The organism is Streptomyces sp. HUAS CB01 (assembly GCF_030406905.1).
In the GTDB taxonomy this organism is placed as follows: Bacteria; Actinomycetota; Actinomycetes; order Streptomycetales; family Streptomycetaceae; genus Streptomyces; species Streptomyces chengbuensis.
In genome coordinates, this window is the sequence record NZ_CP129137.1 from 512,758 (window position 1) to 570,205 (window position 57,448).

Genomic DNA, 57,448 nt, shown 5'->3' on the forward strand with positions numbered 1-57,448 from the left:
CGCCGAGGAGGGCGGACAGGGCCTGCGGCGACGCGTTGACCAGCACCTTGCGGGCGGCGACAGTGCCTTCGCCGTCCTCGGTGCGGAAGACGACCTCGGCGGCCGTCCCGTCGGTCTCGATCCGGATCGCCTCGTGGCCGGTGACGATCTCGGCTCCGGCGCTCCGGGCGGCCCCGGCGAGCGCGTCGGTCAGCGCGCCCATGCCTCCGACGGGCACGTCCCAGTCGCCGGTGCCCCCGCCGATGACGTGGTAGAGGAAGCAGCGGTTCTGGACCAGCGACGGGTCGTGGGCGTCCGCGAACGTGCCGATGAGGGCATCGGTCAGGACGACGCCGCGGACCAGGTCGTCGGCGAAGTTCTCCTCGATCGCGGCTCCGATGGGCTCGTCGAACAGCATCCGCCACGACGTCTCGTCACCGACGCGGTCCCGCAGTTCCTGCCGGGTCGGCAGCGGCTCCGTCAGTGTGGGGAAGACGCGCTCGGCGACCTGCCTGGTCCGCTCGTAGAACGCCTCCCACGCCGCGTACTCGCGGTCGGAGCCGGTGAGGGCAGCGAACGACTCGCGCGTACGGTCGCCGCCGACGAGCAGTCCGGTCGCCCGGCCGTCGCGCACGACCGGGGTGTACGAGGAGACGGTGCGCTTGCGGACGGAGAACGACAGCCCCAGGTCGCGCACGATGCTGCCGGGCAGCAGGGACACCAGGTACGAATAGCGGGACAGCCGGGCGTCCACCCCGGCGAACGGGCGGGTGGAGACGGCCGCTCCCCCGGTGGTCCCGAGGCGCTCCAGGACCAGGACGGACCGTCCCGCCCGGGCCAGATAGGCGGCGGCGACGAGCCCGTTGTGGCCACCGCCGACGATGACGGCGTCGTACACGGACCGGCTGAACGTTTGGGAGGAAGCTGCTCGCATGCCTCTTGGTAACACGCGATGATCGCGCGGACCAGAGAGCGGCGTCACGTTTGCGGCCGCGGGACGGCGGAGGTGACGACGGTGGAAGGGCGGCGCTCCGGATGACGGCACCGCGGACGGCCGGGACGCGCGCGGATCGGCGGACGGGCCGGGCACGGGGCAGCCGGGCGTCCCGCGGCTCGGAAGGCGTCCGGAGCACGTAGGGCGGCCTGGGCCCGCGACGCGGGAGCCCGGAGCCGGAGCAGGCCGGCCACGGGCGGCAGTGGCACGCCCGCGAGGCGGAAGGGCAGCCCCGAGCCGGAGGGGCCCGTACGCGGAGGCCGGCGGGCGCCGAGCGGAAACAGCCCCGGACGCCGGGCCACACGCGAGGCTGCCCCGCGCGGACGGCGGCCTCAGACTCCGGAGGTGGCCTCCACCGCCCCGGACTCGATCGCCGCGCGGAGGGCCTGGTGGTCCTCGACGGTCCGGTCCGCGTACGCCACGGCGAAGTCGGCCATGGCCCGGTCGAAGGTGTCGGACGCACCGAGGTACGCGGCGATCGCGATGCGCTCGCCCGACCGGGCGTGGGCCCGGGCCAGGGCCCTGCCGCACAGTGCGGCGTAGTCGCGCAGCAGCGTCGGGGACATCGTCGCGACGTCCGCCGAGCCCTTCATGTCGCGCAGCTGGCGCCAGTAGAAGTGCCGCCCGCCCGGACCGCTGACCCAGCCCAGGAAGATGTCGCTGGCCGCCTGCAGCAGCCGCTGTCCGGCGACGACCCGCTGGCCCTGGTGGCGGTAGGCGGACTTCGGCAGATGGGGCTCCAGCACGGACCGCTGGGCCTCCTTGATCTGCAGGAAGAGCGGGTCCTCGGTGTCGCGGCCGGTCATCAGCGCGACGAAGCAGCGCGTCCCGACGCTGCCGACGCCGACGACCTTGCGGGCCGCCTCGACGAACCGGTACCGGTCCAGCAGGACCCTGCGGTCCTCGGGCAGGGTGCTGCGGTAGTCGCTGAGGATCTTCCGCACGGAAGCGGCGTCGAGTCCCGCCACGGCCTCGAGCAGCGGGGGATCCTGCACGATCCTGCGCCGCCCCCCGACGACCTCGGTGAGCTTGTCCAGGGCCTGCAGACTCGTCCGGCGCCGCGCCTTGGCCAGTTGTGCCTCGATCCGCGCCCGCTCCAGGTCGCGCACGAGGGGCACCAGGTCCTCCGCGGCGATCCGCTCGTACCAGACGTCGAGTTCGCCGAGCCCGGAGAGGCGGCGCAGGGACAGCCGGTACGACTCGGCCGCCGCCCGCGCGGCCCGCCGGGCACCGGCGTCGGGCTCGCCGTTGTCCCGTGCGGCGACCGCGACGCTGGCGACGAGGCGTTTGACGTCCCACTCGAAAGGGCCGGGCAGGGTCTCGTCGAAGTCGTTGAGGTCGAACAGGAGGGTGCGTTCGGGAGAGGCGAAGACCCCGAAGTTGAGCAGGTGGGCGTCGCCGCAGAGCTGGACGCGCAGCCCGGTGTTCCGCTGGACGGCGAGGTCGGCAGCCATGACGGCCGGAGCGCCTCGCAGATAGGTGAACGGCGAGACGGCCATCCGCCCGTACCGCACGGGCACCAGGTCCGGCTCACGGGTCCTCGCCTGTGCCTCCAGCACCGCGAGCGGATCCGGCCGGTCGGCGGCCGGGATCCAGCGCCCGTGGGAGGACCTCGGCACCTCCTTGCGCACGGCGCGGCCGCGTGCCCTCTCCTCGGCCAGGTCCGTCATGGTCACAGTGTGCGGTCGCGGCGGGGACGACGCGACGCGGGGACCCGCGCGCGGGGGATCGTACGGGCCCGCGCGCGGCGGTTCCCGGGACCCCGCGCGCCCCAGCTCGTACCGGGGCTCGCGCGCCGCAGCTCGTACCGGGACCGCCTCCGGGTCGTACCGGGCCCGCGGGGCCGCCCGTCAGCCCGCCCCGCCCTGGCGGCGCAGCGCCGCCACGCGGCGGTACAGTTCGACCGCCTCGCCGCCGCGGCCGAGTTGCTCCAGGCAGTGGGCCTGGTCGTTGCGGCTGGCCAGGGCGTCGGGGTGGTCCGGCCCGAGGACGCGTTCGCGGGACTCGGCCACCTGCTGGTAGACGGCGAGCGCGTCGCTCCAGCGGCCCAGCCAGCCCAGTCCGACCGCGACCTCCCGGCGGCTGACGAGGGTGTCCGGGTGGTCGGGCCCCAGGACCTGCTCGCGGATCGCGCAGACGTCACGTGCCTCGGCCAGCGCCTCCTCCCAGCGGCCGAGCCGGCCCAGGTTGACGCCGAGCCCGTGGCGGGCCCGCAGGGTCTCCGGGTCGGCGGCGCCGTGCACCCGCGTGCGGTCCGCCACCAGCGCGCGGTACTGCTCCAGTGCCTCGGCGCTCCGTCCGAGGCGGCCGAGGCTGATCCCCGTCTCGTAGCGTGCGGCGAGGGTGTCCGGGTGGTCCGGGCCGAGCGCCTGCGCCCGGGCCGTCGCGACGTCCCGGTAGGTCTGCAGGGCCTCGGTCCAGCGGCCCAGCTGCCCGAGGGCGTACGCCACCTCGTACCGGGTCACGAGCGTGTCCGGATGCGCGGCGCCCAGCACCCTGGTGCGGGCCTCGGCGACCTCTGCCGCCATGCGGTACGAGTCCTCGAGCCGGCCGAGGCGGCTCAGGTTGAAGGCGAGGTTGTGACGGCACCGCAGGGTGTCGGGGTGGTCCGGGCCGACGGTGCGTTCCCTGGAGGCGAGCACCGACGTGTACACCTGGTGGGCCTCGAAGTGCCGGCCGAGCCGGCCGAGGACGTACGCCATCTCCTGGCGGGCGGCCAGGGTCTCCGGGTGGTCGGGGCCCAGGGCGCGTTCACGGCCCTCGGCGACGCGGCCGAACTCCCGCAGCGCGTCGGCGGCCCGGCCGGTCCTGCTGAGCGTGAAGCCGACCTCGTACCGGCTGGCGAGGGTGTCCGGGTGGTCGGGGCCGAGGGCGTGCTCGCGTTCGGTGGCGACCGCGCGGTGCACCTCGCCCGCCTCCTCCCAGCGGCCGAGCCGGCCGAGGCTGAGGCCGGCGTTGTGCTTGCCGGTGAGGACGGCCAGCAGTTCGGGCGACGGGGTGGGCCGCTCGGGCCGGGGTAGTCGGACGGGCGCGGGGCCGCGCAGATCCACCCCCGTGGTCCACTCGCCGGTCAGGCCCGCCGTGAAGTCGGGCGGAGGCGTCCGCAGCGCGGCGACGGTGACCGCCTTGTGGCCGGTCGTCATGCCGCGGGTCCAGGACGGCAGTCCCGGTTCCCCTCCGACGTGCGCATGCGGATGCGGGGGCGACGCCGCGGTGCCGGCGGCGGGCGTGGCGGTCGCACGCCCGGCGCCGATCCTGCGACGCAGGTCCTTGGCGTCTACGGGCCGCTCCTCGGGCGTCTTGGCGAGCAGGTCGAGGACGATCTCCTCGATGAAGTCGGGGAGTTCCGGCCGGTGACTGCGCAGCGGCCGGGGCGAGGTGTCCCGGTGGCCGACGAGGATCGACCAGGCGTCGCCGAGGTCGAAGGGCGGCACGCCGGTGGCGATCTCGTACAGCACGCACCCCAGGGAGTACAGATCGCTGCGGTGGTCGACGTGGCCTCCGCCGATCTGCTCGGGCGACATGTAGTGGGGGGTGCCCATGGCGATGCCCGTCCCGGTCAGCCGGGACGTGAATCCGATGTCGTGGCCGAGCCGTGCGATGCCGAAGTCGCAGATCTTCACCGTGCCGTCGGTGAGCCGCATGATGTTGGCGGGCTTCAGGTCCCGGTGGACGATGCTCTGTTCATGGGTGTAGGCGAGGGCGTCGGCGACCTGGTCCGCGATGTCGACGACGTCGTGCACGGGCAGCGGATGCTGCTTGTTGTCCTCCATCAGCTGACTGAGGTTGCGGCCCTCGAGCAGCTCCATCACCAGGTAGAGCACGCCTTCGTGCTCGCCGAAGTCATGGACGACCGTCACCCCGCGGTGCTGCAGGGCGGCGGCCACCCTGGCCTCCCTGCGGAAGCGCTCGCGCAGGACGGGTACGAACGTCTGGTCGTGCTGCGGCCCGAGCGGTTTGAGGCACTTGACCGCGACCCGCCTGCCCAGCGACTCGTCGCGGGCCTGCCACACCTCGCCCATGCCGCCCCGACCGATCAGTTCAAGCAGCCGGTACCGGCCCTGGATCAGCCTGGTGTCCGCCATCGCGTGCCGTCGCCCCCGTCGCTTCGCTACGCCCTCCCCGGCCCGTCCAGTATGGCCGCCTGTCTGCGCAGTTTGTACGGTGCGGGCCTGCTCCCGGGCCCGAGTCGCGCCATTGCCTTCAAGATGTGACCTGGCGGAAGCTGCCAGCGCAGCCGCGAGGGGACGCAGCGCAGGGCGGTTCCGGCGGCGGCGAGCCGTCTGGTGACGCGCTCCGGCGGGGGCGCGGGCCGGCCGTAGAGCTCGTGGGCGTACGGGGGCAGCGAGTCGTACGCGAGCGCGGCGACGCGCCGCCAGACCAGTTCGCGTGCCGGGACGAGCAGGGTGTGAACGGGGGGACGCCGCAGGAAGTCGTCGACGACGCGGGCGTCCGCACCGGCTTCCAACGCGGGCCGTACGGCGGCGAAGTAGCCGGCGAGGGCGGCCCTCGTGGCGGGGACGCCGGCCGGGTCGAGCCCGACGAGCCGGGCGCTGGTCCGGTGCTCGTCGACGTACCGGTCCGCCTGGCCGTCGGTGAGGGGGAAGCCGGAACGGCGCAGGACGTCCAGGTACGAGTCCACTTCGGCGCAGTGCACCCAGAGCAGGAGGTCCGGGTCGTCCACTCCGAGGAGGCGGTGGATCCTGCGGACGCGCGCACCGGCCCGTTCGGCGGCCTCGGTGGTGCCGTAGGAGATGGTGCCGACGAAGTTCGCCGTGCGCAGCAGCCTGCCCCAGGCGTCCTTGCGGAAATCACTGTTGATCATGACTCCGCGTACGGCGCGGGGGTGCAGGGCCTGCAGGTAGAGCGCCCGGACCCCGGCGATCCACATCATGGGGTCGCCGTGCATCTGCCAGGTGACCGACGCGGGACCGAACAGGCCCGGGTCCCGGTCGTCGGCGTTGTCGGTCATACGTCGACTGTGCCCCGTCGCCCCGGCCGGCACGCACGTGTCCGCCTGACCGGGAGGCTGCCTGCGCCGGGGAGCGGGGGCGCCCGGCCCTCCGAACCGGAGGGCCGGGCACGGGATCCGGGGCCGGCAGACGCGGCCGTTCGTCCAGGGCGGCGTCTCAGGACGCCGCGTCCTCGGCCCGCGGGGGTCCGGTCAGCGTGCAGGTCACTCCGACCACTCCCTCCACCGCCTGCGTGAGACGGGCCGCCACGGGGACGAGTCCCCCGTCGCGGACCTCCGCCGAACTCGACGAATCCGTCGGTGACAACGACCGTGACGCCCCGACGGGACACCGGGGGACGACGGTCTCGGTCGTCACGTCCTCCACGGTGTCGGTGCTCTGCGCCATCACGGCTCCTCCGGCGTCATGCGCCATCCGCTCCACGCGTCACCCCGTCCCCGGGAGTGAGGCCGCTCCTCCGGGGCACGCGCCGGGGGCCGGGAGCCGTCGGAGGGTGCGGCGAGGTGCTGGCTCACCGACACCACCCCGTCCATCTGCTCCGTCAGCTTGACCAGGACCGGGATCTGGCCGGCCGTCTCCACACGTCCTTCCAGGGTGACCCTTCCGTCGACGACATGGACGTCGATCGCTTCGGGGTCGAGGCCCATGGCGCCCGTCAGCACTTCCTCGATCACCAGGAGACGGATCTCGGGGTCCGGCCGGAGGAACACCTGCAGCAGGTCGCGCCGGGTGACGATGCCGACCAGGCGGTCCTCCTCGTCGACGACGGGCATCCGCTCGACGCCGCGCCGCAGCATGGTGCGGGCGGCCTCGGCGATGGTGTCCTCGGCGTGAACCGTCACCGCGGGCGCGGACATCAGCCGCCCGGCGGTGAGCCCGTCGCGGTCGTCGTCGGGGAAGCCGCCGTCGCCGCTCCACGCTCCGAGCACGGCGGCACGGGCACCGCCGGCGGAAGCCTGGCGCACCAGAAGATCGGTCTCGGAGACGACGCCGACCACCCGGTCGTCGTCGTCGAGCACCGGCAGGCCGCTGATGTCGTGCTCGGCGAGCCGCTTGACGACCTCCTTGAACGGGGTCGACGGCACGGCCGAGACGACCTCCCCGACCATCAGGGTTCCGACCTTGCTGTGTTTCATGTTCGCCACTCCTGCCGAGCCGGCGCCCCCAGGGCCCGGACGATCGGGCGGACCACGACCCGGGTGTCCGCAGCGCCGTCCGCGCGTACGACACGGCCATTCAATCGCTGGGGACCAGCGCCCACAGGGGCCGAACAGGCCGCCCGCCGGGGCCCAATGGTCCCCACGGTCCGCCCCCGGTCAGGGCCCCGCTCCCCCGGCGGGTCGGTCGACCCGTCCGCCGGGGACGGCCGGCAGCCGGGCGGGACCGTTCGGCCCCCGCCTCCGCCCGCGCACGCGTCGGATCGTGGAGGAACGAGGGCAATCCACGACATCGCGAGGAGGAGCCGGTCGCGCACGGGTACGGCCACGGCCCGGAAGGCTGGTTCGCCGCACTCATGGCCGTCGGCACCGCGGTCTTCCGGATCCTGCTGCTGCTCGGGGTCCTCCTCCTGGCACGCCGGACCCCGACCGGAGCCGTCGGCACACCGCCCGGCGGAGCCGAGCGGCCCCGGCCCGGGAGGGTTCGCCCACGAGGGCCGAGGAGATCCTCGCGGAGAGATTCGCCCACGGCGACATCGACGACGAGGAGTACCGGCGGCGCGCCGTAACCCTGCGACACCTCGGCGGGCCCGCACGGCGGGGCTGACGCGGCACAGCGGCCCCGGGGCCGGGGCCGGGGATAGCGCCTTACCGCGTCGTTCGGCCACGGCGACGGTGGGTGTCCTCCGGTCGCTCGGCCACGGAGGGGGCCCTTCGGCCCCGACGTTCGGGCTCGTCGGCCCTGCCCGTCCGGCGGCCGTCCCGCTCATGCTGGGGACGTTGCCGCCGGGCCGACCCGGAAGGAGGCGCACGGACATGACTCGCCCTGTGACCGTCGGAGTGGACGGGTTCCCGGAAAGCAGCGCGGCCGCGGACTGGGCCGCGAGGGAAGCCCTGCTGCGGGAGGCCCCCCTGCGCGTGGTGCACGCCGACGAGTGGCCGCGCATTCCCGCCGTGCCCCCGGTCGACCGGGAGGAGCACCAGCGCTGGGCGGACACCGTGCTCGACGAGGCGTCGGGCGCACTGCGCCGCCGGTACCCCGAGCTGGCCGTCTCGTCCCGACGGCAGGCGGGCCGGGCGGCGGCCGTGCTGGCCGTCGAGGCCGCCGATTCCCAGATGCTGGTTCTCGGGTCGCGCGGACGCGGCGCCGTCGAGGGCTTCCTCGTCGGCTCGGTGAGCACGGCCGCCGTCGGGCTCACGGACACCCCGGTCGTGCTCGTCCGTCCCCCCGGCACGTCCCGTGGCGAGCCGCCGGAGCCACGTCGGTCCCGTGACGCGGTGGCGGGACGGGACGTCGTGGTGGGAGTGGACATCCACGAGAACGCCGATGCGGTGCTCGCCTTCGCCTTCGACGAGGCGGCGCGGCGCGGCTGCGGGGTCCGTGCCGTGCACGGATGGTCGTTGCCGTTCGCGTTCAGCTACGCGCCCCGGCTCGATCCCGGTGTCCGGCAGGAGGTGGCCGACGGCGTCGCAGGCGCCCTCGCCGAGCGGCTCCGGCCGTGGCGGGGGCTGTACCCCTCGGTCAAGGCCGAGGAGAGGGTGCTCGTCGGCGCGCCCGCCGAGCAGGTGCTGTACGAGGCCGAAGACGCGGAACTCGTCGTCGTCGGCCGCCGCATCCGGCGGGCTCCGGTCGGCGGGCACCTCGGGCACGTCGCCCACGCCGTACTCCACCACGCCACCGCTCCGGTGGCCGTCATCGCCCACGACTGACCACCAGCACGCCCGACCACCGGCCCTGGAGCGCCCCATGACCGCAGAACCCCTCGACGCCAGCGTCGTCACCTCCCTCGTCCGGGACGCGACGGCGGCCCCGTCCATGCACAACGCCCAGCCGTGGAGGTTCCGGTACCTCACGGACCGGGTGGCGATCCGGCTGTTCGGGGATCCGGAACGGGCCATGGCGAAATCCGACCCGGAGCGGCGCTCCCTGCACCTCGGATGCGGCGCCGCGCTGTTCAACCTGAGGGTGGCGGCCGCCCACGCGGGCAGGGAGCCGGACACCGTGCTGCTCCCCGATCCCGCCGAGCCGTGGCTGCTGGCGGAGGTCCGCCTGGACCGCCCGGTGCGGCCCGACGACGACCTCGCCGCGCTCCACCCCGCGCTGCACCGACGCCACACCAGTCGCTTCCCGTTCACCGACGAGGAGGTCCCCACCGGCGTTCTGGACGGACTGCGCGCCGCCGCGCGGAAGGAGGGGGCGCGGCTCCGCGTGCCAGGCGCCTGGCACGTACAGGAGGTGCTGGACCTGCTCCACGAGGCCGAGGGCCGCGAGGCGCTCGACCCGGAGGCGCGGGAGGAACTGCTCCGCTGGACCGGTGCGCCCGGCGACGCGCCGTCGCCCGGGGACGGCATCCCCGCGCACGCGTTCGGGCCTCGGCAGCACGATGTCACCGCCCCGGTACGGGACTTCGCCGCCGGACGGACGGTGGCCGGCCGCGGCAGCGCCACGTTCGAGAAGCGGCCCCTGCTCGCCCTGCTGGGAACGCCGAACGACGGCACCCTCGACTGGCTCACGGCCGGACAGGCGCTGGAACGCGTCCTTCTCCAGGCCACCTCGGACGGTCTGGTCGCCTCCCTGACGTCCCAGGCGCTGGAATGGCCCGAACTCCGCTGGGCCCTGCGCGATCCCGCCTCCTCGATGGGGCACGTGCAGATGGTGATCCGCCTCGGCTACGGCCCCGAGGGCCCGCGGACTCCACGCCGTGCCGTCGAGGACGTGCTGGAGATCGCGTAGGAGAGGTGCCGGGCGCGGGGGACGGACCGAGGACCGCGCGGGAGCCGGGCCGGCGTTCGGCCCCTTCCCGGCCGTACGCGTACGACCGGGCAGCTCGGCGCCACGGTCGGGCCCGGACGGGTCGGCCCGAGTTGCTCACGCCGGGCCGCCGGCCTCCGGTCGATGTCGCTGCCCGGCCGCCACGAGGTCCCGGCACCCGGTCCGTTCGTGGCCGGGGCGCCCGGTCCGTTCGGGGCTCCGCTCGTTCACCTCTCCTCGGACGGTCCGGGGTGAAGGCCGTCCGACGGTCCCGGTACCGGGCTCTCCGACGGTCCTGGGCCCGGGCTCTCGGGCGTTCCGGTGCGAAGTCCCAGAGCGTCGTGGGCCGGTCCCCCGAGCACCACCTTCAGTGCGCCGGTGTCCGCGGGACGCGAGAACACGTCGTAGGCCTCCTCCATCCGCCCCAGGGGGAACCGGTGGGTGACCAACGCGGAGGAGGGGAGCCTGCCCGCGGCCGTCAAGCGCAGGAGCAAGGGAGTGGAGTGGGTGTCGACGAGACCCGTCGTGATGGTGACGTCCCTGATCCAGAGGTCCTCCAGATGGAGCGCGGCGGGCCGGCCGTGGACCCCCACGTTCGCCACGCGGCCGCCCGGCCTGACCATACGGGTGCACATCTCGAACGTCTCCGGGACTCCCACGGCCTCCACCACCACATCGGCCCCCAGCCCGTCGGTCAGGTCCCGTACGAGATCCTCGGGGCCTTCCGCCGCGTTGACGGTGGCGTCCGCGCCGAGCCCGCGGGCCGCGGCGAGCCGGGCCCCGGCGAGGTCGACGGCGATGATCCGCCCCGGGGTGAAGAGGCGGGCTGTCGCGATGGTGGCCAGGCCGACGGGACCGGCACCGACCACGACGAGCGTGTCGCCGGGCCGCACCTGCCCGTTGAGGACGCCGACCTCGTAGCCGGTGGGGAAGATGTCGGCCAGCAGCACGGCGTTCTCGCTGTCGACGGCTGCGGGCAACGGGTGGACGGACAGGTCCGCGAAGGGGACCCGGACGTACTCGGCCTGCGTGCCGTCGACGAGGTGGCCGAGGATCCAGCCGCCGCCTCCGAGGCACTGCCCGTACCGGCTCTCGCGGCAGTAGCGGCAGCGCCCGCACGCGGTGATGCAGGAGACGAGCACACGGTCACCGGGCCGGACCGTCCGCACCTCGCCGCCGACTTCCACGACCTCGCCGACGGCCTCGTGCCCGAGGACCCGGCCGGGCTCCACTTCCGGGACGTCGCCCCTGACGATGTGCAGATCCGTTCCGCAGACGGTGACCGCGTCCACCCGGACCACGGCGTCGGCGGCGTCCTCGATGCCCGGATCGGGAACGTCCTCCCACGACGTCTTTCCCGGTCCGTGGAAGACGAATGCCTTCATGGTGACGAACCCTTCCTCCCCGCTCCGGTGGTCCTCCCTGCCAGCGTGTCCGGCGCCCGGGCCCGGCCGCTTGGGCCGGACGGTCCCGCGGTGGTGCCTCTCGGCCCATCCGGGACGAACGCGCCGTCCCGGCCGACGACATCGCGGACCGGCGGTTCCCCGCGCCCGTTTCCGGGGCACGCGGTCCGGTCGTGCGCCGGCTCGTGCGTCAGTCGTGGGCGACGACGGCCACGGGAGCCTCACAGTGGTGGATCACGGCATGGGCCACGGGCCCGAGACGGGCACCGAGGTGCGACGTGCGGATCCGCCGGCCCACGACCACGAGCGCGGCGCCCTCGGCGGCGCGCAGCAACTGCTCGGCGGCCCCGCCGATCGGTGTGAGGTCGACGACGTCGACCGAGGGGTACTTCTGCCGCCAGGGGGCGAGGACGTTCCTGAGGTGTCCGACGACATCCGGCCGCATCTCCCGCAGGGCCATGTCGAGGGCCAACGCGTCCCGTCCGAAGGGCGGAAGCGACCAGGCGTGCACGGCCCGGAGGCGGTCACCGCGCAGGGCCGCCGCGCCGAAAGCGAAGTCGAGTACCGGTTCGCACGCCTCGCGGACGTCCACACCGACGACCACACTGCCGGCGGCCGCGCCGGACGCCTCCCCACCGCGCTCCGGGCGCGGCTCGTGCTCCGGCCGCACGAGCACGACCGGGCGGTCCGTCCCGACGATCGTCGCCATCGCGACGGACCCGAGGAGGAAGCCCCGTACGCCGCCGAGGCCACGGGAACCGAGCACGGTGAGCTCGGCGTTCGCCGCTTCGCGCGCGAGGACGGGCGGTGGCCTGCCGGACAGCCGCTCCGTGCGGATCTCGAGCCCGGGGTGCCTGTCGTGCAGGGCTTTCGCGGTGCCGGCCAGAACCTCGTCGACGGCGTCCGGCCCGCCTGTGGCGCCCGGGGCCGGTTCCGGCGCGTCGGTCACGAGCAGCAGGTGCAGGACGGCCTTCCGCAGCAGGGCTTCGCGGGCCGCCCACGCGGCCGCGGCGGCACTCTCGGCGGATCCGTCCAGTCCGACGGTCACGTGCTGCGGCATCGGCGACACCTCGGGAGGATGGGAGGACGCAACGAAGGAAGGGCGGAACGAAGGAAGGGCGGAACGAAGGAAGGGCGGCCCGCCGGCCCGCCGGAGCAGCAGAGGCGGGACGGCGGAAACGGCCGGGCGACTTCGTCCCGCCGAGGACCCAGCCTCCTCCTCCGGCGGCCGCGGCGGCAGAGTCCGAACGGCCCTCGGAAGGGCCGACCGGCCCAGGGAGGGGGACGGTCGCCCCTACGAGACGTCCCGGCGAACGACGGAGAGTGGGGCGCGACCATCACGCCGCACTCCCCGGCCACGGGCGGTACAGCAGGGAGGCCCGTCATGCCGCATGATCTCTCCGAGCCCCGACAGCGAGGAACGGCGAGGAACGCCCTGTGGCGGCATCTGCGCCGCGCCGTCGGCCGGGACGCCGGGCCGCTCGTCCGCCCGGCCGACCGCGTGCGGAGCCGGCTGGTGGCGGGATGCGCGCTCGCCGTGGTGGTGGCCCTGGCGCTGGCCGTCACCGCCGCGTGCGGGACCTGGAGCGCCGAGCACCGTCGTGCGCTGAACGAGCGGCAGGAGCGCCGGCAGGTGACCGCGACGACCGTGCAGAAGGCGGTGACGGGCACGAGTGACGGCGGGTCGGGCCCGGCCGACGAAGGGCTCGCCGATGCGACGTGGCGGGGGCCGGGAAACGCCCGGCACAAGGGCGTCGTGGCGGTCCCGCTCGGCACGCCGGCCGGTAGTCCCGTCCGGGTCTGGGTCGACGCGAGCGGCGGGGCCACGACGAGCCCCCGGACCGACTCCGATGTGGTCATGGCGTCGGCGCTCGCCGGCGTGGCGGTGTTCACCGTCCTCTCGGCCGCCTCCCTGGGCGTCTACTCCCACCGTGCGCGCCGGCTCGACCAGCGGACACTGGAGGCATGGGAGACGGAGTGGGACCTCGTCGAACCGCGTTGGTCGGGTCGCCCGGAAGTCTGACCCGCCGCGCGGCCGCTCGCGTCCCGGCCTGAGCGGCGCGCGGAGCCGCACCGAGCCGCACGCCGGCGACTTCGATCGTGACGGCGACGACGGGCGGCGCGGCGGAAAGCGGCGCCGCCGGGCGGCAGGCCCCGTGAGGCCCGGCGGAGCACCCCCGACCGCGAGCCCGGACGAGCGGCCCGGACCGCGAGGGCGGCCCAGGGCGCCGCCGAGCAGGGCCGGACGGCGCCGGTCCGCGAGGACGAGCACCCCGCGACTGCGCGAGGGAGGGAAGCATGGACGACGGAGCCACGAACGACGTCACCGGCAGCCGCGAGGTGATCGTCGGTCTGGACCCTCGGGACGGATCGCGCGCGGCGATCGCCTGGGCGGCGGAGGAGGCTCGCCTCAGGGGCCTGCCCCTGAGACTCGTGGTCGCCGTGCCGTGGCTCGGGGACACCCAGCACGTCGACGCCGAACCGCGGCGCGTGTCGTTGCGCGCGCAGGCGGGCCAGGCGCTCGAGGCGGCCGCGGCGTGGGCCGAGGACACGTACGCGCTCCCGGAACTGATCATGGAGCTGTACGACGGGAGCGCCGTCGCCGCGCTGATCTCCGGGTCCGCTCACGCACAGTCGGTCGTGGTCGGTTCACGCGACCTCAACCGACTCAAGGAGGTGCTGAGCGCGGGTTCGGTCGTCGTGCCCCTCGCCGCCCGGGCCCTCTGCCCGGTCGTCGTCGTACGGGAACCGCGAACCGCGCCGGCCCGTCAGCCGCGTCTGGTGGTCGGGGTCGACGCGGACTCTCCCTCTGCCGCCGCCCTCGCGTTCGCCTTCGGCGAGGCGGCCGTGCGTGGTGTCGCGCTCGGCGCGGTGTCCGTCGGTGAGCCGCCGGTGCTGCCGTTCACCCACCGGGAGCGGGCGAGGGAGCGGCAGCGCGGGCTGCTCGCGCGGACCGTCGCCGACTGGTCGCGCCGGCATCCCGACGTGGCGGTCGCCGGAGAGGTGGTGAGCGGCGACCCGGTGGAGGAGCTCGTGAAGGCTTCCACGACGGCGCTCGCCGTCGTCGTCGGCAGGTCCCGTCGTCATGCCGGCACCGGGCGCAGGCTGGGACGGGTGGTGCACGGGCTTCTGCACCGCGCGGGATGTCCGGTCATCGTCGTTCCCCCGCAATAGGGACGCCGGACCGCCGGCCGGTGCCCGGGTCGTCACGGCGCCGCGGGTCACGGTGGTCCGCCGCGGCCAGGGCGGGACGCGTTGGCGCGACATGGTGCGCGGGGCGATTCTGGAGGGGGTGCACGCGTACCGGCGAGCCCGGCGCGCACCTTGTCGCTCCTCGGAGTCCGCACGGCAGTTCCCCGGAGTCCGCACGACAGCGAGGAGGCGGACCGCCGATGGTGGACGCAAGGGCCGTGGACACAAGGGCCGAGCGCATCGCGCGGCTGATCGAACCCCTGCGGGTGCAACCGGGAACGCGGGTGGACCTGCACAAGGACTTCGACCCCCGCTTCAGGGCCGGACTGAAGAAGGAGACCGGTGTCGAGCTGCTGAGGGCCGGGGTCTCACTGCTCGCCGAGTACCAGGACCGCCTGGCCGCCCAGAGCACCTTCGGGGTGCTGCTCTGCCTCCAGGCCCTGGACGCCGGGGGCAAGGACGGCACGATCCGGCACGTCATGAGCGGGGTGAACCCCCAGGGCGTGAAGGTCAGCAGCTTCAAGGTGCCGTCGGCCGAGGAGCTCGACCACGACTACCTGTGGCGCTATGCGCGCAGACTGCCCGCCCGCGGTGACATCGCCATCTTCAACCGCTCCCACTACGAGGAGGTCCTGGTCGTACGGGTGCATCCGCAGAACCTGGACCGGCAGCGGCTGCCGCGGGAGGCGCGGGGCCCGGACATCTGGGACCGCCGGTACCGGGAGATCAACGACTGGGAGCGCTATCTGACGGACAACGGGTTCAAGGTGGTGAAGGTCTTCCTGAACCTCTCGCAGGAGGAGCAGCGCGTCCGTTTCCTGAAACGGATCGATCTGCCCGAGAAGAACTGGAAGTTCTCCGCGTCGGACGCGCGGGAGCGCCGGCGGTGGGACGACTACCAGTACGCGTTCTCCGAGATGCTGTCGGCGACCAGCACCGAGTGGGCGCCTTGGTACGTTGTGCCCGCGGACCGGAAGTGGTTCGCTCGCATCTGCACCGCGGCGGTGCTCGCCCATACGCTGATGGACATCGATCCCCGCTACCCGGTCGTCGGGAAGGAGGCCCGGCGGGAGCTCCGGGCGGCCCGGCGCGAACTGGTGGACGAGGCTCCCGAAGGCGCCGCCGCCGATCCGTACGCAACAGCGCATCCCGGCACCGGCGGGCGGGGCGGTCGCGGGGCCGGGCCGAAGGACTCCTCGGCGGGGGCGCGGCGGGCGAAAGGGCACAAGCGGGCCCAGGGCGTCTGACGAATCCCGGGACCGGGCGGACCGATCCGGACCGGAGGTCGAAGATGACAGCGCAGCCGAAACGGCCGTCGGGGCAACCCGTGGCTCCCGCCTCCCGGTACTCCCGCTCCCCGCAGGAGGTCGCGACCGCGCTCGGCGTGGAACCGGCGGTCGGTCCCTTCCCGCCCCGGCCGGGCGAACCGCCGACCGCCGTCCCGGCGCCGGAGACCGGATCCGGGGCCGCACCACGGTGCGGGGCACGGACGAGGTCCGGGGCGGCGAGGGCCCACGAGAAGCGGATCCATGGCTGACCGGACCCCCGTCCCGGGGGGCGGGTGGCGCCGTGCCGTTCCCGGCCTCGCGGTGCTCGGGGCGTACCGGCGGGACTGGTTGCGCGGTGATCTGCTGGCCGGGTTCACCGTCGCCGCCTACCTCGTGCCGCAGGTCATGGCGTACGCGAGTGTCGCGGGGCTGCCGCCGGTCGCGGGGCTCTGGGCCATCCTCCCGGGAATCGCGCTGTACGCCCTGCTGGGTTCGTCACGGCTGCTGTCCGTCGGCCCCGAGTCGACGACGGCGCTGATGACCGCGGCCGTCGTCGCGCCCCTCGCCGGGGGCGACCCCGTGCGGTACGCCGTGCTGGCCTCCGCCCTGGCCGTCGCCGTCGGCCTGATGTGCCTCGTGGCGTGGGCGGCCCGGCTCGGCTTCGTCGCCGATCTGCTGTCCCGGCCCGTGCTGGTCGGCTATCTCACCGGCGTGGCCCTGATCATGATGGTCGATCAGCTGACCAAGCTGACGGGCGTACCGACGGAGGGCTCGGGCTTCTTCCCTCAACTGGTGTCCTTCCTGTCGCACCTGCCCGAGGCTCATCCGGCGACTGTCGTGCTGAGCGCCGTCGCCCTGCTGCTGCTCTTCGCCGCGCTGCGTCTCCCCCGCGCCTTTCCCGGCCCGCTGCTGGTGGTCGCGCTCGGGACGGCCGCCGTGGCGGTGTTCGACCTGCAGACCCGCGGGATCGCCGTGGTCGGCGACATCCCCGCCGGTCTGCCGGGCTTCGCCCTGCCGGACCTCGCCGAGGTCCCCCGGCTGCTGCTGCCGGCCGTCGGGGTGCTGCTCGTCGGCTACACCGACTTCATTCTCACGGCACGCGCCTTCGTCACGGACGACGACGGGCCGCGCCTGGACTCCAACCAGGAACTGCTGGCCCTGGGTGCCGCGAACCTCGGTGCCGGGATGCTGCGGGGGTTCCCGGTGAGCAGCAGCGCCAGCCGGACCGCGCTCGCCCAGTCGGCGGGGGCCCGCACCCAGGTGTACGGGCTCGTCGCCGGTGCCGCCGTGGTGGCGGTGCTGCTGTTCCTCAGTCCGCTGCTCCGCAGCACACCGACGGCCGTGCTGGGGGCGCTGGTGGTGTACGCGGCCGTCCGGATGATCGATCTGGCCGGGTACCGGCGCCTTGCGTCCTTCCGCCGCCGGGAGCTGCTGCTCGCGGTCGGCTGCCTCGTCGGGGTGCTCGTCCTGGACATCCTGTACGGAGTGCTGGTGGCCGTGGCCCTGTCGGTGGCCGAGCTGCTGAGCCGGGTGGCGCGTCCGCACGACGCCGTCCAGGGCCTGGTTCCGGGGGTGGCGGGGATGCACGACGTGGACGACTACCCCGAGGCGCGGGTCGTCCCCGGGCTGCTCGTCTACCGCTACGACTCACCGCTGTTCTTCGCCAACGCGGAGGACTTCCGCCGGCGCGCCCTGGCCGCCGTGGAGGAACAGGAGATCCCTGTGCGGTGGTTCGTGCTCAACACCGAGGCGAACGTGGAGGTCGACATCACCGCGCTCGACTCCGTCGACGCCTTGCGGGAGGAACTGACCGGCCGCGGCATCGTCTTCGCCCTGGCACGCGTCAAGCAGGACCTGCGCGCGGAACTGGACGCCTACGGCCTGACCGCATCCGTCGGCGAGGACCGGATCTTCCCCACGCTGCCGACCGCGGTGGAGGCGTACCGCTCCTGGGTGCGTGACCCGGGGAACTCGGAGCAGTAGACGGGGGCGGGAAGCGGCACACGGCGTGGCTCAAGCACTGCCGACTCTCAGCAAAGCGGCGAAACCCTCTGCAAATAGCCGATTGCACCCTCAGGGCCGTCGATCATGTTGCGCATGCCAGCTTCCAGTTCCACCTCCGGCACCCGACCGTCGTCACGTGCGGACCGGCGTCACCGCTCGCCGTTCCGTCTCGCCGTGGTCGCATCGCGGACGAGATCCGGAGAACACGACGGCGCAACCGCCCCCCTCCGGCGCACCGGCCGCGCCGGGGAGCCTGCCGGGTGTCCGACCGGCGGCAGCTACCCGGCCGTGTCCCGGACGGTCGTCGCGGGCGCGCTGCTCGTCGCCGGCTTCGCCGTAGCCTCGTGCGGCGGCGACGGCGCCAAGTCCGACGCGAGCGGCAAGGTCACGATCGTCTACGAGGACGGCGCGATCAAGCCGAAGGACCGGCACGCCGTGACGGTGGTCCGGGAGTCCCGCGTGCTCGAGGAGGTCGCCGACTGGGTCAACGAGTCGCTCGCCCTCCCCCACGACATGGTCGTGAAAGTCACCGACAGGGTCCCCCCGGGGGTCACGGACGCGGTCACCCAGCCCGACGGCAGGACCGTCTACGTACCGCCCGCCTTTCTGACCCGGATCGAAGGGGTTTTCGGCGAGGTGGTGAAGACCGTCGAGCGCCCCGCCGTGATCCCCGGCACCGAATGGAACGCCGACGACCTGACCGCACTGTCGACCCAGTTCGTCTTGGGCCACGAGATGGGCCACGCCCTGCAGCGCCAGCTGCTGCTCCCGAACCTCGGCCTCGAGGAGGACGCCGCTGACGGCTTCGCGTCCTTCCACACCGTCAACGAGGTCGGTCCGGGGCCGTCGTTGGCCACCGCCGTTCTTTTCGACGAGCTCGCCCGCGAGGAAGGGGAACTGACGCTGGAGGGGCTTTCGAGCGATCACCCCGTCACCCAGCAGCGCGTCTTCAACTTCCTCTGCTACCTCGAGGGGAGCGACCCGAAGAAGTTCGACGCACCCCTGGTCGGCGCGGGATACCTCCCGAAGTCCCGCGCCCCCCTGTGCCCCCAGGCCTGGGCAATGCTGGACCACGGCTGGTGGACCCAGCTCCAACCGCATTTCAGCGAGGGGTTCAGGGAAGAGGGAGACCGTGCGCAGCAGAGGTCACGCGACCGCCTGATCGCGGAGACGGAGGCGCTCGCGAAGAAGCTCGACGAGATCCGCAGCGGGCAGTGAGCGCCGGGGCCATCGGCTCCCGTCACCGCCGGGCACGGTCTCGCGGCTGACCACGACGGCCGCCGCCACGGGTGGTCCCGGCGACGGCGGTCGGCCCTTCGGACCGGCCGCCGTCTCCGCCGCGGGGTTGCGACGCGGATTGGTAGTTGACATCAGGCGACTGGCTTCAGCAGTCGGGGGGCCGGAGCCGGAGAGATGGTGCACTCTGGTACAGCGCACGTCACGTGGAGCGTCGCAACAGCAACGACAGCTCTGCGGCGACGGACTTCCCATCCGCTTTCTTGCTGATGACCCGTGCGGTGTTGCACAAGACGGCCACGTCACAGAGCCGGAGCACATTGTTGGTCTCAGGGGGTTGACCGGCCTGCTGTAGGCCGGCCATACCCACCCGGACCGATCGGGTTCCTGCCAGGCGACGGCGGTGGGGTACTCCTCGGCCTCGTCCTGGCGCTGGAGGCCCATGGCAACGGGGCACGGGTCCGTATCGCCGAGCGGCGGCCTGATCCCTTCCGGCCCTCGCACGCCCCCGCTCGACCCTCGTCCAGCAGTTGGTGCGCCCAGTCGCGTGGGACGTCGTCGCCGGTGCAGTCGAAGTATCCGACGTAGAGCAGGACCGCGGGGCGCGGATCGCGGGCGGTGCGCGCCCGAACGATGAACATGCGGCTCAGGTGCGGTGCGGAACTGTGACGGGGGCCAGTGGCCCTCGAGCCCCGTGATCAGACGCGGGCGGCGTACAGGACCAGACGTCGCCACTCCTCTGTCCTGGTACAGGAGGCCGGTTCTTTGTGGCGGGGCCAACTAAGTGTGGATGTGCCAGCAGTTGCCTTGGCCAGTCACATACCGAGAACCCGTCGGGTCTCGACGGCGATCTGCTGTGTCTCGCCGGTCGCGACCACGAGGACCGGGACACCGCTCACCGCCTGATCGATGCGTCGGAGGCCTTCCCGCATCAAATCTTCCAGTTCGGGGACGAGCAGCCCGCCTCGTACACCGATGACAGTCAGGGCCGAGCAGATCTCCTCGCGTACCTCGGGTTGGTCTTCGCCGATCTCCCCGGTGAAGACCAGCGCGTCCAGCCGGTCCAGCGAGGCGGCCATCGAGGCGATGCCCCTGCGGCAGCTGAGTGTGAACGTCTCCAGCGCCAACGCGGCCGCGGCATCACCCTCCGCGCGGGCGCGCACCAGGTCCCGAGTGTCTGCCGAGGTACCGGAGAGGCCGAGCAGACCTGAATGCCGGTGGAGTGCGTCATCCAATTCGTCCGTGCTCAGACCGTGCCGCCGCTGCAGCCACAGCAGCGCGCCGGGGTCGAGGCTGCCGCTGCGCCGGCTCATCACCAGGCCTTCCAGCGGAGTGAGGCCCATGGTGGTGTCCACGCTGCGTCCGTTCCGGACGGCGCAGGCCGAGCAGCCGCCGCCCAAGTGCACGAGTACGACCTGGAGGTTGTCGACGGGTCGGCCCAGGGCCTGCGCCGTCCTCTGCAGTGCCCACGAGTAGGAAAGCCCGTGGAAGCCGTACCGGCGCAGCCCGTATTCGGCTCGCCACCGCTCCGGCACGGCGTACGTGCGCGCCTGTGCCGGCAGATCCTTGTGAAAGACAGTGTCGAAGCAGGCGACGTGAGGAACGTCGGGCAGGAGTTCTCGTGCGGCATCGACCACAGGCAGGGCAGGGGTCACGTGCAACGGCGCGAGATCGGCGACGTCCGCCAGCAGAGCCCGTACGCGTGCGTCGATCAGCGTATGGCCAGTCAGGTGCGGGCCGCTGTGGACGATGCGGTGACCAACCGCCGCAGGAGCGGGCACCTCGCTGAGGAAGTTCCGCAGTTCCGCCACCGCAGCAGGTCCCGGGGGCTCCGAGGCGTCTCGATCCGCCACCCGTTCGCCGTCCGCCGCGAACAGAGCGACGTGAAGGCTCGAAGAGCCGGCGGCAAGGACCAGTACGTGACCATTACGGCTCTCGTGGGAGCGGTCAGCACTCATCCCACACCTCCAGTGCACTCGCGTCCTCCGGCACGGTGCGCCCGCCACGGAGTGCGACCCTGTGCTCAGGGTCGGCCTCGATGCGGAGCGGGTTGTGCTCTACCCGACTCGGCAGGTCGGTGAGGAAGACGCCGATGTCCCCGTCGCCGTCCTCCCGGCGGGTGCCGACGTTTCGGCCACGTCGGACACGGCGACCTGCTCGTTGGCTGCCAGAGGCGCTGTCGGCGCCCGCATCCGGGCGGGTAGCACTGGCGGTGGGGCGGCGCGGTTCCTCCCGCAGGCCGGAGGCGAGGTCCCGGGCCGTCTCGGAGGGCAGACCCCGGGTCGGCGCCAGGACGGGCCGCAGGTTCCTGCCGTTCGTGTCCGCGTCGGGCTGCCTCATAACCCTTGTCCTGCCGCCTGGTAGGCCTCGGTGATGCCGCGCCTTGCCGCTTCCTCCAGGCTGCCACCACAGGGAGGGATCCGCTCGTTCCCCCGTTCGGCAGCACGCCGCGCCTGCGAGCCGGGGCGCACCTAGCATGCTGACTGTGCGACCCATTCCCCCGAAGATCGAGGGCGGCCGGCTGCAGGGCCTCCTGCAGCTCATCGAGGACGGCATCCACCTCGTCGTCGCGGCGCTCCTCGTACTGCTCGCGGGGCTCCTGACGGTCGGGGTCGTCCACGACGTCATCAGGTCGATCCAGGGGCCGTACCGGGAGGAGACGGTCGTTCTCTCCGCCCTCGACAACGGCCTTGTGCTGTTCATCGTCGCCGAGCTGCTCCACACCGTCCGCCTGACCATCAGGAACCAGACCCTCGACGCGGAGCCGTTCCTCGTCGTCGGGCTGATTGCCGGCATCCGCAAGGTGCTCATCGTGACCGCCGAGGCGGAGAAGTCCTTCCGTTGGAACGTCGAGGGGATCGAACTGCTCGTCCTGGCGGGTCTGATCCTCGTGATGGCGGCAGCGGTGTACGTGTGGCGGCGCTCGACGCGGCCGGCAGACTACTTCCCGCTCCAAGAGGCGCGGCGTTCCCCGTCACCGCCGCCGTCACCCACCCCGGTGCGCGGGGCCTGATCCTCACCTTCCGCAGCCACGGCCGCCCGCACCCGCTGCTCCTCGTGAGCAGAGCCGACGCCCCGCTCCAGGAGTGCGGCTCAGGGGCATCGCGAGGTCCTCCAGGGCCCGCTTCTGCAGTTCCGTCCCGCGCCGCAGCACCGGGCTCCGGACCCCGGCGGCGACGCCTTCCCCGTTGTCGGGCGTACCGGGGAGCGGGCGCCCGCGGGCCTGCCGGCGCGGGCGTCTTCCCGCGCGTCGCCGCTCCCTGGCGATCCCCCTGACGCCTGGCCGAGCACGGCGGCCCCGTCGACCGACTCCCGCCCGCGGTCCCGCCCGGGTCCCCGGGCGCCGACGTCCGGTCGGCGAGCACGGCGACGACCGGACGAATGCGCTCGGCGAGGGCTCGAGGGCCATGGAGGGCCGGGGGCGGGTGCGTGCCTGTGATGGCGTCACGGCGGCAGCGTCCCGGGCCGTCATCAACGGCTCCGGGCCGAACGGAGCGGTCAGGTCGTGCCGCAGCCCGACGAGCGTACTCCGCCACACCGGCCAGGGCGTCGGCGAGCGCGTCACGCTGGGCTCCCGACGGCGGATCGGAAACAGCAAGATCAGCACGGCCTCCGCCCGGTTGATCACGTCCATGGGGCCGTCGGTGCTGCGCCGGGCGCCGGTGGGGAGGACGACCGTGTGGTGGGCCGGGTGGGCCGGGCCGCCCAGGGGGTCCGTCAGAGGGAGAGGCGTTGCCTGGACTCGGACTCGCCCGCCACCACCCGACGCCCCTCGGGGCCCGCGGTGCGGACCAGGTTGCCCGTCTGCTCCCGGTGCTCGTGCACGAGGTGGATCGCCATGGCACCCTCACCGGCCGCCGAGGCCACCCGTTTGACCGAGCCGCTCCTGACGTCGCCGGCGGCGAAGACTCCGGGAAGGGTGGTCTCCAGCGGCAGCGGACCACGGCCGAGCGAGACCCACCGGGTCGCGTCGGCCGCCGCCTGGGCGTCGGCGCCGGTGAGGACGAAGCCCTTCTCGTCCAGGGCCAGCACGCCCCTGAGCCATTCCGTGCGCGGCCGGGCCCCGATGAACACGAAGAGCGCTGTGGCCGGCAGCTCCCGGCGCTCGCCGGTTGCGTTGTCCTCAACCGTCAGCGCCTCCAGCTTCTCCTCCCCGGAGACGCCCCGGACCTCGGTGTGGAGCAGCACCTCGATCTTCGGGTGCCGTTCCACCTGGTCCACCAGGTAGCGCGACATGTCCGCGTTGAGGTCACCGCCCCGGACAAGGAGGTGGACCCTGGACGCGTGGTTCGCGAGGAACAGCGCCGCCTGTCCGGCGGAGTTCCCGCCGCCGACCACGGCGACCGGCTCCGACTGGCAGAGACTGGCCTCGTGGATCGTCGCCGCGTAGTAGACGCTGGTGCCCTCCAAGCGGTCGATGCCGGGCACCTCGAGCCTGCGGTACCACACGCCCGAGGCGAGCACCACGGCGCCGGCCCGGGTCTGGGACCCGTCTGTGAAGGTGACGACGTACTCGTCGTCCTGCGGGGTGAGCCCGCTGACCTGGGCCGGCACCATGAGGCGGGCACCGAACTTGTGGGCCTGGAGTACCGCGCGTTCGATGAGCTCGCCCCCGGAGATGCCCGACGGGAAGCCAAGGTAGTTCTCGATGCGAGACGAGGTACCGGCCTGGCCTCCGGTGGCCACGGCGTCTACTGTGACCGTCTTGAGGCCGTCGGAGGCACCGTACACGGCGGCGGCGAGTCCCGCGGGTCCCGCACCGATCACCATCACGTCGCACCGCCCGGCCTCCGGCGAGGGGGCGGGCAGCCCGATGAGCCGGGCGAGTTCGGCGTTGCTCGGATTGCGCAGCACACGCTCGCCCTTCCAGATGACGACTGGAGTCTCCTCGGGACGGATGGAGAACCGACGCAGCAGCGCCTCCGCCTCCCGGTCCTTCTCCAGGTCCACCCAGCGGTGGGGCAGCCGGTTGCGGGCGGCGAACTCACGCAGCCGCAGCGTGTCCGGTGAATAGCACGACCCCAGGATCCGGAAGCCGGCCCCCAGGCCGATGAGCAGATACCGGCGGCACAGGTAGGCGCGGAGGATCAGGTCGCCGAGGACGTGATCGCGGTCGACCAGGGCGCGCTGCCGGTCCACCGGTACGGCCAGTATTTCGCCCGCCTCGCGTACCACGGCGGTGTCGAACGCCGCCTGGCCCTCCAGCAGCCCGAGTTCACCCAGGAACCTGCCGGGTCCGTGCACCGCCACCGTGCGCTCGTCGGGCCCGCCGTGGTCGTGGAGGATCTCGACGGTTCCGCTGAGGATCGCGAGGAACTCCCGGAACGGCTCGCCCTCGCGGTACAGCACCTCGCCATCGGCGGTCCTGCGGCGCTCACCGTGCGCGGTCAGGTCCTCGAGCTGCTCCGGTGTCAGGCGCGGGAAAGCCCCGTGCCGGTCCGGTGTCTCACTCTGTTTGTGCTCGGCCGTGCTCATCAGACCAGGGCCTCGTGGACGTAGCACCAGCGCCAGTCCTCTCCCGGCTGGAAGGACCGCACGATTGGGTGACCGTCGCTGCCCGCGTGCCGCCTGGCGTGCTTGAGGGGCGAGGAGTCGCAGCAGCCGACGTGCCCGCAGGTGAGGCAGAGTCGCAGGTGCACCCATGGGGAATGCTCCATGAGGCACTCCTCGCAGCCCTCCGGGGTACGCGGCGTCACCGGGCGCACCATCGCGAGGTGCGGGTCGGGAATCGTGGCCATGAGGGGTTCTCCTTCCGTGGGCGGACTGCTCGGCCGCGGCCCGCGATGGTCTCGTCCACCCAGCGGCGCAGCCCCGGGGCGAGACCGGTCCGGCGGGACATCTCCGCTCACTTGTCGAGCAGGACCAGGGTCGGCACGGCCGTGACCTGGAACCGCTGCGCGAGCGCCGACGACCGGTCGACGGCGACCTTGACGAGCTCGAGCTCGCCGGCAGGCTGCTGTCTGTCTCACCGAACTCAGCTCGGTCCCGGCCTTGTCCGCAGCCTCGAACAGCCGCTGCAGCGCGTACGGGCCCTTGCGCAGGTCGATGCCGTTCCCCTGCTGGAACTTGTCGGCGATGTGGTCCACCAGGCGCCGGTCGAAGCCGTCGCCGCGCAGGTGGCTGCCGCCCGCCGTGGACGCACATCGACCACGTCATCGCCGACGTCGAGGAGGCTGACGTCGAAGGTACCGCCGCCCGGGTCGAAGACGTGCCCGGTCTCGTGCTGCTTCCTGTCCGGACCGGAGGCCGGTGCGGCCGCGGTCGGCTCGTTGGCATGTGCGGCACGACGAGGCCGGCCATACGTCCGGCTTGCTCGGGGCGGCGCCGTGCGCTGGGCGTCGTTGAGATGGGCGGACATGGTGATGACCGCCTCCGTCACGCGTTGCCCGCGGCGTCGGCGAGCTTTCGTAGCACCAGTGTGGTGATCTCCTCCGGTGCGTACACCTTGTCGCGGACGTTGAAGCGGGCGTTGCCGTGCTCGGCGGGGGCGATGTCGAAGCCGACAGACGGTTCCCTCGGGGTTGGGGATCGCCTGCCTGCGGGCGAGCCGGCCGACAAAGGGTTCGCCATTGTGATGACCGCGGCCTCCCCGCCCTGCCATGCGGCGATCGCGGAACTGATCGGGCCGAGGCCGATTCCGACTGCCTTGGACATAGGAGTCCTCATTCGTCGAAAATCCTGCAACATGGGGGTGGGCCCGCAAAGCCGCGTGCGGCACTGGCAACCGGTCAACGGCGCGGAGCTGGACGCGTCGAAGCGAGTTTCCGGGCCTCTGGGCGCTCCAGCCGATCGAGCGTCGCGGCGCCGGGGTACATGCGGCCTGGCGTTTCCGCCCGGGTCCCAATTCACCCGGCTGCCCGAGCCGACCAGTACAAACAACGATAACAAAGTGGGCCCCCCGCGGGGTATGGGTGGGTGGCATCTTGGTGGAGAGCCCGCACCACCTCACCTCCCTCCCCAGCGGCACAAGCGCCGCCTGACCAGGACGCTGCGGTCCGGCTGCGCTGCGGCCGGCCTGGATCGACGGATCGCACGCCCGTCCGACTGCTCGGGCAGTCGGACGCCTGGGCCTGGCAGGGTAATACGGGGAGGCTAATTCGCCCCGACATGCGCATGCGTTCTCGCGTCCCGTCGGCAAGGCTGACTGGTAAGCCCAGGAGCCGGGAAGCACCCCGGCTCCCGCAGCCGGAGGTTGCCGTCATGACCGTGATGTCCATCGCCAGGTTCGAAAGGTTCTTCCGCGCGGCCGCGGGGCTGGACGTCGACAAGAACGATCTCAAGCGCTACAGCGACTTCGTCGACGCCAAGCTCTACGACCTGCTGACCGTCGCCCAGGCCACTGCCAAGGCCAACGGGCGCGACATCATCCGGACCTGTGACCTACCGATCACGAAGGGCCTGCAGGAGAGCATTCACGACTTCCAGAAGATCGACCAGGAAGTGGAACTCAAGCCGATCCTTGAACAGCTCGCCACCCACCCCGCTCTGGACCGGACGCCCGACGAGGAGACCGAGGCGGCCTATCCGGACATCGTCGGCGGACTCAGCCTGGCCCTCGCCCAGAGCTTCAAGATCCTCCACCCCGACCTGAAGAACCCCCAGACCCAGCACTGGGAACAGGCCCGAGCCGTCTTCGACCGCCTGCTGTGAGCGGCGACCGCACCATGCGGTGCAGGCCACGGCCGAACCCGCGCTGCGCTTTGCGCCGCTGTTTCGATACGCCGGTCGTCACCTGCCGGGCGCCGGGTGCCTGACCGGAACGGCGGGCCAGGAACCCTGCGTTCGTCGCCCTCCGCTTTTCGATGCCGCCCTCGACCATGTGGGCCAAGCCGTCCCGGACGCGGGAGGAATTCCAGGGTCGGAAACTGCGCGCCATCCATGGTGTCGAAGGAGGAGAAGCCCGTTTGGGCCGTCTCACGGCCCCTTTCGGTCCCGGGCGGTGCCGGACCGTGGTCCCGCACCGCCCGGCTCCTCGGCTCAACGACCGCCGCTCTCGCTGCTTTCGGTGATCTGGATATGACGGGGCTTGGCGACCTCCGCCTTGGGGACGGTGACCGTGAGCACACCGGCCGACATCTCCGCTGTGACCTTCTCGGCGTCCACATCTCCGGGCAGCCGCAGCCGGTACTCGAAGGCACCGGTTCGGCGGGTGCTACGGCGCAGGACGCCCTTGCGCTCCTTTTCCTTGATCTCTCCGCTGATCACCAGCTCCTGTCCGTTGGCCTCGACGTCGATGTCCTTGCTCTTGACGCCAGGGAGTTCGATCTCGACCACGATGGCATCATCAGTCTCCGTGACGTCCGCGAGGGGGGTCCACGCCACCGCGGGCGCGGCGCCGCCCACCGTGGATTCGAGCAATCCGCTCATCTGGGTGAGCAGTTCGTCGAATTCCGTCAGCGGATTGCGGGCCCACCCGAGGGGCCGCTCCATCGTTCCGCCACTGCGGTGGCGCCGGACGGGCAAGGTCATCGCCCATCACCTCCGTCTTCTCGTGGGTTCGCGGCAGTACCGCCTTCCTCGCCCGGCGCGGAGGGCCGGCCGGGCGGAGCACAGATGTCATCGGGCAGGCTCTGCGCACGCGATTCGCGGGCCGCTTCGCGCAGCGCCTTATGGAAGCGTCCAGGGCCCCATGCCCGTCCCCCCACGATGCGCTCGAGATCCTCGCGTCCGGTCGGGCCGCGCTCGGCGAGAGCCTGGGAGACCTGCTCGATCTCGTCGTCGAGGGCTTGATCGGCCATGGCCGAGGTCCGGCTCGCCGTGCCTGCGGTGCCGACCAAGCCCCGGCGAGTAGAACTGCCGGTTCCGGTCCCGGGACGGCACCTGAGCCCGCCTGCGCGCTCGCGCTGTGTGCGGCGGGCCTTGCGGTCTGCGATCCGCTGTTGCCGCTCGCGCACCGCCCGCCGGACATCTTCGGGGAGGTCGCGCTCGCGTACGGCTGCCGGGGAGGGTTCGTTCCGCGCGTCGGCGTCCGCCTCCTCCGCGGTCAGCGGCCTGGCGATGTTCTCCAGGGACTGCTGTTCGGCACGGACGCCGAAGAACAGCTCGGCGAGTCCGCCGAGGGCCATGGCCACGGCTCCGATGACGAAGCCGAGGGCCACCAGACCGGAGTCGCCGCTGTGAACGAACCGTCCGAAGAGCAGTGGTCCGGTGATGCCTCCGATGGCCGTACCGACGGCGAAGAAGAGCGAGATGGACAGTGCGCGAGTCTCCATGGGGAACACCTCGCCGACCGTCAGGTACGCCGAACTCGCTCCCGCCGAGGCCACGAAGAAGGTCACCGACACCAGCAGGAAGAAGGTCCATGCGGTCAGGGAGCCGTTGCTCGTCAGCACAGCGAGCAGGACGGAGGCGGCCGCCGCACCGAAGTAGGTTCCTGTGATCATCGGCTTCCGGCCGACCGTGTCGAAGAAGCGGCCCAGAAGCAGCGGCCCGAGGAAGTTGGCGACGGCGAAGAGGGCCATGAAGTACGGGACCGAGCCCGAGCCGGTGCCGAAGAAGCCGCTGAGGATGGTCCCCAGGCCGAACACGATCGCGTTGTACAGGAATGCCTGGCCGATGAAGAGCGCCAGTCCGAGCAGGGCGCGGCGCGGGTACCGTCGTATGGCGACCCGCGCGATCTCGGTGAACGGGATGACCTTGGGCTGCCGGACGGTGATCGCCTCGCCCGGCTCCGGCAGGTCCCCGGTCGTGAGGGACATGCAGCTCCGGACCTGGCCCTGCAGCCAGCGGTGCGGCAGCCGGTTGCGGGCTGCGAACTCCCGTAGCCGCAGGGTGTCGGGCGAGCAGCGGGAGCCGAGGATGCGAAACCCCGCGCCGGAGCCGATGAGGGCGGTGCGGCGGGCCGGGTAGGCACGCAGGATGAAGGAGTCGAGGATGGGATCCCCGGCGACGAGGCCCCGCGACCGGTCGACCGGGACGGAGCGGACCTCACCGTCCTCCCGCGCCCACGCCGTGTGGAAGGCCACCTGCCCCTGGAGCAACCCCAGTTCACCGAGGAGGCGGCCGGGACCGTGCACGTTCATCACGTGCTCTCCCGCGGTGCCATGGCGCTCGGTGATCGCGATCGAACCGCTGTGGACGACGAAGAACCGCTCGCACGGCTCTCCTTCCCTGATCGGGAGCTGACCGGCGCGAACGGCCAGGCCGTGAGCGCGACCGGTGAGGAAGCCGACCTGCGCGTCCGTCAGCCGGGGATTCGCTCCGTACAGATCCGGGATCTCGGGGAGTGCGGTCTCCTTGGGCTCCTCCGTCGGCCGGCCCACCGTGTTCACCCTCCCGCGGCGGTTTGCCGGCCCGCCACGGCCTGTTCGACCCACTCACGCAAAACGTGCGCGGGTGCCGCCCCGGCCTGCCGGGCGACCGTCTCGCCCTTGTCCAGGACGAGCAGCGTGGGCACCGCCTGCACCTCGAACCGCCGGCTGAGCCGCGGGTTCCGATCGACGTCGACCTTTACGAGCTTGATCCGTCCGGCGAGGTCGAGGGCGACCTGTTCGAGGGCGGGGCTGACCATGCGGCAGGGACCGCACCAGGTGGCCCAGAGATCGACCAGGACGGGCATGGTGGCGTTGTCGGCGACCTCGGCGAAGTCGTCGTCGCCCGCGTCGACGATCCAGGGCAGGGGCTGCTTGCAGTGACCGCACTTGGGGCGTCCCTCGGCGGCCACGGGAACCCGGTTCCCGCGCTCACAGTTCGGGCAGGTCACCGTCGTCGTTCGGGTGGTGTTCACGCCGCCCTCGCTTCCCGAGCTCCCTCCGGCTGATCGTAGGTGACCACCAACTCTCCGTGCTCGGCGTCGACGCGGACCGTCGCGCCGTCCTGGACGTCGCCGCGCAGCAGGGCACGCCCGACGAGCGTCTCGACCTCGTGGGAGATGTAGCGCCGCAGCGGCCGGGCCCCGTACACCGGGTCGTAGCCCTGGTGGGCGATCAACTCCCGAGCGCCGTCGGTGAGTTCTACGGTGATACGGCGCTCGGCGAGCCGCTGCCGCAGCTCGTCGAACTGCAGCTCCACGATCCGCTCGATCTGCCGCTCACCGAGCGGCTTGAACAGCACGATGTCGTCGACGCGGTTGAGGAACTCCGGGCGGAAGTGCCCGCGCAGCTCGCCCATCACCAGGGCACGGGCGTCCGGCTTGATCTCACCCTCGGCGGTGGCCCCGTCGAGGAGGTGCTCGGAGCCGATGTTGGACGTCATGATGATCACGGTGTTGCGGAAGTCGACCGTCCGGCCCTGCGCATCGGTGATGCGGCCGTCATCGAGGATCTGCAGCAGGGTGTTGAAGACATCGGGGTGCGCCTTCTCGACCTCGTCGAACAGCACCACCGAGTACGGCTTGCGGCGTACGGCCTCGGTGAGCTGACCACCCTCCTCGTAGCCGACGTATCCGGGCGGTGCGCCCATCAGCCGGCTGACGGTGTGCCGCTCCTGGTACTCACTCATGTCGAGGCGGACCATGTTCTCCTCGGAGTCGAACAGGGACCGGGCGAGGGTCTTGGCCAGCTCCGTCTTCCCGACGCCGGTGGGGCCGAGGAAGATGAACGAGCCGATGGGGCGGCGAGGGTCGCGGATGCCGGAGCGGGCGCGGATGATGGCGTCGGCGACGAGCTTGACGGCCTCGTCCTGGCCGATGACGCGCTCGCGCAGGATCTCGTCGAGGCGCAGCAGTTTCTCGCGTTCGCCCTCTTGGAGGCGGGCGACGGGGATGCCGGTCCAGGCGGCGACGATCTCGGCGATCTCCTCCTCGGTGACGACCTCGCGCAGCAGCCGCTCCTGCCCTTGTTTGGCGGCCAGTTGCTCCTCCTCTGCGGCGAGTCGGCGCTCCAGGTCCTGGAGGCGGCCGTAGCGGAGTTCGGCGGCGCGGTTGAGGTCGTAGGCGCGTTCGGCCTCCTCCGCCTCGTGGCGGACCTGCTCCAGTTCCTGGCGCAGTTCCTGCACCCGGCGGATCGCCTGCCGTTCGGCCTCCCACTGGGCGTGTTTGGCGTCGGCCTCGCCGCGCAGGTCGGCCAGTTCCCTGCGCAGCTCCTCCAGGCGAGCCTTGCTGGCGGGGTCGGTCTCCTTGGAGAGGGCCGCCTCCTCGATCTCCAGGCGGGTGACGCGGCGGGTGATCTCGTCGAGTTCGGCGGGCATCGAGTCGATCTCGGTCCGCAACCGGGCGCACGCCTCGTCGACGAGGTCGATGGCCTTGTCGGGCAGGAATCGATCGGTGATGTAGCGGTGGCTGAGGGTGGCCGCGGAGACCAGAGCGGTGTCCTGGATTTTCACGCCGTGGAAGACCTCCAGGCGTTCGCGCAGTCCGCGCAGGATGGAGATGGTGTCCTCCACGCTCGGCTCGTCGACCTGGACCTGCTGGAAGCGGCGTTCGAGGGCGGCGTCCTTCTCGATGTGCTTGCGGTACTCGTCGAGGGTGGTGGCGCCGATCATGTGGAGTTCGCCGCGGGCGAGCATCGGCTTGAGCATGTTGCCCGCGTCCATGGCCCCTTCGGCGGCGCCCGCGCCGACGACGGTGTGCAGTTCGTCGACGAAGAGCAGGATGCGGCCCTGGGCGGCCTTGACCTCGCTGAGCACGGCCTTGAGACGTTCCTCGAACTCACCGCGGTACTTGGCGCCGGCGACCAGGGAGCCCATGTCGAGGGCGAACACGATCTTGTCGCGCAGTCCTTCGGGCACGTCGCCGCGGACGATGCGCTGGGAGAGGCCCTCGACGATGGCGGTCTTGCCGACGCCGGGGTCGCCGATGAGGACGGGGTTGTTCTTGGTCTTGCGGCTGAGGATCTGGGTGACGCGGCGGATCTCGGCGTCCCGGCCGATGACCGGGTCGAGTCTTCCCTCCCTGGCCTCGGCGACCAGGTCCCGGCCGTACTTCTCCAGGGCCTCGTACGCCACTTCGGGGTTGGCCGAGGTCACACGCTGGTTGCCGCGGATCTGGGTGAGCGCGCTCAGGAACGAGTCCCTGGTGATGCCGTGCTCCTTGAGCAGCCGTCCGGCGGCGGTGGACGAGCCCTCCTCGGCCAGGGCGAGCAGGAGGTGCTCCACGGACACGTACTCGTCCTTGAGTCGTTTGGCCTCCCGCTCGGCCGCGTCCAGCAGGCGCGCGAGCCGCTGGGTGACGAACACCTGACCGGGGGCCGCGCCGGGTCCGGTAACCCTGGGGCGGCGCGAAAGCTCGTCGCGCACGGCCGCCCGAAGCTCGCTGGGCTCCCTGCCCGGCTGCTGCAGCAGCCGGGGGATCAGGCCGCCCTCCTGGTCGAGGAGCGAGAGCAGCAAGTGCTCACCGTCGACCTCGGTCTGGCCCATGCGGACGGCGGCGGTCTGCGCCTCCTGGAGGGCTTCCTGGGACTTCTGAGTGAGACGGTTCATGTCCATGGGGGTGAGTCACTCCTCCTGCCGCGGGCGCGCAGTGCGGCTTCGAGCAGGCTGATGCGGTCGAGCAGGTCGAGCACCAGACCGATGGATGCGTAGTTGAGGCAGAGCCCGGAGCGCAGCCGCTGGACGCGGGCGAGGACCGCCGGAGCGTTGGTGTCGAACACCAGGCGCCCCGAGGCGTCGCGCTCGGCGTCGACCAGTCCGAGGGCCACGAACCGGCGGACCAGGTCGGGGTGGAGGCCCGAGCGGCGGGCCACGGCGTCCACGGACAGCCTGGGCACGGGCACGAGCGCGTAGCGCACGGCCGTGGCGTCGGCGCTCGTCCGTACGGGACGCTCGCCCGCGTCGGCCCGGGCGGTCCGGCCGCCGGTCGCCGGTCCTGAGGGTCGGTGGCTCATCGCGACCTCCTGGGGTCGTACGAAGAGGTGGCGGCGAGCTCCTCGAACAGCTCGCGCTCCCGGTCGCCCAGGGTGGGCGGCACCATGATGCGGAGTTCGGCGTACAGGTCGCCGTTGGCGCCGCGCGGGTTCGGCATGCCCTCGCCGCGCAGCCGCAGCCGCCGGCCGCTGGAGGAGCCCGCGGGCACGGTGACCTTGGCCGTGCCGCCGCCGGGGGTGGGCACCGGCACGGTCGCGCCCAGGGCCGCCTCCCAGGGGGTGACGGGGACCTGTACGTGGACGTCGCGGCCGTCCAGTCGGAACTTGGGGTGGGGCTGGACACGGACCCGCAGGTACAGGTCTCCTGCGGGTGCGTCACCGCCGCCGCGGCCGCCCTCGCCGGCCAGGCGGATGCGCTGCCCGTCGGTTACGCCGGGCGGTACATCGACGCTGTACTGCCGCGGCTGCCCGGTCGGACCGGCGAGCGTGACGGTGCGGCGGCCGCCCCTGTACGCCTCCTCGACGGTGAGCGGCAGCTCGGCCTCCTGGTCGGCTCCCGGTACACCGCCGGGGGCGGCGCCTGCTCCGAAGAGCGAGCCGAGCAGGTCCTCGATGTCGATGCCCTCCGCCGCGAAGTCGTCGCCGAAACCGGTGGTGTACCGGACACGGGGGCCGCCCGCGCCCGCGGTCCTCCGAGCGCGGAAGCCGCCGCCCGCTCCGGCCGCGACCCGTTCGTCGAAGTCCTCGGGGATCTTGCGGAAGTCCTCACCGAAGCGGTCGTAGCGGGCCCGGGTCTTCGGGTCCGAAAGGACGCTGTATGCCTCGTTGAGGTCCTTGAAGCGTTCCTCCGCCCCCGGGTCCTTGTTGACGTCGGGGTGGTACTTGCGGGCGAGCTTGCGATATGCCTGCTGGATCTCGTCCTGGCTCGCGGTCCTCGACACGCCCAGTACCTCGTAGAAGTCCCGTGCCATGACCGCTCACTCCCGCTTCGCGACGGTCACGGCGGCGGGCCTGAGCTGCCGTTCGCCGTCCCCGTAGCCCGGGCGCAGCACCTTGACGACGGTGCCCGGTACGGCGTCGGGGTCGTGGACGACGCCGACCACCTCGTGCCGGGCCGGGTCGAAGGCGACGCCAGTTTCCGCGTGCCGCGGGTAGCCGAGCAGTTCGAGGACGTTCACCGCCTGGTCGCGGACCGCCCGGACGCCCTCCACGATCGCGCCGGCGTCGGCTCCGGCGTGGGCCAGGGCGAGTTCGAGGTTGTCCAGGACGGGCAGGAAGGCGGCGGCCGTACGAGCACGCTCGACGCTCCGCTCCCGCTGCAGTTCCCTGGCGTGGCGCTTGCGGAGGTTGTCGAGGTCGGCGAGCGCGCGCCGCCAGCGGTCCTCGAGTTCCTGGAGCTCGGCCGTGTACTCGTCCTCGGACGGTGCGGGACCGCCGACCGCGTCGGGGCCGGGTTCCCCGTCCGCAGGCCCGTTCGGCGGGCCCCCGCGCGGAAGATCCCCGCGGGGAGGGTGCACGGCGCCCTCCGGGGCCGAGCCGGTCTGGTCCGGCACGGCCGGGTCGGGTTCCCTGGGGTGGCTCGGCATGGCGCTTCCTCAGCTCTTGTCGAACTCGGCGTCGATGACGTCCTCGTCAACGCCGCTCGGGCCGCCGCCGGTCGTGTCGCCCCCGGTGGTGTCCTGGCCGGGACCACCCGTGGCGGCGCCGACCTGATGCGCCGCCAGCCCTGCCAGCAGCTGCTGGAGTTCGGAGGTCAGGGGCCGCACCCGCTCCACGCCCGCCTCCTCCTTGACCGCCTCCCGGGCGTCCGCCACCAGCATCTCGGCGCGTGCCTTCTCGTGCGCGGGTGCGGCGTCGCCGAGCTCGGCGAGGCGCCTCTCGACCTGGTACGCGACGGCGTCGAGCTCGTTGCGGGCGTCGACGGCCTCGCGCAGCGCCTGGTCCTGGCCCCGGTTGCGCTCGGCCTCCTGGACCATGCGTTCGACCTCGCCGCGGTCGAGGTTGGAGCTCTCGGTGATGGTGATGCCCTGTTCCTTGCCGGTGTCCCCGTCGCGCGCCTTGACGTTGAGAATGCCGTTGGCGTCGACGTCGAAGGTGACCTCGATCTGCGGCTCGCCGCGCGGCGCCGGACGGATGTCGGTGAGCTGGAAGCGGCCGAGCACCCGGTTGTCGGCGGCCCGTTCGCGCTCGCCCTGAAGGACAACGATGTCGACGGCGGGCTGGTCGTCCTCGGCGGTGGAGAAGGTCTCGGTGCGGCGCACCGGGATGGTGGTGTTCCGTTCGATGATCTTCGTCATCACGCCGCCGCGTGTCTCGACACCCAGCGACAGGGGTGTGACATCGAGCAGCAGGACGTCCTTGACCTCGCCCTTGAGTACCCCGGCCTGGATCGCGGCGCCCAGGGCCACGACCTCGTCGGGGTTGACGCTCATGTTGGGTTCCTTGCCGCCCGTCAGCCGGCGCACGAGGGCCTGGACGGCGGGGATGCGGGTGGATCCCCCGACGAGGATGACCTCGTCGATGTCGCTCTCGCCGACCTTGGCGTCGGCCATGGCCTGCTGGACCGGGCCCAGGCACCGCTCCACCAGGTCGCTGGTGGTCTGCTCGAACGTGGAGCGCATGATCGAGTCGGTGAGGTGCTTGGGGCCCGAGGCGTCGGCGGTGATGAACGGCAGGTTGACCTGCGTCTGCGTCACCGAACTGAGCTCGGTTTTGGCCTTCTCCGCCGCCTCGAACAGACGTTGCAGGGCCTGCGGATCCTTGCGCAGATCGATGCCGTTCTCCTTCTGGAAGTCGTCCGCGAGGTAGTCCACCAGACGCCGGTCGAAGTCGTCACCGCCCAGGTGACTGTCGCCCGCTGTGGACCGCACCTCCACCACGCCGTCGCCGACGTCGAGGATGCTCACATCGAAGGTGCCGCCGCCGAGGTCGAAGACCAGCACCGTCTCGTGCTGCTTCTTGTCCATGCCGTACGCGAGGGCCGCCGCGGTCGGCTCGTTGATGATCCGCAGCACCTCAAGACCCGCGATCCGTCCGGCATCCTTCGTGGCGGTGCGCTGGGCGTCGTTGAAGTAGGCGGGCACGGTGATCACCGCCTCCGTGACCCGCTCCCCGAGCTGCTTCGAGGCGTCGTCGGCGAGCTTGCGCAGCACCAGGGCACTGATCTCCTCCGGCGCATAGAGCTTGTCGCGCACCTTGAAGCGGGCGACGCCGCCCGGGCCCTCGACGACGTCGTACGCCACGGCTCTGGCCTCGTCCGGGATCTCGTCGAAGTGCCGGCCGATGAAGCGCTTGGCCGAGTAGATGGTGCCCTTGGGATTGAGGATCGCCTGGCGCCGGGCCAGCTGGCCCACCAGACGCTCCCCGGTGTCGGTGAAGGCCACCACGGACGGTGTCGTACGGCTGCCTTCGCTGTTGGGCACGACCGAAGGTTCGCCGCCCTCCCACACGGCGATCACCGAGTTCGTGGTGCCCAGGTCGATGCCCACTGCCTTGGCCATGAGGAACTCCTCCCGGTGCGGCGGCATGCGCCGACACTGCGGATCCGATTTCGATCAGGTGGGGGTGGGACGTCCGCCGGCGCCGGTGGTCTGCAGCCCACCGAGCAGCCGTACGGCCTCGTCGGCGACCGCTTCGTCGACGAGGACGTCGTACCGGCTGGGCTCCATCGAGCGGACGGAGGCGAAGTCGCGGCGGCCGCCCTGCAGGGCGTGCAGCAACATGCCGAACAGCGCGCCCAGGATCGCTCCGAAAATCAGGCCGTAGAGGGCGACGAGCAGGGCGGAGACGAGGGGGTTCACCCAGTCGAACAGGCCGAAGAGCCAGCCGATCAGGGCACCGGGAAGGGCCCCGCTCGCCGCTCCGTTCAGGGCGGCCCTGCCGTAGTCCATACGGCCGACGACCTGCTCGACGAGGCGGACGTCCTGGCCGATGATGGCCACCCTCTGAACGGGAAACCCCTGGTCCGCGAGGTGGTCGACGGCGCGTTCGGCTTCTTGGTACGTCTCGTACGTGGCAACGGACCTACGAGGCTGCTCGGTCATCACCCCAGTCCTTCCTACCGGTGAGTACTGCGGCCCCGGGCATGTCCCAGGCTCGCGGACCGAGCAGCGTTACGCCTGCCCCCGGGAGGTCAAAGAACAACGGGACCCGTCGCCCCCCGAGCACCAGACGAAGACTCCGAACATCTCGGGTAAATTTGGTCCGAGAGGCGTACAGGAAGTGCCGCTGTCACCTCTCTCAGGGCTCGGGGAACGGAGTGATCCCATGGCCGACTGGGCCCGGAACGAGTCCCGACGCTGTCCCGACGGGGAAGGCAGCCTTCCGGGGGACTGTCCCGGGCGGCACCCCGTTGTGATCTCGCGGAGAGGGTCCCGCCCGCCCCTTCCCGCCCGGGCCGACCCGACATCCCACGGACTGCCCGCAGTCTCGCGCGCCCTGTTCGACACCCGGGACGAAGGCGAGGTCCTGCGCCTGGCCATGGACCACGTGTCCGCCGTCGGCCCCTACAGAGCCGAGGCCGGATACCTCAGGGTGGAAGGCCATCTGGTCCCCAGCCCGCGGATCGGGCCGGGCCATTCGTCAGCCGTCGACCGGACGGTGCGAGAGCTGACGGGTCGGGACGGCCCCGTGACCGTTCCCGGCCGGTCCTGGGGCCGGGCCCTGGCCCTGCGCGGACCCGATGGACTGCACGGCTACCTCGTGGTGACGTCCCGCTCCCGGCCCACCGAGGCCCAGCACGTCCTGCTCGCCACGCTCGTACGCCACACCGCCGCGGCCCTGTCGGTCGCCGTCGCGCACCGCCGCCGGCGGGAAGACGCCCTGGAGCTGCACCGACTGCGACGGGAACGGGCAACCCTCCAGCGGCGGCTGATCTCCCTTGTGGTCGAGGTGGGATACCAGCGGGCCGTGCACGCGGCCCTCGCCGAGATCGCGGCCTCGGGCGGCGGCGAGGAGGCCGTCACCAGCGCACTGCACGAGCTCACCGGACTTCCCGTGCTGGTGGAGGACCGCTTCGGCCGACTGCGGTCCTGGACCGGTCCCGGCCGGCCCGACCCCTATCCGGAACCGGACCCCCCACGCCATGAGGAGATGCTCCAGGCGGTGGCCCGGACAGGCGGACCCGTGCGGATCAAGGACCGGCTGATCTCCCTGGTCCGCCCCCACGGCGAGGTCCTCGGCCTGCTGGCCCTGGTCGATCCCCGGGACGACGCCGACGAGTACACCGTGTTCGCCCTGGAGCACGCCGCCGCCTACCTCGCCCTGGCACTGTCGCACCTGCGCCATCTGGCGGAGCTGGAGCTGAGACTGCGCCGCGACCTGGTCGACGATCTTCTGGCAGGCACGGACCAGGCGAGCGCCTACGCCCGGTCCGAGGCGTTCGGACACGACCTGCACCGCACGCAGTACGTGGTAGTCGTGCAGTGGCCGAGCCGGGCCGCGGACGACGCTTTCGCGCGGACCGTGGACCGGGCGGCATCGGCCGTGGGCATGCCGTCGCTGGTGACCGGGCGCGCCGACCACGTGGTCCTGGTCGCCGACGGCAGGCCCCAGGACCACGCCTTGTACGAGACGCTCGCCCGGGAGACCGGGACACCGGACGGGACGATCGGGGTGAGCGCCCGGTGCGACACCCCGGACGGCATCCCCGGCCGCTACCAGGAGGCACTACGTGCCCTGGAGGTAGGCCGACGGTCCCCAGGGCGATACGGCACGACGTTCTTCGACGATCTGGGCCTCTACCGCATCCTCGGGCCCGGAAACGAATACCGGGAGCTGGAGGCGTTCGTACGGGAATGGCTCGGACAGCTCATCGACTACGACGGCCGGCACCGGACGGCGCTCGTGGAGACCCTGTCCCGGTACTTCGACTGCGGCGGCAACTACGCCGAGACCGCCGAATCCCTCGCGATCCACCGGAGCACGCTCCGCTACCGGCTCCAGCGCATCCGCGAGCTCAGCGACCATGACCTCACGAACGTGGAGGACCGCCTCAACCTGCAGGTCGCGACCCGGGTGTGGAAGATCATGCTGGGTGGACCCGGTTGAGGCACCCACGACCGCGGGGCCGGATCCGCTGTCCCCATCACCGTAAGGATCAGGCTGCGCTCCGCCGAAATGGCTCGTCCGGCATCACGAAGACCACCGGCGGCGGCCTCGCAGCGGGGCTTCAGCGCCGCACGCGCGGCATGCCGAGTCCGATCCAGGAGATGATCTCGCGCTGGATCTCGTTGTTGCCGCCGCCGAAGGTGAAGATCACGGCGGACCGGTAGCCGCGCTCCAGCTCGCCGTGGAGGACGGCTCCGGCCGAGCCCTCCTTGAGCGGGCCCGCCGCCCCGACGACCTCCATCAGCCAGGCGTAGGCGTCACGGCGGGCCTCGGATCCGTACACCTTCACCGCAGAGGCGTCCTGCGGGGTCAGCGTGCCGTTCTGGACGGCGCCGACCATCTGCCAGTTGAGCAGCTTCATCGCGTCGAGCCGGGTGTGCGTGCGGGCGAGGCGCCCCCGCACCCAGCCGAGGTCGATCACGCGCCGCCCGTCGGCGAGCTTGGTCCCCGCCGCCCAGCGCTGGACGTCCTGGAGGGCGCGGATGGCCATGGTGCCGTGGGCTGCGAGGGTGACGCGCTCGTGGTTGAGCTGGTTGGTGATCAGCCGCCATCCCTTGTTCTCCTCGCCCACGCGGCGGGAGACGGGCACCCGGACGTCCTCGTAGTGGCTGGCGGTGGTGTCGTGAGAGGCGAGGGTGTTGATGACCGTGCAGGAGTAGCCCGGGTCGGAGGTCGGCACGAGCAGCATGGTGATGCCCTTGTGCGGCGGGGCGTCCGGGTCGGTGCGGACCGCGAGCCACACCCAGTCGGCGGTGTCGCCGTTGGTGGTCCAGATCTTCTGGCCGTTGACGACGTACGTGTCGCCGTCGCGTACGGCACGGGTCCTGAGCGCGGCGAGATCGGTGCCCGCGCCCGGCTCGCTGTAGCCGATGGCGAAGTCGATCTCGCCGGAGAGGATCCGGGGCAGGAAGTACGCCTTCTGCTCGTCGGTGCCGTACTGCATGATCGTCGGGCCGACGGTGTTCAGCGCCATGAGCGGGAGCGGCACTCCCGCCTGCGCCGCCTCGTCGAAGAAGATGAACTGTTCCATCGGCGTCATCCCGCGTCCGCCGTACTCCTCCGGCCAGCCGACGCCGAGCCATCCGTCGGTGCCGAGGCGGCGGATCGTCTCCCGGTAGAAGCGCTTCTGCGCGGCGGGGTCCCCGTAGCGGGCGTAGGCGTTGTCGGGGACGAGTCCGTCGAAGTAGTCACGCAGCTCGGCGCGCAACCGCTGCTGTCCCGGCGTGTATTCCAGGTGCACGGGTCCCTCCAGGCGTCTCGTGCCGGCGTGCGTCCCTGCGGCGGCACAGAGTAGAACGCGTTCCAGGAATCCGGAAGAGACGTGCGCGGCCGGATACGGGAGGGCGGTCGCGGCGGCACCCGGCGGGGTCGGCGCGGGCATGCCGCCCCGGCCCCTCCGTGTCCGGATCTCGCCGTTCATGCGTACGGACGGGGCGGAGCGCCGACGGCCCGTACGTGCGTCCGCAGGACGACGGACTCGCCGGTGCGCCCGGTAGGTCGCCGTGCGCACCGGGCGCACCGACGTCGCACGGCGAGGCCGTCCGGGCCCGGCGTCCGGCCCAGGGGCGCGGCGAGCCCGTCCGGTCCCGCGCACCGCCCAGGGGCGCGTCCATCCGGGCCCGGGTACGGTCACTCGCGCCCCTCCGGATCCCACCGCCACAGGAGCGCGATCCACAGCCCTCGAGGAAGGTGACACCTCGTGGCACACGGGCGACGCATGCGCCGTACGGGTCACCCCGGCCGGTCCTCCCCCGCCGCTCCTCCACCCGCGACCTCATGGCCGGCACCCGCGCCCCATCCGCCCCGCTTTCCGGCGACTGGCTGAAACTGCATCAAAAACCTCTCGTGGCAAGGTGTTTCCGGAGAAGCCGCTGGTCATCCTCTAGGGAACGGTCCGCATCCCCTGGGAGGCTCGCATGGAACGCAGGCGGTTACTGCACGCCGGAGCCGGGCTCGTCGCGGCGTCGGTGGTGGGGCCCGTGCTCGGCCCGGCCGCCGCTCATGCCCGCACGGCCGACGGCACGGGTGCGCCGGGCGCCCCGGGCCCGGAGAGCAGAGCGGCCTCGGCCGGCACGGCCGGGCACTGTTCGGGTCCGGCGGTCTCGACGTACGGCATAGCGACGTACACGGCGGCGATCGTCGGCATGACCGTCCTGGGCGGTCACGCCTATGTCGTGGCACGTGGTCAGAACCCTCCGCTGCTGGGCGAGATCGACCTGGCGTCGGGGAAACTCACGAGGACGGTACGGCTCACGCGCGGCGAGGGCGGCTGGGCGGCGACGGTCTCCGGAGGACAGGTGTACGTGGGCACGTACCCGGTCCCGGACCTCTACCGCTTCGACCCGGCGACGGGGTCGGTGACCCAGCTCGGCACGATAGGGCCGTCGGGCGGTTTCGTCTGGTGCCTGACGACGGCTCCGGACGGGACGGTGTACGCGGGCACCTATCCGCGCGGCGAGGTCTGGGAGTACTCCCCGGCGACCGGCGTGCTGCGCAACCTGGGTGTCGCGAGGCCCGGTGAGCAGTACGTGCGCGCGATCGCCGCCGACGACCGCTACGTCTACGCGGGCACGCTCCCCCTCGGCCACATCGTGGCGTACGACCGGGCCACCGGCGCGAAGCGGTCCATCACGCCGACGCCGTACGGCGGGGCCGCGTGTCTGCTCGCCCGGGGCGGACGCGTGGTCGGCGGGTTCGGCAGGTCCGTCGTGGACCTGGCACCCGACGGGAGCGACGCGCGGGTCATCCCGATACCGGCCGCGGAGCGCCTGGTCGACGCGATCACCTCGACCGACGACGGCACGGTGTACTGCGTCGGCCGGCCGACGGGCACGGTCTACCGCCGCGACGGCGACGCCCTCGTGCCGGTCGCCGCGCCCACGCCGCTGGACGAGCACCGTGCGCTCTTCCCGCTCCCGGACGGCAGACTGCTGGGCGGTGCGGGCAGCGGCCGGCTGTGGTGGCTGGATCTCGACGACGGCGGGTCGACCACGCTGGAACTCATCGACACGGCGATGGCGGGTCCGGACCCCGTGCAGTCGCTGACCATGGGCACGCGCGGGGCGGTGCACGTCGGCGGGCACTTCTCCATCACGACCCACCGTCCCGCCCAGGGCACGAGCCGGCGGATCCCCGTGTCGGGCGAGCCGAAGCAGCTGCGCACGGCCGGCGACCGCGTCTACGCGGCGCTCTACCCGAGCACGGAGGTGCTGGAGCTCGACCCGGACCGCGGCAGGGTCCGGTCGCTCGGGTTCATCGACAACGACCAGCAGCGGCCGACGGACATGGTGTACGCGCGGGCGATCGACCAGTTCCTGATCGCGTCCGCCCCGCCGGCCGGCCGGCTCAAGGGAGCGCTGACCCTGGCGGACCGGGCGAGACGGCGGCTGACCGTGTACCACGACGTGATCACGGACCAGAGCGTGATGTCCCTGGCCCTGGACGACCGGCTGGGCGCCCGGATCGCGTACCTCGCCGGTGACACCTGGGGCGGCGGGAGCGTGACCCCCGCCCGGCCGAGCGCGACGATCGTCGCCTTCGACCTGTGGCGCCGCAAGGTGCTGTGGGAGGTCGCGCCGTTCGAGGGCTACGCGAGCCTGCAGCACATCGAGGTCCTGGACGGAGTGCTGTACGGGGTCTACAAGCGTCTGGCCGGCACCTGGTTCGCCATGGACCTCGAGACCCGGACGGTACTGCGGTCGGGGAAGCTGCCGAGCTACGGCGAGCTGACCGTGCACCGCGGGGAGGTCTTCGCCTCCGTCTTCGGCGGCCTGGTGTACCGGATCGGACCCGACCTCGACGAGGCCCAGCCCGTCCTCTCCGGTCTCGGCGACGGCTGGTACAACCCGCCGCAGCTGGCCTGGGAGCGGTGGTCCTGGCACGCCTGGGGCGTGTCCGGCCGGGAGCTGGCGCGGCTGCGCCTCGACCCGGACTGCGTCTCCCTGAACCGGGCGGGGATCAACCCGCCGGACGAAGCGGTCCTGGAGTCGCTGCTGGCCAACTGAGGCGGGAAGGGCCAGGACGACGACGGCGACAACGGCGGCCCCCGCGCGGGAACGCCGAGGAAGGCGGCAAGGGAAGACGGCGACGCCGGGAACGGCGCCGCTCCGGCGGGCCCCGCGCCGTTCGACGCGGGGCCGCCGGCCCGTGCCGGTGGGCCCCGTACGCCCGGTCGGGACGAGGTGGTCCCGCCGATGGGGCCGTTCGGCCCATGTGCGCCGGTGCGCGGGCGGGCCAGCGTGGTGGGAGCACGACAGGAGCCACGCCATGGATCTCCGTACACGTATCGCGCTCATCGGGCTGGGAAGCGACTCCAGACGGGACGACGGAGTGGGGTGGGCCGTCGTCGACGCCGTGCGCGAACGCGCCGTCGAGCGGCCCCTCCCCCCGGAGGTCGACCTCGCAACCTGCGACGGGGAGCCCGCACGGCTGGTGGGCCTGTGGCGCGACGTTGATCTGGCGGTGGTCGTGACCAGCGCGCACGCGTATCCCGGTGAGCCGGGCAGGGTGGTCCGCAGCGAGTTCCACGCGGACGGGACAGCCCCGGCCGTACGGGGCGAACCGCACAGCCGCGTGCTGAGCGAGGCCGTGGAGCTCTCCCGGCTGCTCGGCAGACTGCCGGACCGGCTGGTGGTCTACGCGGTTCAGGGAGCCGACTCGTCGCTCGGCGCCGGCCTGTCCCCGACGCTCGCGGCCATGGTCGAGCCCCTAGCCGACTGCGTGGAGCGGGAGTTCGCCCGCGAGTGGGCACCGGCGGCGGCCGTACGGCCGTGTCCCTGGTGAGCCGGGGCGGCGGCGGATCCGCTCCGGGTCGCCCGGCGAGGTGCCGCCGGGTGTCGCGTCCGGGCGGCGGGGACGGCCCGGCGGGGAACGGGGGTGTGTACGGGAGGGCCGGTGACGGTGTTCCGGCGGTGGGAGCGCAGATGCAGGGTCCGGCCCTGTTGCCGCGATCGCGGGTGCCGACGTGATCAGGTGGGACGACACACCAGGAGGGCTCAGATGTCCGAGGCACCGGTCTTCTCCGAGGAGTCGCCCATCAGGGTGTTCCTCCTGGACGACCACGAGGTCGTCCGTCGGGGGCTGCACGACATGCTCGATGCCGAACCCGACATGGAGGTGGTCGGTGAGGCGGCGAGTGCGGAGCAGGCCCTCGCCCGGGGGCCCGCGCTGCGCCCCCACGTCGCGGTCCTGGACGTGCGGCTCCCCGACGGCGACGGCGTCACCGTGTGCCGCGAACTGCGCTCCCGCATGCCGGAGCTCGCGTGTCTGATGCTGACGTCCTTCGACGACGAGGACGCGCTGCTCGACGCGATCATGGCGGGCGCCGCCGGCTATGTGCTCAAGCAGATCAAGGGGTCCGACCTGATTTCGGCCGTGCGGACGGTGGCGACCGGGAAGTCGATGCTCGATCCCGCGACCACGGCGCGGCTGATGCACTCGCTCCGCGACCCCGAGACCGCGCAGCCGGTCGAGGACGGACGTCTCGCGGCGCTCTCGGAGCGGGAGCGCGACGTACTGGAACTGATCGGCGAGGGGTTGACGAACCGGCAGATCGGCAAGCGTCTCTACCTCTCCGAGAAGACGGTCAAGAACCACATCTCGCGGCTGCTGTCCAAGCTCGGCGTGGAGCGGCGGGTGCAGGCGGCGGTCATCGCCGCGCAGGCCCACGAACACGACGAGCCGCGCGCCTGACGCACCGCACGCGCCAGATGCCCCGACGCACCGGACGCACCGGAGCGGCCACGGCAGGTGGTGTGGGCGCCGGCCGGCCGCCCGGTGCGTCCCCCGCACGGCATGCGGGTCGACCCGGCGCTGCTCGCCCATGTGGCGTCGGTGGTCCGCAGGGCTCTGGCCGAGCGGGACGGGGACGTGCTCTGTTTCCTGCCGGGGGCCGGGGAGATCGGGCGGGTCGCCGGACTCCTCGGGGACGTCGGGGGCGCCTTGCTCGGGCCGGGCGGAGCTCCTCAGCCGTCGGCGTGCAGCGGTACGGACCAGACCAGCCGGGTGCCGCCCGCGATGCCGCGGGTCGCGACGAGCTCGCCGGACAGCCTCTCGGCGCGTTCGGCCATGTTGCGCAGTCCGCTGCGGCGCCCGTGCGGGGTGATGCCGATGCCGTCGTCGGTCACGGTCACGGACATCCGGTCGGCACGCGTCGCGACGGTGACCTCCGCCCGCGAAGCCCGGGCGTGGCGGGCGACGTTCGCCAGGGCCTCGCCGAGCACCGCCACGGCCTCGTCGGCGACCCGGCGCGGCACCTCGGTGTCGATGAGGCCCTCCATGCGCAGTGCGGGGGCGAAGCCGAGGACCGGGGTGGCTTCCTCGACGGCCCGTACGGCGCGCGCCCGGAGGCCCGGCAGCACACCGGTGGCCTCGTGCTCGCGCAGTCCGAAGATCGTGGAACGGATGATCTTGATCGTGGAGTCGAGGTCGTCGATGGCGCGCTCCAGCCGCTCGGCAGCAACCGGATGGTCCACGAAGCGCCGGGCGCTCTGGAGCGTCATCCCCGTCGCGAAGAGCCGCTGGATGGCGAGGTCGTGCAGGTCCCGGGCGATACGGTCCCGGTCGGCGAGCAGGCTCACCTGCTCGGCGTCGCGGCGCCGGTCGGCCAGTTCCATGGCGAGGGCCGCCTGCCCGGCGAACCCGGACAGCGGCGCGGTCTCGGTGTCGCCGAACGCGGCCCGGCCCGAGCTGCGGGCCAGCATCAGCACGCCGCGCAGCTTCTCCGGGGCGCCCACCAGCACCGCCATCACCGCGCCGAAGTCCTTCCAGCGTTCCGGCCGGAACGTGACCCGGGGGTCGTCCGCCGCGTCCGGCGTGGTGATCATGCCGTGCTCGCTGAGCAGCGCCGCCCTGGCGAGCGTGCCCTCGCCGCTCGGCAGTACGACGCCGAGATGGCGCTCGGCGCCCTCGCCGTGCGCGAGGGCGCAGCGCAGGTTCCCGTCCGGTTCGGTGAGATAGACGAGCCCGAGGTCGGCGCAGGAGATCCGTCGGGCCCGGTCGAGCATCATCTCCAGCACCTCGGACTCCGAGGCACCGGAAAGCAGTGCGCTGGTGCACTCGGCGCTCGCGGCGAGCCACTGCTCGCGGGAGCGGGTCTCCTCGAACAGCCGGGCGTTCTCGATGGCGATTCCGGCCGCGACGGCGAGCGTCGACAGGACCGCTTCGTCCTCGTCGTCGAAGGACGCACCACCGCGCTTCCCGGTGAGGTAGAGGTTTCCGAACACCTCGTCGCGCACCCTGATGGGGACGCCGAGGAACGAGTGCTCGGAGGGGTGGTGCCCGGGGAAGCCGGAGGACGCCTCGTGGTCGGCGAGTTCGGCGAGCCGGAGCGGCGCGGGATGCCGGACGAGCTCACCGAGGAGTCCGTGTCCGGAGGGCAGGTCCCTGATCCGTCCACGCAGTTCGTCGCTGATCCCCACGGGCAGGAACTGCGACAGGCGCTTGTCGCCCCCGATCACGCCGAGGGCCCCGTACTCGGCGTCGACGAGGACGACGGCCGCTCCGACGATCTCCCGCAGCACCTGCGACAGGTCCAGCCCGCGGCCCACCGAGAGCACGGCCTCCAGCAGGCCGTTGAGCCTGTCCCTGGTGCCGCGCACCTCGTCGATGCGCACCTGGAGCTCTTCGAGCAGTTCGTCGAACCTCAGTCGCGGGATCCGGCCCCCGCTCGGGACCGCTCCGCTCCGGATGTCCCCGCCCATGACACCTCCGCCGGTGTCGAACGGTCATGACGCGCTACGCGCAGTTCTCACGGTAGCCCGGCGGAGGTGGAGGTGCGCGGGCGGCGGGAGCGCGTACGGAACGGTGGCCCGAGCCACCGGGGCCCCTCGTGCCGGTCCCCTGCCGCACACGGAAGGCGGAAAGGGCTCATCCACTTCTCGTGGATCCTGATTGCGCGGTGAGCGTTCCGACCGCTTCTCCGCGTCCTCTGCAGAAGCCCTTTCCGTCCCTTCCATGGAATCACCGGCCGGCGGGTCCCGCCAGGGCCCGACGGTCCCGATCGCCCCGGCACGGTCCGGGTACCCGCAGTGCGGGGCTCCGCCGGGCGGGCGGACCCGGCCTCACAGGGCAGTACGCCTAGGCCGAGGGCCAGCCGTAGGGAGCGGCGACGGTGCTCTCCGGCCCGGCGCCCACCGCCTCCAGGTCCTGGTCGGCCACCCGCATCAGTTGCCGGGCGAGGTCGGTCATGGCCCGGCTCGCCGCGAGCTCGTCGCCGATCTCGGGCACGTCCACGTCCTGCGGGTTGCAGCGCGCGGTCCCGCGGCCGGTGAGCTTCGACGTGCCGGTGTCCAGTTCCATCCTGGCCCTGGTCGTACCGTCCTCCTCGGACAGGTACATCCGGACCTTCCATTCGAGCGCCCGTGTCATCGCGTACCTCCTCGCCCGCGTCCGGGCCGCACCGCCCGCCCCGGCACCCTCCGGGCCGCAGCGCCACCGCCCTGGCTCCAGGATCCCCCGCGCCGGTGCACCTGCGCGACCGTGCCGCAGGGGGAACCGCGCGGCTCGGGCGCCGCGCCGCTGCCGGCACCGAAGTCGCACGCCGTCACGGCGGCTGGCACGCTGAGCTTGGATGTCCCACGGTTGCCGACTGCCGGAGGTGCGCCATGCGGCGGTGGCGGGCCCTGCTCGTCCTCGGGACGGCCCAGTTCCTCATGGTGCTGGACACCTCGGTGATGAGCGTGTCGATCAGCCGTCTGGTCGAGGACTTCGACACGGAGGTCACCGCGATCCAGGCCGTGATCACCCTCTACACCCTGGTCATGGCCGCGTTCATGATCACGGGAGGGCGGCTGGGGGACGCGTTCGGGCGACGCCGGGCGTTCGCGGTGGGACTGGTCGTCTACGGGGCGGGCTCCGCGCTCACGGCGGTCGCCCCGACGCTGTGGGTGCTGGCGGTCGGCTGGTCGGTCGTCGAGGGGCTCGGCGCCGCCCTGGTCCTGCCCGCGCTGGCCGCCCTCGTGGCGGGCGCCTACCGCGGCCGCGACCGTGCCGTCGCGTACGGCGTCATCGGCGGGCTCGCGGGCGCCGGCATCGCGGTGGGTCCGCTCCTCGGAGGGTGGGTGACGACCTATCTGACCTGGCGGGTGGTCTTCGCCGGTGAGGTCGTCGTGGTCCTGGCGCTGTTGTGCTGCGTGCGCTGGATCGACGACCGCCCCCCGACCGGGCCCAGGGTACGGATCGACGGTGTCGGTGCCGCGCTGTCCGCCGTGGGCCTCGGGCTGGTGGTCCTGGGGGTGCTGCAGAGCAGTTCCTGGGGGTGGGTGCAGCCGCGCAACGCCCCGTTCACGGTGTTCGGCTTCGCCCCGACGCTCGTCGTCATCGCCGCGGGCGCGGTCGTTCTCATGCTGTTCCGGGCGTGGGAGCGCCGCCGGGAGGCGCGCGCCCGGGACCCGCTCGTACGGTTCTCCCTCTTCGGCATCCCCCCGCTGCGTGCCGGACTGGCCATGCTGCTGTGCCAGAACCTGGTGCTGCTCGGACTGTTCTTCGTCATCCCCCTCTATCTGCAGGTCGTCCTGGGCTTCGACGCCTTCCAGACCGGCCTCCGGCTGCTGCCCGTCTCGCTCACCATGCTCGTCGCCTCCCTGAGCGGGCCGTTCCTGGGCCGGATCGCGGGACCGAGAACGGTGGTCAGGACCGGCCTGCTCGTCCTCTTCGCCGCCGTGTTGTGGCTGCTCGCGGGGATCGAGCCGCAGCTCGACGACGTCCAGTTCGCGCTGTCGATGGCCGTGCTCGGTCTGGGCATGGGGCTGCTCGCGTCGCAGCTCGGCAATGTGGTGCAGTCCGGCGTCGGGGAGGCGGACCGCAGCGAGGCGGGCGGTCTGCAGTACACGGCCCAGAACCTCGGATCCTCCTTGGGCACGGCGCTCATGGGCTCGATCCTGATCGGTGCGCTGGTCGCGGTGTTCACCACGCGGATCGAGGACGACCCCCGCGTCTCGGGTGCCGCACGGGAGCAGACCGGCATCGCCATCGAGGCCGGGGTCAGCTTCGTGAGCACCGAGCAGGTTCGGGCCGCTGCCGAGCAGGCCGCGCTGCCGCCCGCCGAGGTGGACGCTCTCGTGTCCTCGTACGCCGAGGCCCAACTGGGCAGCCTCAAGGCGGCCATCCTGACGGCGGCCGGGGTGACGCTCGCGGCGTTCCCGTTCACCCGCCGGCTGCCCGACGGCAGGCCGTCCCGGGAGCGGGACGGTGACGTCGGCGACGACGGCAACGGCGACGGCGACGGCGACCGGTCCTCGGTGTGAGGCCCGCCGTGGCGCAGGGCACGCGGTTCCCGCCGGCGGCAGGGGCCGGCCTGCGGAGGCCCGTGGTGGGCAGGCCCGGGGCATGCCGCTCCGTCGCGGCGGCTCCGGCGGCTCACGTCCACGCGAGGTTCCGGACCGGCATCCAACGGACGAGCGGGGCGTCCGGGGCGGCGGTTCACGAGCGCACCGCCCACGGCGCGGAGGCCGCAGGGAGGCGGACAGAGGTGGCCGGGCCTGCGGGCCGCGCCCCGCGGTACGCCCCCACCGCCGTGCCGCGGCACGGCGGTGGCGCGCACGAGCAGGCCGCGGCCGCGGCGGTCCCGCGCCGGGGCGGCGGGCGCGGTGGATCAAGCAGCGGCCTCGGCGGGCTTTACCCGCACCAGCGGTCCCACGCCGGGCGGCGGCCACGACGGATCAGGCCGTGGCCTCGGCTGGTTCCACCCGCACCTGGCGGTCCCGCGCCCGGGGCGGCGGCCACGGCGGATCAGGCCGCGGCGGCCCCGCTGCCGCCGACCTTCACGTCCGGCCGGACGATCACCACGGGGCAGGGCGCGTGCTGGCTGACCTGCTGGCTCACCGAGCCCAGGAGCATCCGCGCGAACCCGCCGCGGCCGCGCGAGCCCACCACCAGGAGTTCGGCCCCCTCCGCGGCGATCAGCAGGGCCTCGGTCGGGTTGCCGTGCACCAGACGCTCGTGGACCTGGGTCTCACCGGTCTCGCCGAGGACCTTCCGCACTTCCTCCACGAGGCCGCGCTTGGCCTCCTCGGCGTCGAACTCCGTGTCGACCGCGGGGGCCGACCAGCCGTGCGCGCCCGGCAGTTCGTACGCCGCCACCGCGTCCACCGTCGCCCCGATCAGCCCGGCATGCCGGACGGCCCAGCGCAGCGCGGCGTACGACGAGGGCGAGCCGTCGATGCCCACGACCACCCGGGGGGCCGGATCGCTCGTGCTCATGCCGTTCCACCTTTCTCGCAGACCCCGTCATCCACGCTGCGCGACCCCGCGCGGTTCCGCCAGGCGAGAGCCGCCGGCCGGGGGTCCGGCGGCCGGCGGCTCTCGGGCCGTTCGCGGCTGCTCAGCCGCCCCAGCTCCATTCGGCGACCTCGGGCATGTCGACGCCGTGCTCCCGGATCCAGGCGTGGTGGCGGGTACGGGCGTCGGCCATGGCCTGGCGCACGGCGACCGCGCGCGCCCCGAGACCGGGCACCCGGTCGATGACGTCCATGACCAGCCGGAAGCGGTCGAGGTCGTTGCTGACGACCATGTCGAAGGGCGTGGTGGTCGTGCCGAACTCCTTGTACCCGCGGACGTGCAGGTTCCCGTGGCCCGCCCGGCGGTAGGCGAGCCGGTGCACCAGCCACGGGTAGCCGTGGTAGGCGAAGATCACGGGCTTGTCCCGGGTGAAGACGGCGTCGTACTCGAAGTCGGGCATTCCGTGGGGGTGCTCGTCCTTGGGCATCAGACGCGTCATGTCGACGACGTTGACGACCCTGAGGACGAGTTCCGGGAGGTGCCGGCGCAGCAGTTCGGCGGCGGCGAGGGCTTCCTGGGTGGGGACGTCCCCGGCGCAGGCCAGCACCGCGTCGGGTTCGCGCTCCCCCGTCTCCGTACCGGCCCAGTCCCAGACCCCGACACCGCGGGCGCAGTGCGTGCGTGCCTCGTCGAGGCCGAGCCAGTCGAAGCATGGTTGTTTGCCGGCGACGACGACGTTCACGTAGTCGCGGCTGCGCAGGGCGTGGTCGGCGACGGCGAGGAGGGTGTTGGTGTCCGGCGGCAGGTACACGCGGACGACCTCGGGACTCTTGTTGAGGACGTGGTCGACGAAGCCCGGGTCCTGGTGGGAGAAGCCGTTGTGGTCCTGGCGCCAGACGTGCGAGGTCAGCAGGTAGTTGAGGGAGGCGATGGGTGCGCGCCAGTGCAGCCGACGGGAGGTCCTGAGCCATTTGATGTGCTGGTTGACCATCGAGTCGACGATGTGGACGAAGGCCTCGTAGCAGGAGAACAGCCCGTGGCGGCCGGTGAGGAGATAGCCCTCGAGCCAGCCCTGGCAGCAGTGCTCGGACAGGATCTCCATGACCCTGCCGTCACGTGCCAGGTGCTCGTCGGTGGGACGGAACTCGGCCTGCCAGGCCTTGCCGCTGACGTCGTACACGGCCTCCAGCCGGTTCGAGGCGGTCTCGTCCGGGCCGACCAGCCGGAAGTCGCGGCGGCTCTCGGTGTCCTTCATGATCTGCGCGAGCAGCCGGCCCAGTACCCGGGTGGGCTCGTGCAGGGTCGACCCGGGCTTGTCGACGGGCACCGCGAAGTCCTCGAGCGGGGAGACGGGCAGGTCGCGCAGCAGGAGCCCCCCGTTCGCGTGCGGGGTGGCGCCGAGCCTGCGGTCGCCGTCGGGGACGCAGGCGAGGACCCGGGGACGCGGGCTGCCGTGCTCGTCGAAGAGCTCGTCGGGGCGGTACGAGCGCAGCCACCGCTCGAGCTGCCGCAGGTGGGCGGGGTCGTCCCGGACTCCGGCGAGCGGTACCTGGTGGGCGCGCCAGGTGCCCTCGACGGGCCGGCCGTCGACCTCGGCGGGGCCCGTCCAGCCCTTGGGGGTGCGCAGGACGATCACGGGCCAGCGGGGCCGCTCGGTCCTCCCCCGGTCGCGGGCCTCGTGCTGGATGGCTGCGATACGGTCCAGGGCCTCGTCCATGGCGGCGGCCATCGCCCGGTGCACCTCCGCCGGCTTGTGGCCGGTGACGTGCAGGGGTTCGTGGCCGTAGCCGCGCAGCAGCGCGTCGAGTTCGTCCTCCGGGAGCCGGGCCGGGATCGTCGGATTGGCGATCTTGTAGCCGTTGAGATGGAGGATCGGCAGCACCGCACCGTCGTGGACGGGGTCGAGGAGCTTGTTGGAGTGCCAGGAGGCGGCGAGCGGGCCGGTCTCCGCCTCACCGTCGCCGATGACACAGGCGACGACGAGCCCGGGGTTGTCCAGGGCGGCTCCGTAGGCGTGGCTGAGGGAGTAGCCCAGCTCGCCGCCCTCGTGGATGGAGCCGGGTGTCTCGGGGGCGACATGGCTGGGGACGCCACCGGGGAAGGAGAACTGGCGGAAGAGCCGGTCCATGCCCTCCCCGTCACGGCTCACGTCCGGGTAGGTCTCGCTGTAACTGCCCTCGAGCCACGAGTTGGCGAGCACGGCCGGTCCGCCGTGGCCGGGACCCCAGACGGCCAGGGCGGACAGATCACGTGCCTTGATCACCCGGTTGAGGTGGGTGTGGACGAGGTTGAGTCCCGGACAGGTGCCCCAGTGCCCGAGCAGCCGCGGCTTGATGTGCTCCGGACGCAGGGGCTCCCGCAGGAGCGCGTTGCGCATCAGGTAGATCTGGCCCGCCGAGAGGTAGTTCGCCGCCCGCCAGTGCGCGTCCAGCTCGGCGAGCTCCTCCCTGCTCAGCGCCGTCCGGCCGTGCCGCTTGCCCTTGAGCATCGAGACCTCCGAAACGTCGTCGCTTGTCGGTGAGGTACCGCCGCCGGAGCCAGGCGCCCTCGCGCCTCGCACGGCCGCTGATCCGCCCGGCGCCGGGGGATCCGCCGCGGACGGCCACTCGGTACAGTTTCCCGCTCGCGGCGGAACAGTCGTGCCGTACGCCCGGCCGTGGCGGAACGGTCGCGCCGTACGGGTGGGTTCAGGCCACGCACCACCCGAGCGGGCGGTGCGCGCCACGCGCGGCGCTCACACCCGGGCCGCGGCCCTCAGGTCGTGGTCGAAGGCCCGGATGTCCTCCTCCGTGAGCGTGGTGCGGGTGTGCGCCACCGCCTGCAGGTAGTCGTCGGTGAGCCGGCCCTGCTCTCCCTCGGACGGCGAGCCGTCGGCCAGATGGCGTTCGAAGGCGCTCTGGGCGGCGGTGCGCGCCGCGAACTCGATGTCCGCCGGGGTGAACCGGTCGCTCGCGGCGACCAGCGCCTCCAGGTCGATGCCGGAGAGGCGGTCGGGACCGATGTACCGCGTCCAGATGGCCTGCCGGGCGTCGGCGTCGGGCGGTCCGACCGGGATCAGGTAGTCGAACCGTCCGGGCCGCAGGAAGGCGGGGTCCAGGCTGCGGACCGCGTTGGTCGCGCAGATGAGCAGCCGGCGCTCGCCGCGCCGGAACTGCGGGATGAGCTTGAGGAGCTCGTTGGTCACCCGGTGGGCGAGCGTGGTGGGGTCACGGCGCTCGGAGGCGATCTCCTCCGCCTCGTCGAAGAAGAGGACGACCCGGTCGAGGTGGGCCACCCGGGAGAACAGCTGGCGCAGCCCGGCGGCCACGCCGTGCGGGTCGGCGGCGAGCTGGTACGGGAACACCTCGATGAACGCCCATCGGAGCCGGGACGCCACCGCTCGCGCGAAGGTGGTCTTGCCCGTGCCCGGCGGGCCGAACAGCACAACAGCGCGCGGCGGCACCAGCTGGAACCGATCCGCGGCGTCCGGGTGCTCCAGGGGGAGCACCAGCCGCCGCTCGATGAGCGTCTTCTCCGCGTCCATGCCCGCGATGTGGTGCCACAGACCCGCCTCGGGGACCGCGCCGCCCAGCTGCTCCAGGATGGTGGTCTCCGCCGAATCCGCGGACAGCACCTTCTCGAAGTAGCTCAGATCGGGCCGATGGGTGTAGCGGGAGTTCAGGAAGGCCTGTTCGCCGACCTCGCCCTCGGGCAGCAGGGCGCCGATGCGACGCACACCCGCCTGGGCGAGGCGCTCCTCCAGGGCCGCGAGGAGCGCGGATCCGATGCCGTGTCCGCGCCACTCCCGGGCGATCGCCAGCCGCAGCACCCACGCCCGCTCCTCGGCGGTGGAGGACACCGCCGCGCCCACGACCCGGTCCCCCACCGCGGCGACCACGGCGGGGGCGTCCGTGCGTATGGCGCTGACCACCTCGGCCAGCGTCACGGCCGGCTCGGAGGGTGTGTCCCGCGCTTCCTCCCAGATGCGCACCACCTGGTCGAGGTCGCCGTCCTCCAGGTCCCGGACCCGCCATGGAGCCATGACACTCACCTCACCGGCCCATTCTCACCCGGCGGGCGCGGGCTCACCGCTCCAGATGCGCCTCGGTGACGGCCAGCGCCGCGGCCATGATGCTGAGCTGCGGGTTCACCTCGGGGCAGCCGGGCAGCACGGAGGCGTCGGCGACGAGCACGCCCGTGACGCCGCGCAGCCGCCCGGTGGCGTCGGCCGGGGAGCGCTCCGGATCGGAGCCGGCCGCGACCGTGCCGGTGGGGTGGTACGCGGACAGATGCAGTTTTCCGGGGCCGGCTCCGGCGAGGACGGCGTCCAGCTCGGCGAGGTCGTGGGCACGCGGCGCGGTGGGGATGCCGGTGAGGACCTCGCGGGCCCCGGCCGCGAACAGCATCTCCCCCATGGCGCGTACGGCACGCATCAGCCGGCCGCCGTCCCGCCGGTCCAGGTCGTAGCGCAGCAGTGTGCGGTCACGGCCCAGGACCCGGCCCGAGGGGCGGTCGGCGATCATCGCGCCCAGGGTGGCGAGCCGGTCGGCGCCCTCCAGTTCGCGCCGCAGCTCGCCGCCGAGTCCGGGCAGGACGAAGGACCCCATGCCGGGCGGGGTCGCGGTGGCCTCGATGAGCACTCCGCCGTCGTGGTGCTCCTCCACGCCGACGCTCTGCAGCACGCCCTCCCAGGCCGTGACGGGCTCGTCGAAGCGCCCGGCGACGCTGGTCGCGGGGTGGACGCTGAGATTGCTGCCCAGCCGCGGATGTCCGCCGAGGCCGGACCGCCGCAGCAACGGCGGTGACTGGAGGGCGCCCGCGGCGACGACGACCAGCGGGGCGAGGATCTCGAACTCGCCCCCGTCCTCCCGCCGTACGCGGACCCCGGCGGCTCGGGGCCCACCAGGGCCGTCCGCGTCGACGAGGACGCGCCGCGCCCGCGCCCCGGTGACGATGCGCGCGCCGGCGGCGCAGGCGTCGGGCAGCACGGAGAGCTGCACGCTCTGCTTGGCCCCGGTCGGACAGCCGACGACGCACTGGCAGGAGCCCAGGCAGCCGGGCGCGTTGCGCCGCAGCGGCGCGGCCCGCCAGCCGAGGTGCTCGGCGCCGGCCAGTGCGATGCGGCCGTTGCGGCCGAGGACGTCGAGCGGCTGGGTCGCGACGTTCAGGGTGAGCTCGGTCTCGTCGAGGTACGGGCCGAGGCGTTCGGCGAGGACGAAGCCGAAATCCTTGGTCCATCGTTCGACGACATGGTCCGGCGTGCGGTAGCAGGTTCCCGAGTTGACGACCGTGGTGCCGCCGACGGCCCGGCCGACCGGCAGCAGCAGCGGCGGACGGCCCAGGGCGACCGTGGCCCCGCCGTCGCGGTAGAGCTCGGTGAACCGTTCGAGCGGGGCGCGCCCGGCGAAGGAGGCTGTGGAGTGGTGCCGGCCCTCCTCCAGCACGACGACGTCGAGCCCCGCGCGGGCGAGGGTCCTCGCGGCCATGGCACCGCCGGCGCCGGAGCCGACGACCACGGCGTCGGCGGTGGAGCGGTCGGGCCACTCCCCGGCGGGGGTGCAGTCCAGCGGCGGGTCCGTCCGCACGAGCCGCGGGACCCGCGGCGGCCGCTGGAGCATGTGTTCGGTGCCGGCGGCGAGCAGGACGGGCACCTTGAGCACGTCGAGCAGGGGCAGCAGCGCGGGGCGCGCGGCGAGGGAGGCCAGGACGGACTCCCGTTCGACGGTCGTGAGGGCGGCGAGACCGCGGCCGGTGCGGACGGCGGCGTAGGCGTCGAGGGCCCGGGCGGCGGCCCGTACCCCGGCACGCGCGGGCAGCGGCATCGAGTCGAGCACGGCGTCCAGCCGTGCGGGCACCCGGGCCGGCCACCCGGCGGTGCCGTCGTCGGCGATGAGGGAGGCGACGAAGCCGGTGAGGTTCATCGGCTCCCCACCTCCGCGTGAGCGGTGCCGTCCAGGGTCCACTCGGCCTCGGTGCGCCAGCCCCCGAACCACCAGCGCTCCAGCAGGACGTGGGCGTCCGCGCGTTCGCTGTTGCGGCACACGGCGGGAGAGCCGTCGGGATCGGTGTAGTCGAGCGCGAGGGTGCGGTCCTCGGGCTGGGTGACCTCGACCCTGATCCTGCGCAGCCCCGCGCGCCCGCTGACGGTCCAGACGGGCAGGCCGACGGCGGCGCGGAAGCGCCCGAGTCCGGCCCAGCCGACGGCCGAGCGCTCCGCACGCCGGGGCCAGGTGCGCGCGCCCCGGCGCAGGCGCAGGAAGACGAGCGGCGGAAGTCGGCGCAGCCCCGGCCGCATGGAGACCGCCGCGACGATCTCCAGTACGTCGCCGCCGCCCAGGTCCGCGTGCAGCCAGGCCCAGCGGCGGGCGTTGCCGTGCCCGTAGATGCGGGCGGAGGCGCCGGGTGCGGCGGTGGGCGTGAGGGAGGTGTCGTCGTACGAGAACGTCCCGTCGTACGAGGCCCGGGCGGCCGGGAGGATCTGGGCGGCGGGGAGCAGCGGCCGGCGCCAGGACCATCGGGGGAAGGTGAACAGCGGCGCGTCCGCGGCCCGTTCGGCGAGGTCCCAGCGCAGCGCGCCGGCCGAACCGGTCAGCCGGCCGGGGACGGCCTCGACGCCCTCGGCAGTGAAACCGTTCACCGCGGGCGTCCACGCGGCGGGGCCGAAGCGGGCGTGGCGCACCGGCCCGTCCTTGGGGAACACCGCGGCCCAGCCGTGGGCGTACGGTTCGGTTCCGTCGGCGGGCGCGGTGAGTTCGTGGTGGAGCCACAGTCCGGTGCCGGTCGCCGGGTCCGTCAGCGTCGTGTACCAGACCTCGGTGCGTCCCGGCTCGCCCTTCCAGCGGGGCGTCATCAGCGTCTCGGGGCTCCCGGCGGCGCGGGGGAAGCGGAAGCTCGCGAGGAAGGGCAGAAGCCCCGTGGTCAGCGGGAAGCGCAGGGTGCCCCGGCCGGCCGGGGCGCCGTCCTCGTACAGGGTGAAGGGCAGGACCGTCATGGAGGCGACCGGTCGCCGCGGGGTGACGGACTTCCAGCCGTCGAGCGTGAACCGGCGGCCGTCGGCGGTGAACGAGATCCGGTAGCGGATGCGGCGGCGGGCGAGCGGCGAGATCTCCAACTCGCCCTCGGCGTGCGCGTCGTCGGCCCATCCGGCGATGCGTATCCGGCCGCCGGCCCGGGCCGCGGTCGTACCGAGCGGACGCATGACGCGGTCCGCGGTCACCCGGAGGTCGAGGCGGACCCGGCGGGTGCGGTCCTCACCGTCGAACCGGACGGTGCCGAGCATGGTCTCGCCGAACACGGTGCCGCGCCGGCCGCCGCCGGGCACGCTCCGGGCGGTGGGCGGCGGCGTGACCGCCGCCGTGGTGTTCGCCGCCCCGGTCGAATCCGCGACGGCGCTCGCGCCCTCGACCTCACCGCGCGGCGTCCGGACGCCCGCCACCGCGTCCGATCC

The 57,448-nt window shown here is 72.8% G+C and carries 42 protein-coding genes and 3 pseudogenes (2 of these 45 running past the window's edge); 15 read left to right on the plus strand and 30 right to left on the minus strand.

The window, feature by feature from the left end:
* The 6 genes from QRN89_RS02365 to QRN89_RS02390 form a co-directional block, all read right to left on the minus strand.
* On the minus strand, positions 1–913 hold the 5' portion of the coding sequence (locus tag QRN89_RS02365; protein ID WP_290347664.1) for a phytoene desaturase family protein. Its footprint begins 653 nt before the window's first position; only the first 913 of its 1,566 coding nucleotides appear in the window; the start codon lies at positions 911–913; its stop codon lies beyond the left edge, outside the window.
* 392 nt (positions 914–1,305) lie between these two features.
* A complete protein-coding gene (locus QRN89_RS02370; protein WP_290347665.1) occupies positions 1,306–2,643 on the minus strand; it encodes a DUF2252 domain-containing protein in 1,338 nt (445 codons plus the stop codon).
* A 180-nt stretch (positions 2,644–2,823) separates the two neighbouring features.
* A complete protein-coding gene (locus QRN89_RS02375; protein ID WP_290347666.1) occupies positions 2,824–5,058 on the minus strand; it encodes a serine/threonine-protein kinase in 2,235 nt (744 codons plus the stop codon).
* A gap of 26 nt (positions 5,059–5,084) precedes the next feature.
* Positions 5,085–5,945, minus strand: a complete 861-nt coding sequence (locus QRN89_RS02380; RefSeq protein WP_290347667.1) for an oxygenase MpaB family protein — start codon at positions 5,943–5,945, stop codon at positions 5,085–5,087.
* A 157-nt stretch (positions 5,946–6,102) separates the two neighbouring features.
* Positions 6,103–6,333, minus strand: coding sequence for a hypothetical protein (locus tag QRN89_RS02385; protein WP_290347668.1), 231 nt, complete (start codon positions 6,331–6,333; stop codon positions 6,103–6,105).
* A complete protein-coding gene (locus QRN89_RS02390; RefSeq protein WP_290347669.1) occupies positions 6,333–7,082 on the minus strand; it encodes a CBS domain-containing protein in 750 nt (249 codons plus the stop codon). The genes QRN89_RS02385 and QRN89_RS02390 overlap by 1 nt, the downstream gene beginning before the upstream one ends.
* 837 nt (positions 7,083–7,919) lie before the next feature.
* Between QRN89_RS02390 and QRN89_RS02395 the strand changes: the two genes are divergently transcribed.
* Both QRN89_RS02395 and QRN89_RS02400 read left to right on the plus strand, forming a co-directional pair.
* Positions 7,920–8,813, plus strand: a complete 894-nt coding sequence (locus QRN89_RS02395; protein ID WP_290347670.1) for a universal stress protein — start codon at positions 7,920–7,922, stop codon at positions 8,811–8,813.
* A gap of 37 nt (positions 8,814–8,850) precedes the next feature.
* Positions 8,851–9,837 carry an Acg family FMN-binding oxidoreductase gene (locus QRN89_RS02400; RefSeq protein ID WP_290347671.1) on the plus strand — a complete coding sequence of 329 codons (987 nt, stop codon included), beginning with the start codon at positions 8,851–8,853 and terminating at the stop codon, positions 9,835–9,837.
* 245 nt (positions 9,838–10,082) lie between these two features.
* Here QRN89_RS02400 and QRN89_RS02405 read toward each other — a convergent pair whose 3' ends face one another.
* Together QRN89_RS02405 and QRN89_RS02410 are read right to left on the minus strand one after the other, a co-directional pair.
* Positions 10,083–11,240 carry an alcohol dehydrogenase catalytic domain-containing protein gene (locus QRN89_RS02405; RefSeq protein WP_290347672.1) on the minus strand — a complete coding sequence of 386 codons (1,158 nt, stop codon included), beginning with the start codon at positions 11,238–11,240 and terminating at the stop codon, positions 10,083–10,085.
* 208 nt (positions 11,241–11,448) lie between these two features.
* Complete coding sequence (locus QRN89_RS02410) at positions 11,449–12,318, minus strand: universal stress protein (protein ID WP_290347673.1); 870 nt, start codon at positions 12,316–12,318, stop codon at positions 11,449–11,451.
* 324 nt (positions 12,319–12,642) lie between these two features.
* Here QRN89_RS02410 and QRN89_RS02415 point away from each other — a divergent pair, with 324 nt between their 5' ends.
* From QRN89_RS02415 to QRN89_RS02435, 5 genes are all read left to right on the plus strand, one after another.
* Entirely contained in the window at positions 12,643–13,281 is a 639-nt protein-coding gene (locus QRN89_RS02415; protein ID WP_290347674.1) for an Rv1733c family protein, read from the plus strand.
* A 275-nt stretch (positions 13,282–13,556) separates the two neighbouring features.
* Positions 13,557–14,432, plus strand: coding sequence for a universal stress protein (locus QRN89_RS02420; RefSeq protein WP_290347675.1), 876 nt, complete (start codon positions 13,557–13,559; stop codon positions 14,430–14,432).
* A gap of 218 nt (positions 14,433–14,650) precedes the next feature.
* Positions 14,651–15,697, plus strand: coding sequence for a polyphosphate kinase 2 family protein (locus QRN89_RS02425; RefSeq protein WP_290347676.1), 1,047 nt, complete (start codon positions 14,651–14,653; stop codon positions 15,695–15,697).
* 282 nt (positions 15,698–15,979) lie between these two features.
* Entirely contained in the window at positions 15,980–17,701 is a 1,722-nt protein-coding gene (locus QRN89_RS02430) for a SulP family inorganic anion transporter (RefSeq protein WP_290347677.1), read from the plus strand.
* Positions 17,702–18,010: 309 nt separating this feature from the next.
* Complete coding sequence (locus QRN89_RS02435) at positions 18,011–18,940, plus strand: DUF4344 domain-containing metallopeptidase (RefSeq protein ID WP_290347678.1); 930 nt, start codon at positions 18,011–18,013, stop codon at positions 18,938–18,940.
* Between the two features lie 833 nt (positions 18,941–19,773).
* Here QRN89_RS02435 and QRN89_RS02440 read toward each other — a convergent pair.
* A complete protein-coding gene (locus QRN89_RS02440; RefSeq protein ID WP_290347679.1) occupies positions 19,774–20,769 on the minus strand; it encodes an acetate/propionate family kinase in 996 nt (331 codons plus the stop codon).
* 665 nt (positions 20,770–21,434) lie between these two features.
* Between QRN89_RS02440 and QRN89_RS02445 the strand changes: the two genes are divergently transcribed.
* A complete protein-coding gene (locus tag QRN89_RS02445; protein WP_290347680.1) occupies positions 21,435–21,971 on the plus strand; it encodes a phosphate-starvation-inducible PsiE family protein in 537 nt (178 codons plus the stop codon).
* 227 nt (positions 21,972–22,198) lie between these two features.
* Here QRN89_RS02445 and QRN89_RS02450 read toward each other — a convergent pair.
* From QRN89_RS02450 to QRN89_RS02465, 4 genes and pseudogenes are all read right to left on the minus strand, one after another.
* Positions 22,199–22,637, minus strand: a pseudogene (locus QRN89_RS02450) (FUSC family protein); the annotation flags it as partial.
* Positions 22,638–22,675: 38 nt separating this feature from the next.
* Positions 22,676–24,433 carry an FAD-dependent oxidoreductase gene (locus QRN89_RS02455; protein WP_290347681.1) on the minus strand — a complete coding sequence of 586 codons (1,758 nt, stop codon included), beginning with the start codon at positions 24,431–24,433 and terminating at the stop codon, positions 22,676–22,678.
* Positions 24,433–24,696 carry a UBP-type zinc finger domain-containing protein gene (locus QRN89_RS02460; RefSeq protein ID WP_290353544.1) on the minus strand — a complete coding sequence of 88 codons (264 nt, stop codon included), beginning with the start codon at positions 24,694–24,696 and terminating at the stop codon, positions 24,433–24,435. Before QRN89_RS02460 ends, QRN89_RS02455 begins: the two co-directional genes overlap by 1 nt.
* 219 nt (positions 24,697–24,915) lie before the next feature.
* A pseudogene (locus QRN89_RS02465) lies at positions 24,916–25,612 on the minus strand (Hsp70 family protein); the annotation flags it as partial.
* Between the two features lie 546 nt (positions 25,613–26,158).
* Here QRN89_RS02465 and QRN89_RS02470 point away from each other — a divergent pair.
* Positions 26,159–26,608 carry a DUF1931 family protein gene (locus QRN89_RS02470; RefSeq protein ID WP_290347682.1) on the plus strand — a complete coding sequence of 150 codons (450 nt, stop codon included), beginning with the start codon at positions 26,159–26,161 and terminating at the stop codon, positions 26,606–26,608.
* 327 nt (positions 26,609–26,935) lie between these two features.
* On the opposite strand, the gene QRN89_RS02475 is transcribed toward QRN89_RS02470, so the two are convergent.
* Genes QRN89_RS02475 through QRN89_RS02515 form a run of 9 tightly spaced genes read right to left on the minus strand, consistent with a single transcriptional unit; the run spans position 26,936 to position 36,740 of the window.
* A complete protein-coding gene (locus QRN89_RS02475; RefSeq protein WP_290347683.1) occupies positions 26,936–27,427 on the minus strand; it encodes an Hsp20/alpha crystallin family protein in 492 nt (163 codons plus the stop codon).
* Positions 27,424–29,220 (minus strand): cyclic nucleotide-binding domain-containing protein, encoded by a 1,797-nt coding sequence (locus tag QRN89_RS02480; protein WP_290347684.1) that lies wholly within the window; start codon positions 29,218–29,220, stop codon positions 27,424–27,426. Before QRN89_RS02480 ends, QRN89_RS02475 begins: the two co-directional genes overlap by 4 nt.
* Before the next feature lie 5 nt (positions 29,221–29,225).
* Positions 29,226–29,684, minus strand: coding sequence for a thioredoxin (gene trxA, locus QRN89_RS02485; RefSeq protein ID WP_290347685.1), 459 nt, complete (start codon positions 29,682–29,684; stop codon positions 29,226–29,228).
* Positions 29,681–32,320 (minus strand): ATP-dependent chaperone ClpB, encoded by a 2,640-nt coding sequence (clpB, locus tag QRN89_RS02490; RefSeq protein WP_290347686.1) that lies wholly within the window; start codon positions 32,318–32,320, stop codon positions 29,681–29,683. Before clpB ends, trxA begins: the two co-directional genes overlap by 4 nt.
* Entirely contained in the window at positions 32,311–32,718 is a 408-nt protein-coding gene (locus QRN89_RS02495; RefSeq protein WP_290347687.1) for a chaperone modulator CbpM, read from the minus strand. The genes clpB and QRN89_RS02495 overlap by 10 nt, the downstream gene beginning before the upstream one ends.
* Positions 32,715–33,668: a DnaJ C-terminal domain-containing protein gene (locus QRN89_RS02500; protein ID WP_290347688.1), complete on the minus strand. Its 954-nt coding sequence runs from the start codon at positions 33,666–33,668 to the stop codon at positions 32,715–32,717. Before QRN89_RS02500 ends, QRN89_RS02495 begins: the two co-directional genes overlap by 4 nt.
* A gap of 6 nt (positions 33,669–33,674) precedes the next feature.
* Positions 33,675–34,283: a nucleotide exchange factor GrpE gene (locus QRN89_RS02505; RefSeq protein ID WP_290347689.1), complete on the minus strand. Its 609-nt coding sequence runs from the start codon at positions 34,281–34,283 to the stop codon at positions 33,675–33,677.
* Between the two features lie 9 nt (positions 34,284–34,292).
* Positions 34,293–36,197, minus strand: a complete 1,905-nt coding sequence (gene dnaK / locus QRN89_RS02510; RefSeq protein ID WP_290347690.1) for a molecular chaperone DnaK — start codon at positions 36,195–36,197, stop codon at positions 34,293–34,295.
* A 54-nt stretch (positions 36,198–36,251) separates the two neighbouring features.
* The gene (locus QRN89_RS02515; RefSeq protein ID WP_290347691.1) at positions 36,252–36,740 is read right to left on the minus strand and encodes a general stress protein; all 489 of its coding nucleotides are present in this window, start codon (positions 36,738–36,740) and stop codon (positions 36,252–36,254) included.
* 223 nt (positions 36,741–36,963) lie between these two features.
* On the opposite strand from QRN89_RS02515, the gene QRN89_RS02520 reads away from it, so the two are divergent.
* Positions 36,964–38,745 carry a PucR family transcriptional regulator gene (locus QRN89_RS02520; RefSeq protein ID WP_290347692.1) on the plus strand — a complete coding sequence of 594 codons (1,782 nt, stop codon included), beginning with the start codon at positions 36,964–36,966 and terminating at the stop codon, positions 38,743–38,745.
* Positions 38,746–38,866: 121 nt separating this feature from the next.
* Here the strand turns inward: QRN89_RS02520 and QRN89_RS02525 are convergent, their stop codons facing one another.
* Positions 38,867–40,045: an acyl-CoA dehydrogenase family protein gene (locus tag QRN89_RS02525; RefSeq protein ID WP_290347693.1), complete on the minus strand. Its 1,179-nt coding sequence runs from the start codon at positions 40,043–40,045 to the stop codon at positions 38,867–38,869.
* Between the two features lie 676 nt (positions 40,046–40,721).
* On the opposite strand from QRN89_RS02525, the gene QRN89_RS02530 reads away from it, so the two are divergent.
* The 4 genes and pseudogenes from QRN89_RS02530 to QRN89_RS02545 all read left to right on the plus strand — a co-directional run.
* Positions 40,722–42,809 carry a PQQ-binding-like beta-propeller repeat protein gene (locus tag QRN89_RS02530; RefSeq protein WP_290347694.1) on the plus strand — a complete coding sequence of 696 codons (2,088 nt, stop codon included), beginning with the start codon at positions 40,722–40,724 and terminating at the stop codon, positions 42,807–42,809.
* 262 nt (positions 42,810–43,071) lie between these two features.
* On the plus strand, positions 43,072–43,587 hold the full coding sequence (locus tag QRN89_RS02535; RefSeq protein WP_290347695.1) for a hydrogenase maturation protease: 516 nt from the start codon (positions 43,072–43,074) through the stop codon (positions 43,585–43,587).
* Positions 43,588–43,803: 216 nt separating this feature from the next.
* The gene (locus tag QRN89_RS02540) at positions 43,804–44,496 is read left to right on the plus strand and encodes a response regulator (RefSeq protein ID WP_290347696.1); all 693 of its coding nucleotides are present in this window, start codon (positions 43,804–43,806) and stop codon (positions 44,494–44,496) included.
* Between the two features lie 48 nt (positions 44,497–44,544).
* Positions 44,545–44,742: pseudogene (locus QRN89_RS02545) on the plus strand (hypothetical protein); the annotation flags it as partial.
* 26 nt (positions 44,743–44,768) lie between these two features.
* On the opposite strand, the gene QRN89_RS02550 reads toward QRN89_RS02545, so the two are convergent.
* A complete protein-coding gene (locus QRN89_RS02550; protein ID WP_290347697.1) occupies positions 44,769–46,505 on the minus strand; it encodes a sensor histidine kinase in 1,737 nt (578 codons plus the stop codon).
* A 376-nt stretch (positions 46,506–46,881) separates the two neighbouring features.
* Positions 46,882–47,172 (minus strand): DUF1876 domain-containing protein, encoded by a 291-nt coding sequence (locus QRN89_RS02555; RefSeq protein ID WP_290347698.1) that lies wholly within the window; start codon positions 47,170–47,172, stop codon positions 46,882–46,884.
* 236 nt (positions 47,173–47,408) lie between these two features.
* On the opposite strand from QRN89_RS02555, the gene QRN89_RS02560 reads away from it, so the two are divergent.
* Positions 47,409–49,049, plus strand: a complete 1,641-nt coding sequence (locus QRN89_RS02560; RefSeq protein WP_290347699.1) for an MFS transporter — start codon at positions 47,409–47,411, stop codon at positions 49,047–49,049.
* Between the two features lie 484 nt (positions 49,050–49,533).
* Here the strand turns inward: QRN89_RS02560 and QRN89_RS02565 are convergent, their stop codons facing one another.
* From QRN89_RS02565 to QRN89_RS02585, 5 genes are all read right to left on the minus strand, one after another.
* Entirely contained in the window at positions 49,534–50,004 is a 471-nt protein-coding gene (locus QRN89_RS02565; RefSeq protein WP_290347700.1) for a universal stress protein, read from the minus strand.
* A 121-nt stretch (positions 50,005–50,125) separates the two neighbouring features.
* Positions 50,126–52,510 carry a phosphoketolase family protein gene (locus QRN89_RS02570; protein WP_290347701.1) on the minus strand — a complete coding sequence of 795 codons (2,385 nt, stop codon included), beginning with the start codon at positions 52,508–52,510 and terminating at the stop codon, positions 50,126–50,128.
* Positions 52,511–52,756: 246 nt separating this feature from the next.
* Positions 52,757–54,043 carry an ATP-binding protein gene (locus tag QRN89_RS02575; protein WP_290347702.1) on the minus strand — a complete coding sequence of 429 codons (1,287 nt, stop codon included), beginning with the start codon at positions 54,041–54,043 and terminating at the stop codon, positions 52,757–52,759.
* 43 nt (positions 54,044–54,086) lie between these two features.
* Complete coding sequence (locus tag QRN89_RS02580) at positions 54,087–55,922, minus strand: GMC family oxidoreductase (protein ID WP_290347703.1); 1,836 nt, start codon at positions 55,920–55,922, stop codon at positions 54,087–54,089.
* On the minus strand, positions 55,919–57,448 hold the 3' portion of the coding sequence (locus tag QRN89_RS02585) for a tocopherol cyclase family protein (protein WP_290347704.1). The gene runs 312 nt beyond the window's last position; only the last 1,530 of its 1,842 coding nucleotides appear in the window; its start codon lies off the right edge, out of view; it ends in the stop codon at positions 55,919–55,921. Before QRN89_RS02585 ends, QRN89_RS02580 begins: the two co-directional genes overlap by 4 nt.

What these genes read in the sequence shown, in the direction of transcription:
- QRN89_RS02370 (WP_290347665.1), bottom strand. Translation starts at nt 2,643, where the DNA reads ATGACGGACCTGGCCGAGGAGAGGGCACGCGGCCGCGCCGTGCGCAAG.
- QRN89_RS02375 (WP_290347666.1), bottom strand. Translation starts at nt 5,058, where the DNA reads ATGGCGGACACCAGGCTGATCCAGGGCCGGTACCGGCTGCTTGAACTG.
- QRN89_RS02380 (WP_290347667.1), bottom strand. Translation starts at nt 5,945, where the DNA reads ATGACCGACAACGCCGACGACCGGGACCCGGGCCTGTTCGGTCCCGCG.
- QRN89_RS02385 (WP_290347668.1), bottom strand. Translation starts at nt 6,333, where the DNA reads ATGGCGCAGAGCACCGACACCGTGGAGGACGTGACGACCGAGACCGTC.
- QRN89_RS02390 (WP_290347669.1), bottom strand. Translation starts at nt 7,082, where the DNA reads ATGAAACACAGCAAGGTCGGAACCCTGATGGTCGGGGAGGTCGTCTCG.
- QRN89_RS02395 (WP_290347670.1), top strand. Translation starts at nt 7,920, where the DNA reads ATGACTCGCCCTGTGACCGTCGGAGTGGACGGGTTCCCGGAAAGCAGC.
- QRN89_RS02400 (WP_290347671.1), top strand. Translation starts at nt 8,851, where the DNA reads ATGACCGCAGAACCCCTCGACGCCAGCGTCGTCACCTCCCTCGTCCGG.
- QRN89_RS02405 (WP_290347672.1), bottom strand. Translation starts at nt 11,240, where the DNA reads ATGAAGGCATTCGTCTTCCACGGACCGGGAAAGACGTCGTGGGAGGAC.
- QRN89_RS02410 (WP_290347673.1), bottom strand. Translation starts at nt 12,318, where the DNA reads ATGCCGCAGCACGTGACCGTCGGACTGGACGGATCCGCCGAGAGTGCC.
- QRN89_RS02415 (WP_290347674.1), top strand. Translation starts at nt 12,643, where the DNA reads ATGCCGCATGATCTCTCCGAGCCCCGACAGCGAGGAACGGCGAGGAAC.
- QRN89_RS02420 (WP_290347675.1), top strand. Translation starts at nt 13,557, where the DNA reads ATGGACGACGGAGCCACGAACGACGTCACCGGCAGCCGCGAGGTGATC.
- QRN89_RS02425 (WP_290347676.1), top strand. Translation starts at nt 14,651, where the DNA reads ATGGTGGACGCAAGGGCCGTGGACACAAGGGCCGAGCGCATCGCGCGG.
- QRN89_RS02430 (WP_290347677.1), top strand. Translation starts at nt 15,980, where the DNA reads ATGGCTGACCGGACCCCCGTCCCGGGGGGCGGGTGGCGCCGTGCCGTT.
- QRN89_RS02445 (WP_290347680.1), top strand. Translation starts at nt 21,435, where the DNA reads ATGCTGACTGTGCGACCCATTCCCCCGAAGATCGAGGGCGGCCGGCTG.
- QRN89_RS02455 (WP_290347681.1), bottom strand. Translation starts at nt 24,433, where the DNA reads ATGAGCACGGCCGAGCACAAACAGAGTGAGACACCGGACCGGCACGGG.
- QRN89_RS02460 (WP_290353544.1), bottom strand. Translation starts at nt 24,696, where the DNA reads ATGGCCACGATTCCCGACCCGCACCTCGCGATGGTGCGCCCGGTGACG.
- QRN89_RS02470 (WP_290347682.1), top strand. Translation starts at nt 26,159, where the DNA reads ATGACCGTGATGTCCATCGCCAGGTTCGAAAGGTTCTTCCGCGCGGCC.
- QRN89_RS02475 (WP_290347683.1), bottom strand. Translation starts at nt 27,427, where the DNA reads ATGACCTTGCCCGTCCGGCGCCACCGCAGTGGCGGAACGATGGAGCGG.
- clpB (WP_290347686.1), bottom strand. Translation starts at nt 32,320, where the DNA reads ATGGACATGAACCGTCTCACTCAGAAGTCCCAGGAAGCCCTCCAGGAG.
- QRN89_RS02495 (WP_290347687.1), bottom strand. Translation starts at nt 32,718, where the DNA reads ATGAGCCACCGACCCTCAGGACCGGCGACCGGCGGCCGGACCGCCCGG.
- QRN89_RS02500 (WP_290347688.1), bottom strand. Translation starts at nt 33,668, where the DNA reads ATGGCACGGGACTTCTACGAGGTACTGGGCGTGTCGAGGACCGCGAGC.
- QRN89_RS02505 (WP_290347689.1), bottom strand. Translation starts at nt 34,283, where the DNA reads ATGCCGAGCCACCCCAGGGAACCCGACCCGGCCGTGCCGGACCAGACC.
- dnaK (WP_290347690.1), bottom strand. Translation starts at nt 36,197, where the DNA reads ATGGCCAAGGCAGTGGGCATCGACCTGGGCACCACGAACTCGGTGATC.
- QRN89_RS02515 (WP_290347691.1), bottom strand. Translation starts at nt 36,740, where the DNA reads ATGACCGAGCAGCCTCGTAGGTCCGTTGCCACGTACGAGACGTACCAA.
- QRN89_RS02520 (WP_290347692.1), top strand. Translation starts at nt 36,964, where the DNA reads ATGGCCGACTGGGCCCGGAACGAGTCCCGACGCTGTCCCGACGGGGAA.
- QRN89_RS02530 (WP_290347694.1), top strand. Translation starts at nt 40,722, where the DNA reads ATGGAACGCAGGCGGTTACTGCACGCCGGAGCCGGGCTCGTCGCGGCG.
- QRN89_RS02535 (WP_290347695.1), top strand. Translation starts at nt 43,072, where the DNA reads ATGGATCTCCGTACACGTATCGCGCTCATCGGGCTGGGAAGCGACTCC.
- QRN89_RS02540 (WP_290347696.1), top strand. Translation starts at nt 43,804, where the DNA reads ATGTCCGAGGCACCGGTCTTCTCCGAGGAGTCGCCCATCAGGGTGTTC.
- QRN89_RS02550 (WP_290347697.1), bottom strand. Translation starts at nt 46,505, where the DNA reads ATGGGCGGGGACATCCGGAGCGGAGCGGTCCCGAGCGGGGGCCGGATC.
- QRN89_RS02555 (WP_290347698.1), bottom strand. Translation starts at nt 47,172, where the DNA reads ATGACACGGGCGCTCGAATGGAAGGTCCGGATGTACCTGTCCGAGGAG.
- QRN89_RS02560 (WP_290347699.1), top strand. Translation starts at nt 47,409, where the DNA reads ATGCGGCGGTGGCGGGCCCTGCTCGTCCTCGGGACGGCCCAGTTCCTC.
- QRN89_RS02565 (WP_290347700.1), bottom strand. Translation starts at nt 50,004, where the DNA reads ATGAGCACGAGCGATCCGGCCCCCCGGGTGGTCGTGGGCATCGACGGC.
- QRN89_RS02570 (WP_290347701.1), bottom strand. Translation starts at nt 52,510, where the DNA reads ATGCTCAAGGGCAAGCGGCACGGCCGGACGGCGCTGAGCAGGGAGGAG.
- QRN89_RS02575 (WP_290347702.1), bottom strand. Translation starts at nt 54,043, where the DNA reads ATGGCTCCATGGCGGGTCCGGGACCTGGAGGACGGCGACCTCGACCAG.
- QRN89_RS02580 (WP_290347703.1), bottom strand. Translation starts at nt 55,922, where the DNA reads ATGAACCTCACCGGCTTCGTCGCCTCCCTCATCGCCGACGACGGCACC.